Consider the following 55,541-nt stretch of genomic DNA (forward strand, 5'->3'; position numbering starts at 1 on the left):
GTGCCGCCTGTCACGGCCTGGACATGATGGGCGTATCCGAGTTGGGCGCCCCGCAACTGATTGGCGGTCGCGGCACGCTGGCCAGCGACGCTCCGGTCAAAACGGTCGAGAGCTACTGGCCCTACGCCAGCACCTTTTTTGACTACACGCACCGAGCCATGCCGATGACAGAGCCCGGATCGCTGAGCGCCGATGAGGTCTACGCCATCAGCGCCTATGTGCTGGGAAAAGCCGGCATCACCAGCACCGAGCCGGACAGCGTGATGAACGCCGAGGCAATGGCCAAGGTCGAAATGCCGAACGCAGACGGGTTCGTCGAGGATCCGCGCCCGGACACTGCGGAATAGGCAACATTGATCCTGCACGAACGTGCAGGACGCATGAAGCAGAACTCGCGGTGCCATCCTTGCCCTGATGGCGGCGCGGCCTTTTTTAATGGCATAATGCCTCCCGAGCCATTCGCGGTGGTGCTGGCGGGCATCTGCAACGTCAGGCTTAAAGCATGACCTTGAGCCGGCAATATGCCGCGTTCAACTTTCCCACGCAGACACACACCTTGGCAGCCAATTACCTCCAGTAGCGCAGAATGCGCCGCAGCAAATACACACGCCGGAATGTCGGTCCCGGGTCACTTCCATCGGTGATCAGCCGCAGGAATTCCACCCAGGCGATTTCGTTTTCGGTCAGCTCCGCGGGACCAAAGGTGGGCCGGCCCTTATGGGCCAACCCCCTGTTTGCTGCGGGGTGCTTGTTGACTGTCATGTCGCCATTCACTTGCCGAAGATCCCACGGATGGTATTTCGACTTCTTGCGGTCATGCGAGGATCACTGTGATCAGACGCATCGCGGATCTCCTGAAGCCAGCCGAGTTCGTTAGTAGTGATCGGGGTCCCGAAAGTCTCGATGATGGCGGCCGCAGCCGTATCGCCTACTGCCTGCTCAAGGGCCAGCCGCATCAGGTATGCCGGATCACAGTCCAGTGCGCGCGACATGGACGGCACCCGATCCAAGGCTAGTTTGCTGGTGCCATTCTTTACCATTGTCACCATATTTGCGTTGGGAAAGCCCGCCTCATTAGCGATCTGAAGCTGTGATTTCCTTGACCTCAGTTCGAGAACCCGGCGCTCTACGTATTTCGCCAACTTCGTGTTTGCATGCGGTTTTATCGGCATCTCTATCTCCAGAAATAATGCAGCACACGCTGCTCATCTTCTTTATAGCGATGCTCTGATTGGGGATGTTTGGCGGGAAGAAATGCAGTGGGTCGCAGTCGGGCCAGTCAGTAATCACGTCAAGAAAGCGACATCGCAGCTTGCCCACCCGGCGTTCCCCGGGCTTTGCCTCAGTTGCACAACGGGTCGGTGGCCGGCACTTGACTGGCTGCCGAATTCAAGGATTTTGACCCAATGTGTAATCTTTACTCCAATACGACCGCCGTCGAAGCCATGCGGAATTTGTTCAAGGTCCCGCTAGATGCTGACCACTTGGGCAACGCAGAGCCATTGACCGCTATCTGGCCAAAGTATCTCGGCCATGTCGTCCGGCTCGACAAGGAGGGTGCCCGTGAGTTGGTCAGCCTGTCTTGGGGTTTTCGCACAACCAAAACCAGCAAGAAAACGGGCAAGATCCTACAGCCAGCCGCATGGAACAACGCCCGCGATGACAAGGTGCAATCTGTCGGCTTGTGGAAAGAGAGCTTTCACGAGCGCCGGTGCTTGATACCCGGCACGTCATTCTGCGAGGCAAAAGGTAGATCGCCAGCGACCTATCACTGGTTTGGCCTCCGTGGGGACGATGCTCGCCCGCCCTTCGCTTTCGCAGGCATGTGGACACGGTCACGCTTCGAAGCACCGGACGGTCAGGATGAGTGCGAGACCTATACGATGATCACGACCACGGCGAATGACCTGGTGAAGCCGGTCCATCCTGATCGCATGCCGGCAATCCTTCAGCCAGATGACTATGAGCAATGGCTGGCGGGCAGCGCGAAGGAGGCAGGTGATCTGTTGCGACCTTTTCCGGCAGACGCCATGCGCTTGATCAAAAGCGGCGCAGAGGAACGGCACGACGAGGGCTAAAAAGCCGGACGCTTGAGCAAACCATTCGAACGAGGCACCGCCGCCCACAGAGATGGGCTGCCGGAGCATCCCGGCGATTTTTTTGACTATTTTGTGCTGATCGAACGCCGCCTTGCTATAGAGAGGGCATGAGCAACCCTGACTTGAAATCCTTGCAATCTGCGCACCGCAAACTGGCGGTTCTTGTGCTGCATGATCCGGCCTTTCTGCCGGTGTTCGATCGTATCGAGAAAGAGATTGCTCTATTGGATGATCAAGCCGACGCGATCAGCCGCGCCCGTGCCGTTGCTGCTCTTCACAGACAGGTTTCCTGAAGGATCGCATGCAAGTGATCCAGCGCTGCTCCCTTGCCATAGCGCTCCCGGTTCAAAGAATGCCCCATGAGATCTCGCCGCACGCGCTCATCAACGCCCGCCGCGAGTTGCCTATCTTCAAATGAGTGCCGCAGCCCGTAAAGGGTATGATCTGGCGTCTCTAAGAGGCCATGCGCGCGCAGATACTTGTTCACAGTGGCAGACAGACCAGCAGCGGTGCCGCGATACCTGGGAAAGCCCTCTGGATGGCTGCGCATCGCCTCAAGCGACACACCGACGAGGGGGATCACCCGGCGCGCGTTCTTGCTCTTTAGCTGGCGTTCGCCTGGCTCTATTTTAATATGCGGCACGTTGCTGTTCAGAACGATCTGATCGGCAGTGAGGCCCGCCAGCTCGGATGGCCGCGCCCCGGTGTTGACCATCACCTGCAAGATCGCCTTGGCTTCATCGTTCAGCCCGTCCAGTGCACCCGGCGCGAGTAGCTTGTCTCGTATCCAGCTATCGGAGAAGGGCGGGCGCTGTTTCGCTTCACCCTCTTTGAAGGACAGATCGGAGAGCGGAAGCACCAACCCGAGCCGCTTCATCTTGTTCACGGTCTTCAGGACGTCGCCCAGGTGAATCAGGTCTTTGTTGGCGCTGTTCGGCGTCAATTCTTCGGCTTCCATCTTGTCGAGCCACCATTGCCTGAAATCGAGCATGTCGTCGCCGGAGACCTTGCTGATAGCCTTGTCACCGACCACGGCCACGAAATTTCGAACGGCCTTGATCCGAGGATTGCGCCAGCGCCGTAGCTGGTCCTCGCTCTTGCCGCGTGTCTTGTCCTGCGCCAGCGACCAATACAGGTCGAGCGCACGGCTGACGGTAATCCCTGGTTGCTTCGCGGTCCCGAGCAGCGCCTCTGCATCGCTCACGTCCGGTTCCGAATCGGTGCCGCCTATGGCCGCGACACGTTTCAGCAATTCATCCTTGGGAAGCTGGGCAACATGATCGGCGCGGAGATAACGAAAACCCCGCGCTGCCGCCAGATCACGCGCGGCCGTGAAGCGATGTTCGGCATCCGAGGTGTCGCCAGCAAGTTTTGCTTCCCATGCCGCGACGAGTTGATCCCATGCGGGACCCGCCTTGTGTTCGGCCTCTGTGGGACTGTCGGTGTGAAGTGCCAGCCAGACAAACTTGCGCGACTCTATCGCCTCATAGCGCTTTGGCACGCGCTTATAGAGCGACAACTTGTTGCCCCGCTTCTTGATCGCCATTCTACAAAACCCTCTTGCTGACAAGGTCAGGTATAGCAGCTTGTATAGCGAAATGTATAGCAGTGATGATTGCATCAACTCTGATGCCGGCGCAGAAAGCGGAATTATTTATTAGTTTTCAATGCATTGACGGATTTATTTGTGGTGCAAAATGGCGGAGGAGGTGGGATTCGAACCCACGGAGGACTTACACCCTCGTCGGTTTTCAAGACCGGTGCATTCGACCACTCTGCCACTCCTCCGACGGGTGTGGTTTAGGGGGGCTGAGGCGATTCTGAAAGGGACATCTTTTAGTCAAAACCATCTTGGCGGCATCATGGAGGCGTCTTGGTGGTTTCCAGGGTGCGTTGCGCCTCCAGAGGGAATTCCGCCGAAGACGTACTGCGTGCTTTTATTGGCAGGCCCGACTGGCTAGACTGCGCGCACGCGGCAACGACTGCGGTGGCAGGCAATTTCAGCCCGCCGGTCTGCGCAGGTGCCCATGAGCGCTTGGCAGGGACACTGGGCGGGTAGGACAGGCAAGGGACAAGGCATGGGTTTTCTGTTGGCAGGCGGTGCGCCGGGATGGTGCAAGGCGGTGTTCGGCGGTGCGGCACTGATGGCATTGGCCGGGTGCCAGGACATGGGCGGCGTCTTTGGCGGTGGCTCGGAAACGGCATCGGTTTCAGGGGATTCCTCCTCCGTCCGGCTGGTCGAGCGGGACGTCGAGGCGCCCGGCGTCTTTCAGGTCACCGATGGGGGCCTCTGGGACGGTCGCCCCTCGCTGGGCGGCGTCTGGGTGGCCCATCCCGATGTCGATGAGCCTGAGCGGGTCATCATTCGCAACACGGCCAATTCCAAGTTCGTCATCGGCGCGCTTTTCCGGCGCGAGCGCGCCAATCCTGGACCCGCGTTCCAGGTGTCCTCGGATGCTGCCGCAGCGCTTGGCATGCTGGCTGGCGCGCCTGCCCAATTGAACGTGACCGCCTTGCGCCGCGAGGAGGCGCCAGAGCAGGATGCCGAATCCGGCGGCGCGACGGACGATGGCGAGGAGGCCGCAGCGACCCTCGCAGCCGGCACCGTCGAGACCAGCACGCTTGATCCCATCGAGGGCGCTGCCGCCGCGCTCGACACCGCCGATGCGGACGCTGCAGGCGAGGTGCGCCCGCCCGCTGCCGCTACGCCGCAGGCCGATAGCGAGGCGCTCTCGCCCGAACCCAGCGCCGCCGCACCTGCTGCTTCGGATCGCTCCGCCTCGGCGCTGAGCCGGCCCTACATTCAGATCGGCATATTCTCGGTCGAGCAGAACGCCGAAAATACCGCGACAGCCATGCGCCAGGCGGGTATGGTGCCCACGGTTCGCAAGGAAGGCAGCCAGGGCAAGACGTTCTGGCGTGTCATTGTTGGCCCGGCCCAGACCGAGGACGAGCGCGCGGCCCTGCTGGACAAGATCAAGGGCGTCGGGTTTGATGATGCCTACGCGGTCAGCAATTAAGAGATCAGCAAACGGCGGCGGCCCGCGCCGCCGCCACCCCGCACCAGACGACGGAGCACCACGCCCCATGCACCACGCCCGAAGATTTTTCCCGCTCAAGACCGCCATTGCGGCGATCGGGATGGTTTGCCTTGCACAGCCCGCTGCCGCCTTCAACACCGAAGCCGAGGCGGCGTATGTGGTTGATGTCGGCACCGGCACCGTTCTTTTGAACAAGAATGCCGACGAGCCGCTGCCGCCCGCATCGATGTCGAAGCTGATGACGCTCTATGTCACCTTCGAGGCCATCCGTGACGGGCGCCTGTCGCTGGACGAGGAACTGCCGGTTTCGAGCCATGCGATGACCTATGGCGGATCGACCATGTTTCTCGACACAACCGATCGCGTATCGGTCGAGGATCTTTTGCGTGGAGTCATCGTGCTCTCGGGCAATGATGCCAGCGCTGTTCTCGGCGAGGCGCTCAGCCCCGACGGCACCGAGGCGGGCTTTGCCCGCTTCATGACCCAGCGCGCGCAGCAATTGGGCATGACCAATTCCATTTTTGCCAATTCAAATGGCTGGCCCGCGCCAAACCACGTGATGAGCATGCGCGATCTGGCGCTGATCTCGCGGCTGATCATCACTGATTTCCCTGAATTTTACAAAATGTTCGCCGAGACCGAATACTCCTTCGACGGGCGCGCGCCGCAGAATACGCAGAACCGCAATCCGCTGCTGAAGCTTGGTATCGGCGCGGATGGCCTCAAGACCGGGCACACGCAAGCGTCGGGATATGGCCTTGTGGGGTCGGCCAAGCAGGGCGATCGACGCGTGATCTTTGCAGTGTCGGGGCTGGAGACGGCGCAGGCGCGTGCCGAGGAATCCGAGGCGATCGTCAACTGGGCGTTTCGCCAGTTCGCCGAGAATAAGCTGGTCGAGGCGGGTGTCGATGTGGCACGGGCCGACGTGTGGATGGGCGAAGTGCCTACCGTCGGCCTTGTGACCGAGGCCGATCTGACCATGCTTTTGCCCGTCCTGGGGGATGATCAGGTCAAGGCCGAGGTGATTTATGACGGCCCGCTTCAGGCCCCTGTCAAGGCCGGAACGCGCGTCGGCGAACTGGTTGTGAAGCCCGAGGGGATGCCGGAGACGCGCGTGCCATTGCTGGCGGGCACCGATGTGGCGCGCGGCGGTTTCACCACGCGGCTCAAGACGGTGTCCACCCTTCTGATCAAGCGGTTGCAACAGGGGCCAGAGGGAGCGTTGTGAGCGCTGGCCTCTTCGTCAGCTTTGAGGGGATCGACGGCTCGGGCAAATCTACCCAGGCGCGCATGCTGCATGATCATCTGCGCGGCGAGGGCCGTGATGCGATCCTGACGCGTGAACCGGGCGGCAGCCCTGGCGCCGAGGAAATTCGCGCGCTGGTGCTGAACGGGGCAACGGACCGCTGGTCGCCCGAGACCGAGCTTTTGCTCTTTACCGCCGCGCGCCGCGATCATCTGGAGCGCACGGTGCGCCCGGCGCTGGCGGCGGGCCAGATCGTGATCTGCGACCGGTTTGCCGACTCGACGCGCATGTATCAGGGCCTGCGCGGGGCGGGTCTGCGTGCGCAGGTCGATGCGCTGCATGATCTGATGATCGGCCAAGAGCCGGATCTGACCATCCTCATCGACATCGACGCGGGCGCGGGGCTGGCCCGCGCGCTCGCGCGGGGCGGCGAGGGCCGCTTCGAGGCGTTCGGCGCCGACATGCAGGCGCGGATGCGCGCGGGGTTTCTGGCGCTGGCCGAGGAGTTTGCAGACCGCTTTGCCGTGATTGATGGCGCGCAGGCGCCGGAGGCTGTTGCCGCCGATGTGCGCGCCGCTGTCGCGGAGCGCCTGCCATGAGCGAGGACGCCCCCGAGGCCGACCGCATCGCCGGCGCGCCGCACCCGCGCGAGACGCCGAGGCTGATCGGGCAGGGTGCCGCCGAGGCCGCCTTTCTGGCCGCCTATAACGACGAGCGTCTGCATCATGCCTGGCTGGTGACGGGCGCGCGCGGCGTCGGCAAGGCCACCTTTGCGTGGCGGGCCGCGCGCTTTTTGCTGGCGCATGACGCGGGCGAGGGCGGCGGCATGTTCGCGCCCGAGGCGCCCGGCAGCCTCGACATCTCGCCCGATCACCCTGTCGCGCGGCGCATGTTGGCCCGGTCAGAGCCGCAGCTTTTTCACATCGCCCGCCAGATCAACCCCGATACCAAGCGTCTGCGCGATGTGATCCGGGCCGAGGACGTGCGCAGCCTGCACAATTTCCTCATGCTCTCCAGCGCGGATGGAGGCCGCCGCGCCGTCATCATCGACGCCGCTGACGACATGAACGTAACGGCCGCCAACTCCTTGCTGAAAATGCTTGAGGAGCCGCCCGCGCGCACGACCTTCTTTCTCATCAGCCACCAGCCCTCGGGGCTTTTGCCCACCATCCGCTCGCGCTGCCGCGAGCTGCGCCTGCCTGCCTTGAGCGCGGCGGATATGGCCGGTGCTCTGGCACAGGCCGGCATCGGGGAGGGCGGCGATACCGCTGCGCTGGCCGCCCTTTCGGGCGGATCGGTCGGCGAGGCGGTGCGCCTGATCAACCTTGATGGCCTCAAGATTTACGCCGAGCTTGTGAAGCTCTTTTCGGACCTGCCCAATGTCGACCGCCCCCGCGCCCTCGCGCTGGCGAATGCGGCGGCGCAGCGCGGCGGAGAGGAACGCCTGGCACTGCTGATCTGGCTGATCGAGCTGATGCTGGGCCGCATGGCGCAAACCGGCGCGACCGGTGCCGCACCCGCGCAGGAGGGTGCCAGGGGCGAGGCGAAAATGCTGATGCGCGCCGCGCCTGATTTAAACGCTGCGAGGGCCTGGGCCGATTGTGCCCAGGATGTGGGCGGCCGGATGCGCCACGGCCGGGCGGTCAACCTTGACCCTGCCGCGCTCGTCCTAGATACCGTGTTCAGAATACAAAAGACGGCGGCGGGCCAGCCCGCCTGAGGGGCCCTGCATGACCGACATCACGATTACCGACAGCCATTGCCACCTCGATTTCCCCGACTTTGCTGATGAATTGCCGCAGGTGGTGGACCGCGCGGTTGTCGCTGGCGTCACGCGCATGGTGACGATCTGCACGCGCCTGCGCAACGAGCCGCAGGTGCGCGCCATTGCCGAGGCGTATGGCCCTGTCTTTTATGCCGCAGGCACGCATCCGATGAGCGCGGCCGAGGAGCCTTTGGCCAGCGTCGACGAACTGATCGCCCTTGCGCGGCATCCAAAATTCGTCGGCATCGGCGAGACGGGCCTCGACTATCACTACACCGCCGAAAGCGCCGAGCTGCAGCAGACAAGCCTGCGCATACATATCGCCGCCGCGCGCCAGACAGGTCTGCCGCTGATCATCCATTCGCGCGACGCGGATGAGGACATGGCGCGGATCCTTGCCGAAGAGCACGCCAATGGCGCCTACTCCTGCGTCATGCATTGCTTTAGCTCGGGCGCGGAACTGGCTGAAAAGGCTTTGGATCTTGGATTTTACCTCAGTATGTCCGGGATCACCGCCTTTCCCAAATCGGGCGCGCTGCGCGATATCTTTGCGGTGGCGCCGCGCGACCGGATCCTTGTCGAGACGGACGCGCCATACCTCGCCCCGCCGCCCCATCGCGGGCGGCGCAATGAGCCGGCCTATACCGCGCATACCGCCCGGAAGGCCGCGGAGACATTCGGCATGGACTGGGCAGAATTCGCCGCGCAGACCGAGGCCAATTTTGACCGCCTCTTTGCCAAGGCCGCAGCCTACGGCGGGTCTGACTGATGGCGGTTCGGCGCTTTACCATCCTCGGTTGCGGCTCCTCGGGGGGCGTGCCACGCCTCGCTGATACGCCCGGCGGAAACTGGGGCGATTGCGACCCGGCCGAGCCGCGAAACCGGCGCACGCGCTGCTCGGTCCTGATCGAACAGGAGGGTGCGGATGGCGGCCTGACACGTGTGCTGATCGACGCCTCCCCGGACATGCGCGAGCAGCTCTTGCGCCACGGGATCGGCTCGCTTGACGCGGTGGTCTTTACCCACAGCCACGCAGATCATTGCCACGGGATTGATGATTTGCGCATCGTGGTTTTCAACCGGGCGGATCGCCTGCCGGTCTGGGCCGACCCCGAGACGCAGATCGCCCTCATGGATCGCTTCGGCTATGCCTTTCACACGCCCGCAGGGTCGAGCTATCCGCCCATCCTCGACATGAACACGATAGATGGCGATGTCACCATCACGGGTGCGGGCGGCGCCGTTACATTGACGCCTTTCCGGGTGAACCATGGCGCGATGGACGCGCTGGGATTTCGCGTCGGCGATGTCGCCTATCTGCCGGATGTGGCCGACATGGGCCCGGAGTGCTGGGAGATCGTGCAGGGCCTCGACACCTGGATCCTCGATGCGCTGCGCCGCAAGCCACATCCGACGCATATTCATTTCGAGCGGTCGCTGGAGTGGATCGCCCGCGCCGCGCCGCGCCGGGGGATCATCACCAATATGCATACCGATATGGACTACCGTACCTTGAAATCAGAGGTGCCGGAGGGCGTGGATGTGGCCTATGACGGCATGACGCTGACCTTTGACATCCCCAGCGCGGAGTAAGGGACTTGAGCGCACTTCTTGACGTCGTCCTGCCTGTTTTCGTCGTGATCGGGGCGGGGTATCTTGTGGTCTGGATGGGCTGGTTCGCGCAATCGGGTGTTGAGGGCTTGATCCGCTTTACCCAGAATTTCGCCATTCCCTGCCTGCTCTTCACCGCCATCTCGCAGCTGGATCTGGGCGAGCATTTCAACTTTCCGCTCCTTTTCAGCTTTTATTCCGGCGCGCTGGCGGGCTTTGCGCTTGGCACATTCGGGGCGCGGCTGATCTTTGGCCGCACATGGGAAGATGCGATCGCCATCGGCTTTTGCTGCCTGTTCTCCAACTCGGTCCTGTTGGGCCTGCCCATCACCGAGCGGGCTTATGGCGCGAATGCGCTGGAGGCGAATTTTGCCATCATCGCACTGCATTCGCCTTTTTGCTACGCCGTCGGGATCACCGCGATGGAGATCACGCGCGCGCGCGGCGACGCGGGGCTGGCGGTGGCGCGCAAGGTGCTGAAAGCGATGTTCTCCAACGCGCTGATCCTCGGGATCGGCCTTGGCGTGATCGTCAATCTTTCGGGGCAGGCGGTGCCCGCGCCGTTGCAAAGCGGGCTGGACCTGATCGCGCGCGCGGCGCTGCCTGCGGCGCTCTTCGGTCTCGGTGGTGTGCTGGTGCAATACAAACCCGAGGGTGATTTGCGCGTGATCGCGATGGTGTGCCTCATCGCGCTGTGTGTGCATCCGGCGATCACGTTTGCGTTGGGCACGGCCCTCAGCCTGCCTGAAAACGCCATCCGCAGTGCGGTGGTGACGGGGGCCATGGCACCGGGGATCAACGCCTATATCTTTGCCAATATGTACGGCGCGGCGCGGCGCGTGGCGGCGTCGGCGGTGCTGATCGGCACGGCGTTGTCGATCCTCACAGCGTGGGTCTGGCTGGGGCTGTTGCCCTAGACATTTTCGGCATAGAAGGGGCGGGCTGAGGGGATTTGGCCTGAGGGACATTTCCCATGGCAGGGACGGCGCGCGCTGCCTCCGCGCGGGAAAGCAAGGACCAGACGATGCGCAGCACGGGGGACAGGATACGGCACGCGGTGATTTTCGAGGGGGTCGGCCTCGCCATCGTGATCGGGTTTGGCGGCTGGATCTTTGGCCTGCCCACAGAGGATATCAGCGTGGTCGCCGTGGTCAGCACGACGCTCGCGACCCTTTGGACCTACGTCTATAACCTTGGCTTTGACCGGATGATGCAGGCGCGGGTCGGCCATACGCGCAAGACGGTGCTGCTGCGCGTCGGGCATTCCATTCTGTTCGAGATCGGGCTGCTGGTGATCCTCGTGCCGTTCATCGCGATCTATCTGGGCGTCGGGTTGATCGAGGCGCTGATCATGGATGTGGCGATTGCGCTTTTCTATCTCTTTTACGCCTTCGCCTATAACTGGATCTACGACATCGTGTTCCCGGTGCCCGAGACGCCAGCGGCGCGGGAAACCTGAACCGCCCCGCCTACGGCCTGAGACGTCAGCTATAGGCAAGGCGCGAGCGCGCATCATATAAGACGGCACAGCGCGCTGCCACACGCTGTCATACAGATGTCTGGCGCCGCGCGTCAGTCGCGCGGCGCCCCTCCCTTGAACATGTTGGGGCCGTGATAGTTCACCGGCTCCTCCGTCATCTCCAAATGCAGGCCTTCGCCGCGCCAGGGGTGCGCGCGGGCCAGATCCTCGTCCACCTCGATACCGAGGCCGGGGGCCTCGGGCACGTTGATATAGCCGTTCTCGATACGGATGCTGTTTCGGATCAGGGCGCGGTGGAATTCGCTGTCGATGGTTTCGGCCATCAAGAGGTTCGGTATGCTGGCGGCCAGTTGCACATTCGCCGCCCATTCGATGGGACCGGCATAGAGGTGCGGCGCGACCTGGGCGTTATAGACCTCGGCGATGGCCGCGATCTTCTTGCACTCCCAGATGCCGCCCGCGCGCCCCAATGCGGGCTGGAGGATCGACACACCGCCGTCGCGCAGCACCGGGGCGAATTCGGCCTTGGTCGTCAGGCGCTCGCCCGTGGCGATGGGCAGCCCTGTTGCGGCACCCACGCGTGCCAGCGCGCCGACATTGTCGGGCGGGCAAGGCTCCTCGTACCAGAGCGGATCATAGGGCGCGATGGCGCGGCCCATCCGGATCGCGCCCGCAGTGGTGAATTGGCCGTGCGTCCCAAAAAGCAGGTCGGCACGATTGCCCACCGCATCGCGGATGGCCGCGCAAAAGGCAACCGACTGCTCGATGTCCATCATCGACGGCATATGCCCGCCGCGCAGGGTATAGGGGCCTGCGGGATCGAACTTGACCGCGGTATAGCCCTCTTCGACCAGCTCGGCCGCGCTCTCGGCGGCCATATCGGCGGAGGACCAGAAGGTGTCCTCGTCATGATGGGGCAGGGGATACAGATAGCTGTAGGCGCGGATGCGCGCGTTGCAGCGCCCGCCCAGCAGGGCGTGGACGGGGCGGTTGTGTGCCTTGCCCAGAATATCCCAGCAGGCGATTTCCAGCCCCGAAAACGCGCCCATCACGGTCAGGTCGGGCCGCTGTGTGAAACCCGACGAATAGGCGCGGCGGAACATCAGCTCAATATTCTCGGGATTTTCGCCCGCCATGTGACGCTCGAATACGTCTTCGATCACGGCGCGCATCGCCTCGGGGCCGGCAGAGGCGGCATAGCATTCGCCCCAGCCGGTGATGCCGGTGTCGGTCGTGACCTTGACGAGGATCCAGTAGCGCCCGCCCCAGCCGGGAGCCGGGGGCGAGGTGATGATGATGTCGAGATGGTTCAGGCGCATGGGTTCAAGGCTCCTGTTGCAGTATGATCCAATGGGTTCAGGTCAGTGCGCCATGGGCGGCCAGAGCGCGCTGGAAGACGTCGGCATCCACATTCCCGCCCGAGATTGTGACGATCACGTCATCCCCTTCGATCTGATCGGCGCGAAAAAGGGCCGCCGCCAGCGCGACTGCGCCGCCAGGCTCGGCCACCAGCTTGAGCCGCCCCCACGCGAGGGCCATGGCGTGCAGCGCCTCGTCATCGCTGACGGCAAGGCCGGGACCGCAGAGGCGCTGCATGATGGGAAAGGTGATGTCGCCCGGCTGGGGCGTGATGATGGCGTCGCACAGCCCGCCCGAGGTGCGCGCATTGCGCTGCACCGTGCCGCTGGCCAGCGAGCGGGCGGTATCGTCGAACTCTTCGGGCTCGCAGGGGCGCGCGCGCAGCCCCGGCGCTTCGGCCTCAAGTGCCAACGCGATCCCCGAGGTCAGCCCGCCGCCGCCGCAGCAGACCAGCACATCGGCGCGCTTGATGCCCAATTGTGCCGCGTCCTCGGCGATCTCGAGGCCGGTGGTGCCCTGGCCTGCGATCACCTCGGGCTCGTCATAGGGGCGGATCAGGGTCAGATTGCGCTCAGCTTGAAGACGCTCGCCCAGATCCTCGCGGCTCTGGCCCCCGGCGCGGTCATAAAGGACCACTTCAGCCCCCAACGCGCGGGTGTTGGCGATCTTGAGCGCGGGCGCATCGCTGGGCATGATGATGACCGAGGGCACGTCATGCTGCGCGGCGGCCAAGGCCACGCCCTGCGCGTGATTGCCCGACGAAAACGCCAGCACACCGCGCGCACGCACGCTGTCCGGAAGCGCCGAGACCGCCGCATAGCCGCCGCGAAACTTGAAGCTGCCGGTATGTTGCAGGCACTCGGGCTTGACCCAGACGCGCCGTCCGGCGATCCGGTCGAGAAAGGGCGAGGACAAGAGCGGCGTGCGCCGCGCGTGCCCCTTCAGCCGCGCGGCTGCGGCGCGGATCCTGTCGATATCGCTCATGCGTAATCCTTGAGATGGCTCAATATGCCTTGCAGCGCCTCGCGCTCGTCAAGAAAGGGAACGTGGCCGCGATCGGGCACTGTGACGCCGCGCATGGCGCGCGCGCGCGCCTGCATGCGCGACAGGATGTCTGTGTTCAAAAGGTCTGAATTGGCGCCATGCAGCACGGTGACCGGCAGCGCGGCCAGCGCATCCCACAAGACCCAGAGATCCGGCGCCGGGCCAGCGCCCGCCTGATGGGTCAGCGCGTCGCGCAGGCGTGCATCATAGCGCAGGTCAAGCCCGTCCTCGGCCTCTTTCCAGATCAGCTCGGCATGGAGGCGCCAGCGGTCGCGCGTGACGCCGGGAAAGCGTGGCTCCATCGCCGCCTTGAGGCCATCGGCTGCCGCGTCGAAATCGTCATAGGCCGGGCGATGGCCGACGTATTCAAAAATGCGGTTCAGCCCGCCGGGCGCGATCTCGGGGCCGATGTCGTTGAGGATGGCCCCCCTCAGGCGCTGCGGGTGCGTCGCCGCCAGCAGCATCGCGATCAGCCCGCCGCGCGATGTGCCAAGGATCGTCGCACGCTCGATTCCCAGATGGTCGAGCAGCGCAATGGCATCGGCGGCCTCCTGCGCGACCGAATAGGTGCTGATGTCCTCGGCCCAGTCCGACTGGCCGCGTCCGCGATAATCCATTCGGATCACGCGATGCTCGGGCAGGAAGGGCAGCACAAAGCGAAAATCGCCGGAATTGCGCGTGAGCCCGGCAAGGCAAAGGACCACTGGCACATCGTTGTCGCTATCGGCCGCAATTTCCGTCCAGCTTTCGGAGCTGTCGGTGTAATAGAGGCTCAGCCCGTCCGTGGTGTCGAAATGCGGCATTCAGGCCCCCGCCAGCGCTGGGATGCCAGTGAGATCGCTCAGCACATGGGCTGGCTTGCCCGGCAACCGCTCGACCGGCTCGCCCGCGCGGTTGGCCCATGCCACCTGAAACCCGTAGGCCGCTGCTGCCGCTGCGTCCCATCCGTTGGACGACACGAAGAGCACCTCGTCCGGGGCGCAGGCAAAGCGCCGGCCGACCATGTCATAGACGGCGCGCGCGGGCTTGAAGATGCCGACCATCTCGACCGACAGGATGTCATCCAGATCGCTGCGGATCCCCGCCGAAATGGTCGCAGCTTCCAGCATATCGGGGGTGCCATTGGACAGGATTGCGGTGTTCAGCCCTGCGTCCTTCAGCTGGCGCAGCATCGGGGCCACTTCGGGAAAGGCGTCAAGCTCGCGGTAGAGGCCCATCAGGCGGTCGCGCAGCGCCGCGTCCTCAATCCCTTCGGCCTCCAGCGCCCAGTCGAGCGCATCGCCCGTCAGCGTCCAGAAATCGGCGTGATCGTCCATCACCGTGCGCAGCCATGTGTAGTTGAGCTGCTTCTGCCGCCAGTTCTGCGCGATGGCGGGCCAGCATTCGGCAAGCCTGTCGTTCCCCGGCTCGGCAGCAGCGGTCCGCGCGGCGGATGCCACGTCCAGCAATGTGCCATAGGCGTCGAAGATGCAGGTGGTGATCGGCATTGGCGCTCCGCTTGGCTGCTGGGTGTTGGCTTTTGGGTGGCTGCTGAGGCGTCAGACTGGCACGGATGGGCTGGGCGGAAAAGGGCGATGTTGCCCCCCGGCGCGCATTATGTGCCAAGGGTGGCCCACGAGGGTGCCTGAGTGCTGCGCCAAGCGAAAACCTTTTGGCGATTCCAATACCTTGGAACGCTGGCCCTGATCGCGGGTTTGCAATCCGCGCGCGGCATCGCTAAGTCAAATGGCAATTCGCACAAGCACCCGCGCGCCGCGCGGCCTTGAAATTCACCCACACCCAACTGACCAGAACTGGAGTCTATCCATGACCGAAGTGAAATCGGGCGATACCGTTCATATTCATTACACCGGCACACTGACCGACGGCACTGTCTTCGACAGCAGCGAGGGCCGCGATCCGCTGTCTTTCGAAGTCGGCTCGGGCCAGATCATCCCCGGCCTCGACACCGCCATGCCCGGCATGGCCGTCGGCGAAAAGAAAACCGTCGAAGTGCCTGCCGAACAAGCCTATGGCGAGGTTGACCCCAACGCGCGCCAGCAAGTGCCGCGCGAAGGTATCCCGGCGGACATCCCGCTGGATCCGGGCACGCAGCTTCAGGTGCAGACCGAGAATGGCCAGGTCCTGCCCGTGACAGTGCTGGAAGTGACCGAAGAGTCCGTCACGCTTGACGCCAACCACGCGTTGGCCGGCAAGGACCTGAAGTTCGACATCGAATTGGTCGCAATCGCCTAAGGCGCGCACCACGGTAGAAATTGAGAAGGCCCCGGATGAAAGTCTGGGGCTTTTTTTTTACTTGCGCAAATGCCGCGCGCTTCGGGTCAGATCTTTGACTGTTCGGCTGGCTCTGGCATGGCGGCGCGGTATTCTGCGCCCTGATCCACCAGAAATTGCGCGTTCTCCTCGCGCAGCCGTGCTGCCGCGTCGTCGTATAGGAAGGGGAGAAAAGCGTATCGTTTGCCCCTTGTAACCTTGCTGACCCGGTGGAGAAGCGAACATGAGAATACGACCGCGCCGCCCGGCGGGGCCTTGAAACTGCGCGGGCCATACTCCGGAAAGCTGACCTCGCCCCCGTCGAAATCGTCGTTGAGATTGACCGAGACCGCAAAGCGGCGATGGGCCGTGCCCTTGGTCGTGTTGTCACGATGTGCCGAAAAATGCCCGCCATCTTCGGCGCTGTAGCAAGACACGATGTAGCGCTCCATCCGGGTCGCCTTGAACTGATGAACCTTCTCGATTTCGGGCACCACACGGCGCAGGAAGCGCGCCTGAAGGGAAGAGATCAACGCGCGATCCTCGATCATGTAGTCCTTCCGCCGCTTGAAGCCCGGATCCGTCACCCCCACTGTCTTGCCAGAGATTTCGCGCATGAAACCGCTCTCTTCGCCGCCTTGCGCCTCATAGAGACCGATCAGGTGGCGGCAAACTGCGGGTTCGAACACACGGGGCAGGAACAATATCGGCGCCATGATCTCGACGCCGGCATGACGCTCGGGTGGCGGCAGAGCATCCAGCAGGGTCATGACTTCTTCGAGATCGCTCCGGTCTGCTTGAAACGGGATGGACGCCAGCACGCGCATCGTCGGATCAACGACAATCCACTTGCGCGCGACGGCAATCGGCCCGGCTTCGGGTGTCCTGCTTCTTGTGGCGATGCCATAAAGGCGCGACACAGCGAGGTCGAAATCCCAAAATTGGCGATAGCCCGGTATGCGGTTCGTCACGCGGCCAGTGGCTTCGTCTTCGCGATCAATGCTGACCCCAAAGAAGCAGGCCCGGTCATCGTCAAAGATGTCGGGGCGCTGATAGACCGCCCTCAGCGCAGCCTGCGCATGGGCATCAGCAGCGCTGCCGAAGAAACACAGGACCAGATATCGTCCTGCCGCACTGCCAAAGGTGTAACGCGGATTTGATGCGCTGCGCTGCACGAACAGCGGTGCAGGATCGCCGGGCGTCAACAGGGGTAAGTCATCTAGCTGCAAGGACGCTTTCATGGACCGGGATACCTCGTTCGTTTCGTAAAACGATACAGAGGCCAAGACAGGCTGCATAGTCAGATTGAGAGGCACTTGGATGCATAATTGCTGCCTTGCACGCAAGGCCGCCGTAGCCGCAGTGACTGGATGGTCAGCTTTTGGTGAATTCCGCGCTCGGGCTGTGTCCTATGTCACATCCAGCAGCACCGCACCCGCGCGGCCAGGCGTCATCACGGCTTCATGCGCTTTGGCGCATTCCGCGAGCGGATAGACCGTGTCGATGGCGGGCACCAATGCGCCCGCTGTCAGCGCGCGATGCAGATGTGCGATGATCGTGTCACGCTCGGGCTGCTCGAGCAGGTAGATCAGCGTGATGTCCACCTTGAGCGCCTTGAAGAGGAAGGGGCCGAAGGGCAGGGTCGGCGTCATGTCCTTGCCCGAGCCATAGGCGGCGATGGTGGCCATCGGCTTCATCACCTCGGCAAGCAGTGGCGCGTTCATGCCGAACTCCACTTCGACCGCGCGGTCGATGCCGCTGGGGGCGGCGTCAGTAATCTTCGCGGCAAGATCCGTGTCGCTGTAGTCCAGAATCACATCGGCGCCGGCCGCACGAACGTGCTCCATGCCAGCGGCGCTACAGGTGGCGATGACACGCGCGCCGCCCCATTTGGCAAGCTGCACCGCGTTGTGGCCGACCGCGCCCGCGCCGCCGCTGACCAGCAGGGTCTGCCCGCTGATGTCGCCCCCGCCAAAGACGGTTTGCGCCGCCGTCAGGCCGGGAATTCCCAGCACCGCGCCGATCCTCATGTCGATCCCATCCGGCATCGCCACTGCCTGTGCGGCGGGCAGGCAGATATGTTCAGCCGCGGTGCCATAGGGGCGTTGCCACGCGCCGTTCCAGATCCAGACCGGCTGGCCGATGCGCGCCTCCTCGATGCCGTCGCCGACGGCGTCGATAACGCCCGCGCCGTCGCTGTGGGGGATCACGCGCTCGAAGGGGGGCTTGGTCACGCCGGGGCGGGTGCCCCCGCGCGCCTTGGCGTCCGAAGGGTTCACGCCGGAATACTGCAGGCGCACGCGCACCTCGCCGGGTGCGGGATCGGGTGTGTCCAGCTCGCCCAACTCGATGACCTCGGCGGCGGGGCCGAAACGGCTATACCATGCAGCGCGCATCAGTTGCGGCGACGCAGTCGGATGACAACATCGACCGACGCGATCTCGGCGCCCTCGGGGGCGCCCGGCAGGCGCGTGATTTCAAGCTGATCGGCGGGCGCGTCGCTGAGACGATTCTCATCCTCCCAGTAGAAATGGGGGTGGTCGTGCGTGTTGGTGTCGAAATAGGATTTGGTGCCGTCAACCAGCACCTCCTGCATCAGGCCCGCGTCGCAAAAGGCGCGCAGCGTGTTGTAGACTGTGGCCAAAGACACGCTCTCGCCGCGCTTTTGCACATCTGCAAAAAGGCTCTCGGCGGTCACGTGGCGGTGCTGTCCGTCGCCTATCAGAAGGCTTGCCAGAATCGCGCGTTGACGCGTCGGACGCAGCCCTGCGCCCGCAAGCCATTCGGCGCCGCGCGCACTGGACGCGCTGCGGTCTTGCGACTTGGCCTCCGCGCTGGCGGGGCGTTGGGATGCTGGGCGTGTCATATGCTACCTGCGACTTGCTCTCATTGATGTGTTATACGATTGTTTAAACCCGGATTTCAAACAAAAACCGGGTGCAGCGCCCCGTGGGGCGGGCGCCCACGCCAGCAGGCTTGCACCTGCGCGGGCACGGGTGCTAGAGGATATGGCGCAAATATCGGCCGGGACCAGACCCGCGCTGCACAAAACTGTTTGAGGGAACCGACCACATGGCCGACTATCCGACGCAATTCGCAAAGGAAGACCTGCTGAAATGCGCCCGTGGTGAGCTCTTCGGCCCCGGCAATGCCCAACTGCCCGAGCCGCCGATGCTGATGATGGACCGCATCACCGATGTCAGCGCCGATGGCGGCGCACATGGCAAAGGGCATATCACCGCCGAGTTCGATATCACGCCGGACCTGTGGTTCTTTGGCTGCCATTTTCCGGGCAATCCGATCATGCCCGGCTGTCTTGGCCTTGACGGGTTGTGGCAGCTGACTGGCTTCAACCTTGGCTGGCGTGGCTGGCAGGGGCGCGGCTATGCGCTGGGTGTGGGCGAGGTCAAGCTGACCGGCATGGTGCGCCCGGATCGCAAGATGCTGACCTACAAGATCGACTTTACCAAGGCCGTTCAAACTCGCCGCCTGACGATGGGCGTGGCGGACGGCATCGTCGAGGCGGATGGCGATGTGATATATCAGGTCAAGGACATGAAGGTCGCGCTCAGCGAGAGCTGAGCGCGCGAGCCCGGCCCACATCGCTGCTGCGCGCTGCCCGCGAACGGGTTGCGCCGGGTGGCGCTGCCGGCCTAAACATAGTGAGAAACAGGTAGGGAGTGCGCCATGCGCCGCGTCGTCGTTACAGGGCTGGGGGTCGTCTCGTCCATTGGCAACACTGCGGATGAGGCGCTGGCATCGCTCAAGGCGGGGAAGTCCGGCATCACCGCGAACGAGGAGATGGCCGAGCACGGCTTTCGCAGCCGCATTGCCGGGGCGATCGACCTGAAGGTTGCCGACCATGTGGACAAGCGCACGCTGCGTTTCATGGGGCCGGGGGCGGCCTATGCGCATATCGCGATGGAGCAGGCAATCAAGGATGCCGGGCTGGAGGAAAAGGACGTCATCAACCCGATGACCGGCCTCATCGCCGGGTCGGGTGGCCCGTCCACCTCTGCCATGCTGAGCGCGCATCAGACGGTGCTGAAATCGGGCGCGACCAAGCGGATCGGCCCTTTTGCGGTGCCCAAATGCATGTCGTCCACCGTCAGCGCGAACCTTGCGACGGCGCATCAGATCAAGGGCGTCAACTTTTCGATCACCTCGGCCTGTTCCACCTCGCTGCACTGCATCGGCATGGCGGCGCAGCAGATCGCCCTTGGCCAGCAGGACATCATGTTTGGCGGCGGCGGCGAAGAACTGGACTGGACGCTCAGCTGTCTTTTCGACGCGATGGGCGCGATGTCCTCAAAATATAATGACACGCCCGAGACGGCCTCGCGCGCATTTGACGCAGGCCGCGACGGCTTTGTCATCTCGGGCGGCGGCGCGATGCTGGTGCTGGAAAGCCTCGAGCATGCGCAGGCGCGTGGTGCCAAGATCTATGCGGAGATCACCGGGTTTGCGGCCACATCCGACGGCGCCGACATGGTTGCGCCCTCGGGCGAGGGCGGGGAGCGGGCGATGCGCGGCGCGCTGCGCACGCTGGGCGAGGACCGCAAGGTCAGCTACATCAACGCGCATGGCACCTCGACGCCCGTCGGTGATGTGGGCGAAGTCGAGGCGGTGCGCCGCGTCTTCGGTCAAGGGTCCACGCCGCCCATCAGCTCGACCAAGTCGATGACCGGCCACAGCCAGGGCGCGACCGGCGCGCAGGAGGCGATCTATTGCCTCCTGGCACTTGAACATGACTTCATAATCCCTTCGATCAACGTCGAAAATCTGGATCCGGCGCTTGATCCGGCAGAGGTGGCGACGACCCGCGTGGACAATGCGGGGCTCGATACGGTGATGACCAATTCCTTTGGCTTCGGCGGCACCAACGGCTCGATGCTTCTCAGCAAATTTCACGGATAAGACCGCATGACACAAAACGTTCCCGAATTGCCGACCGCGCCCCTGCCGATGCAAGGAAAGCGCGGACTGATCATGGGCGTCGCCAATGACCGCTCGATCGCCTGGGGTATCGCCAAGGCGATGCACGCGGCGGGCGCCGAGCTGGCCTTCAGCCATCAGGGCGAAGCGTTCGGCAAGCGGCTGGAGCCGCTGGCGGCGAGCGTCGGATCGGATCTGATGGTGGACATGGACGTGACCGACGACGCGTCGATGGACGCGGGGTTCGACGCGCTGGCAGCTCAGTGGCCGACGATCGACTTCGTCGTCCATGCCATTGCTTTTTCAGATAAATCCGAGTTGACGGGCCGGATCCTGGACACCAGCCGAACCAATTTCAAGCATACGCTCGATATCTCCTGCTACAGCTTCATCGACGTGGCGCGGCGCGCGCATCCCTTGATGGTGGAGAATGGCGGCACGCTTCTGACCTTGACCTATCAGGGCAGCAATCGGGTGGTGCCCAGCTACAATGTGATGGGCGTTGCCAAGGCCGCACTGGAGAGCGCGACGCGCTACCTGGCCAACGACCTGGGCCCGGACGGCATTCGCGTCAACGCCATCTCGCCCGGTCCGATGAAGACGCTGGCGGGCGCAGCAATCGGCGGTGCGCGGCGCACCTACAAGCATACGGATATGAATGCGCCCCTGCGCGCCAATGCCACGCTCGAGGCGGTGGGCGGCACGGCGGTCTATCTGGCCTCTGATGCGGGCGCCTGCACCACGGGCGAGATCATCCGCGTCGACGGCGGCTTTCACGTACTGGGCATGCCGCAGGCCGACAACCTCTGATCGCGCGCTTCGGGTGTGAGGCGCATGCGCCCGGTACAGCCGGTCATTTGAGTATTTTTGCCAAGATGAAGCGATGCGCGCGCCTGCCCGGAACGCGCCTGCCCGGAACAGGTGCGCGCCGCGCGGCGTTGATCCGCAAAAGGAGATTGTTCCATGGCCCACGAGTTGATGTTACGCGAAATTCACAAGGCGACACATGACACGCATCACCTGATTTTCGTTCGCCCCGAGGGGTTCGATTTCGAGCCGGGGCAGGCCATCGAGATGAAGCTGCAAAAAGACGGCTGGCGCGACGAGGGCCGCCCCTTTACCCCGGTCAGCCTGCCGGGTGAAGAGACGCTGGAATTCGTCATCAAGAGCTATCCGTCCCATGACGGCGTGACCGAGCAGATTGCCCAGCTGGCGCCGGGGGATAAGGCGGTCATCGGGGGCCCTTTCGGCGACATGCGCGACCGGGGTCCGGGTGTCTTTATCGCGGGCGGTGCGGGCATCACCCCGATGATCGCGCTTTTGCGCAAGCGGCTGCGCGACGAGGGGGATCTGAACGGATCAAGCCTGGTGTTTTCCAACAAGACCGAGGCGGACATCATCTGGCGCGACAAGCTGTCGGCGATGCCGGGGCTGACCGTCGCCTATACGGTGACCGACGAGAAAGGCGAGACAGTGCCGAGGCGCGAGTTGAACCGCGACTACCTGCGCCAGTTCATCGAACCGGGAAGCCTGTGCTATCTTTGCGGGCCGCCGCCGATGATGGACGCGGTGCAGGGCGAACTGGATGCGCTGGGGATTGATCCAAGCGATCTGGTGGCTGACGACTGGAGCTGATGTGGCACGGCTGGATCCAGAGTTGGTGGCCTAGAACCACTGGCCCGGCTCCATCAGCCCCAGATCCAGCAGTTGGCGCGAGTGCCATTCGAACTGTTCTGAATTGTGCCACTTGAATGTCGGAATGTCGAAGGTCGAACCCGGATTGAGCTTGAGCGCCTTGGCCGTGCGAAATGATGCAATCGCCGCCGTCAGGTTGTTATGCCATGGGCAGGCGTAGGTATTGTATTCCTCATCCGAAAAGGTGTGCCCCTCGCGCAGCGTCAGCCCCTTTGCCGTGCGAAAGAGCGAGATACGGTCGATGGTGCGGCGGGGCGCGGGAATATGCTCCTCATAGCGCCAGCGCAGCCCGCCGAAAAAGTCGAGCTGCCGCTCGCGGGGGTGGTCGTGATTGGCCGGATCGGTGCGGGCCAGCGCGTAATAGCCCGACTTGTCTAGCCACGTATCATCCAAGGATACCGCATGCGGGTGCGCCGCGAGATCGCCCGCATAGATATCGACCACATAGGTCAGCATGGCGCTGCGCCGCTCTTCGGTGTGGAAGGCGAGCATTTCGCCAATGCTGCGCGTCTCGCAAAACGGGTAAAAGAGATACTCGGCGTTGAAGCAGTAATACATCCACGTGCCTTCGGGCGCTGCGGCGATGATGGCGTTGATCGCGTGGATATGGTGCCCGTCGGCACTGCTGTCGTGATCGACGCGCACGACATCGCGCGCCACATCGGCGGGCAGGTGAAACGCGGCGGGGGCAAGCGCAACGATCGCCTTGAACCCCAGCCCGGCGTGATGGCGCAGGCAGGTATCAAGCTCGACCTCATCCTCTGCAAAGACGAGCGCGATGGGCCCTTTTGCCAGATGTGCGGCGCCTTTGCCGCAGAAACCCTTGACCGAAGTGTATTGCATGCTGCTCATTTCGTCTTTTGGCGCAGGTTCCGCGAATTTGCCGCGCATTGCAAGACACGGCCTCTGTGATATAGCCCGCACAACAGCTGCAAAATGATCCGGAGGCCCGTCATGGCCGAGCCAAAGAAGCTCTACATCAAGACCTATGGATGTCAGATGAACGTCTATGACAGCGAGCGCATGGCCGAGGCCATGGGCGGCGCGGGCTATACCGAGGTGGCAAGCGCGGAAGAGGCGGACATGATCCTGCTGAACACCTGCCACATCCGCGAAAAGGCCGCCGAGAAGGTCTATTCCGAGCTGGGCCGTTTCCGCGATCTGAAAGACGCCAAGCCGGATCTCAAGATCGGCGTCGCGGGCTGCGTCGCACAGGCCGAAGGGGCCGAGATCATGCGCCGCCAGCCGCTCGTCGATCTGGTCGTCGGGCCGCAGAGCTATCACCGCCTGCCCCAGATGGAGGCCAAGCTGCGGCAGGGGGAAAAGGCGCTCGACACGGATTTCCCCGAAGAGGACAAGTTTGAAAAGCTAAAGGCGCGGCCCAAGGCCAAGCGCGGGCCGGCGGCATTCCTGACCGTGCAGGAGGGGTGTGACAAGTTCTGCGCCTTTTGCGTCGTGCCCTACACGCGCGGCGCCGAGGCCAGCCGCCCCGCGCAGCGTATCATCGACGAGGCCAAGGGGCTGGTCGAGCGCGGCGTTCGCGAGATCACCTTGCTGGGGCAGAACGTCAACGCCTACCATGGCGCGGGGCCGACCGGGGGCGACTGGACGCTGGCACAGTTGATCTGGGCGCTCAATGATGTGGACGGGCTGGAGCGCATCCGCTTTACCACCTCGCACCCCAACGACATGGGCGAGGATCTGATCGAGGCCCATGGCACCTGCGCCAAGCTGATGCCCTACCTGCATCTTCCGGTGCAATCGGGCAGTGATCGCATCCTCAAGCGGATGAACCGCAGCCACACCAGCGACAGCTATGTGCGCCTGATCGAGCGTATCCGTGCCGCGCGGCCGGATCTGCTGCTGTCGGGCGACTTCATTGTCGGCTTTCCCGAAGAGACCGAGGCCGATTTTCAGGCCACCTTGGACCTGATCGAAGAGGTGCGCTATGGGCAGGCCTATTCGTTCAAATACTCCACGCGCCCCGGCACCCCCGCGGCCGAGCGTGCGCAGGTCGACAGCGCCGAAGCCAGCGAGCGCCTGCAGCGCCTGCAAGCTCTCTTGACGCGCCAGCAGCGCGAAATTCAGGAGAGCATGGTGGGACGCGAGGTCGATGTCCTGTTCGAGCGGGCAGGGCGCCAGGCTGGCCAGATGGTGGGCAAGTCGCAATACCTGCATGCGGTCCATGCCGAGGCGCCAGACGCCGCGCCGGGCGACATGGCGCGCGTGCGGATCACGGGGTCTGCGACCAACTCGCTGGCGGGCGAGGTGATCTGATCTGACCCGCCTCAGGCCCGAAACCGAAGGGTCCGGAAGGTGACGAATCAGTGCCAGCGCCTATGTGCGGAGCCTGTCCCGCATGTGGTGGTTTAGGGTTGCGAGGCCACGATATTTGCCCTGTCGGCGCGAATGGCTTGTGTATTTGCACTTCACAAGACAGGCAAAGCTGCTAAGGTTCCTGCATAATCAAGTGTTTGGACGGTGCAAATTTTCGGCATCAACCAAATGGGGGAACAGTAGAAGGATTTTGGGTGTGACGGGAAGACTTGCAATGTCGGTCCGCAGGGTAATGGGTGCATGCGCAGCCATCGCGCTGGGCGGGGCTGTCGCAATAACGGGCGCGTTGACCGGCAGTGCGGTCTTGGCTCAGCAAACTACAGTTGTCGGGGAAAGTTATATTCCAACCATCTGGATCGATCCCGATGGGTGCGAGCATTGGGTGATGGATGACGGCTGGGAAGGCTACATGTCCCCCCACACGAACCGCCAGGGGATCCCGGTCTGCCGCCGGGGCAACGTCTGCGGCACAGTGAATACCGATCAGCTTTTTGCGACCGATAGCGCGAAGATCAGCGCGAATGGCCGTAATTCACTCGCCAAGTTCTTTCGCGAGACCGGTGCGGTTTCCCATATCATTGTCGGCCATACCGATAGCCGTGCCTCGGACGAGTACAACATGAACCTGTCGCTGCGCCGCGCCAACTCGGTGGCCCGCGTCGCTCAGCAGGCTGGCGTGCGCATCGCCGATGTGCGCGGCTATGGCGAGCGTATGCCTAAGGCCTCCAACAACACGGCCGCCGGGATGCAGCAAAACCGCCGCGTCGAAATCATTTGCATCCGCTGAAGGGACTGACTCATGAAAAGTGCAAAAATCGCCCTTCTGCTGTGCGCCGCCGTATCACTCGCGGCCTGTGATGCGCCCAAGAAGGACAAGACCGTGGATCGGGGCATTGACCGCAAGCATCTGAGCCAATTGAAAGCCGGCCTTTGGATTGACCCCAATGGCTGCGATCACTGGATCATTGACGATGGGGCCGAAGGGTATCTTTCCGCCCGACTGGACCCATATGGCAAGCCGGTCTGCTCGGGCACCGCGCCGCCGAACACTGCGGTTGGCCCCTTCAAGAGTGGTTCGAACGTATCGGATCCGATCTGATACAGGTTTGCTTCCATATTGCCGCCACGGCGATGCGATATGACCGCGCGCTCCCATGGGGCGCGCGGTTTTTCATTGCGAGGGCGCGAAATCACGCCGCACCCGAGAGATGATACCTTGCACGCACCCGTCCAACTTGGCACGGTTATACCGACACATCATCGCAGCATCCAAAGCGGAGACCTGATTGGCCAGCATCAACGCGCCCGGAGCCCCCGAGACAGGCGATCTGCATCATCAGATCGTAGAATTCCCTGATAACTTCCTCTTGATCGACCTCTGCGGCGAGCATGATCGCCATCTGGCCGAGATCGAGCGCACGCTCGAGGTGCAGATCCTGCGCCGGGGCAATCAGCTGGCCGTGCATGGCGACGCCGCGCAGGTGGCCGAGGCGGTGCAGGTACTGCACGCGCTTTACCTGCGGCTCGAGACCGGCAAGGAAGTCGTGCAGGGTGATATCGACCGCGAGCTGCGCATGGGAAGCAGTCCGCAGACGAGCGTGGCCGAGGGCGGTGACCAGCTTGAGATGTTCAAGGGGGGCCGCGTCGAGATCAAGACCCGCAAGAAGCTGGTCGAGCCGCGCACCGAGGCCCAGAAGGCTTATGTCCGGTCGCTTTTTGACAAGGAGATGGCCTTTGGCATCGGGCCTGCCGGCACGGGCAAGACCTATCTTGCGGTCGCTGTGGGCGTGTCGATGTTCATCGAGGGCCATGTCGACAAGATCATCCTTGCGCGCCCTGCCGTTGAGGCGGGCGAAAAGCTGGGCTATCTGCCGGGTGACATGAAGGAGAAGGTCGATCCCTACATGCAGCCGCTCTATGATGCGCTGAACGATTTCCTGCCCTCCAAGCAGTTGGCCAAGCTGATCGAGGACAAAAAGATCGAGATCGCGCCGCTCGCCTTCATGCGGGGCCGCACGCTGGCGCGGGCCTTTGTCGTGCTGGACGAGGCGCAGAACGCCACGACCATGCAGATGAAAATGTTCCTGACCCGCCTTGGCGAGGGGTCGCGCATGGTCATCACAGGCGATCGCACCCAGATCGACCTGCCGCGCGGCGTTGCCTCGGGTCTGCATGACGCCGAACGCCTGCTCGGCGGCATTCCCAAGATCGGGTTCAACTACTTTACCGCCAAGGACGTCGTGCGTCACTCGCTGGTCGCGGCGATCATCGAAGCGTATGAAGCAGATGGCTGAGCCCGCCCGAGATTGGAAAACACGCGAGTTCCGGGTCGGAATGCGTCGGCATTCCGCAGGCGGTGCATCATGCTGATGGACGTCATGATCGAGGACCGCCGATGGCGCGCTCTGGATCTGGGGGCGCTGGCGGAAAGAGCGGGGCGCGCCGCACTCAAGCACCTGAACCTTGATCCCGAGGCGTTCGAAATCAGCCTCTTGGCCTGCAATGATGCGCGCATTGCCGCGCTCAACGAGGATTTTCGGGGCAAGCCGCAGCCAACCAACGTGCTGAGTTGGCCCAGCGAAGAGCGCACGCCTGCACGCCCCGGCGCGGTGCCTGCGCCGCCCGAACCCGGCGACGATTCCGAGCTGGGCGACATTGCCATTGCCTATGAAACATGCGCCTCTGAGGCCGAGTCTGGCGGAAAATCGCTGGCCGATCATGCAACGCATCTGATCGTGCATGCAGTGCTGCACCTTCTGGGCTATGACCACATCCGTGACGAAGATGCCACGTTGATGGAAGCTTGCGAGGTTGCCATACTTGGCAAACTGGGCATAGCTGACCCATATTGAGGGTGAGGGACGGCGCTTGGGCGCCAAGGTCACTTCGGAGGCCATTCTGGCCCCGCAAACTATTTGGAAAACGGACGCATGGGCGACAGCACCGACGATTCTTCTAGCGCAGCGCAGGGCGCGCTGCCGGACAGGTCACTCGAAGAGGAAGAGAACAACGGGTTTTTCCGGCGCATCTTCGGCGCGTTCTCGCCTTCGGAGACCGAGACTGCCACCGATGAGGAGACCGCCGCCATTGTCGCGCGCGACGCACGTGACGCGCGGGGGCTGCTCAACCTGCGTGACAAGGTGGTCGAGGATGTCGCCATCCCCAAGGCTGATATCGTCTCGATTCCCTCGACCATCACCCAAGGCGAGCTGGTCCATGTCTTTCGCGACAGTGGCATGACGCGTCTGCCCGTATTTGAGGGCACGCTCGATTCGCCTGTTGGTTTTGTCCATCTCAAGGATTTCGCATTGCGCCACGGCTTCAACGGCGATGCCGAGGATGCCTTCGTGCTGAAGGACATGCTGCGCCCGCTGCTATACGTGCCGCCCTCCATGCGCATTGGTGTTCTGTTGCAAAAGATGCAGACTGACCGCCGGCACATGGCGCTGGTCATTGACGAATACGGCGGTGTGGACGGCCTTGTGACGATCGAGGATCTGATCGAGCAGGTGCTGGGCGAGATCGAGGACGAGCATGATATCGGCGAGGATGATTACTGGTCCGAGGAAAAACCCGGCTGCTATATCGCGCTGGCCAAGACGCCGCTGGAAGAGTTCGAGGAACATATCGGCCAGTCGCTGACCGATGTGGACGACGTTGACGAGGAAGAAATCGACACGCTTGGCGGCCTCGTCTTCATGCTGCTGGGCCGGGTTCCTGTGCGCGGTGAAGTGGTCGAACACCCCAGCGGAACCGTTTTTGAGGTTATCGACGCCGATCCGCGCCGGATCAAGCGCCTTCGCGTGCGTGTGCCTTACGCGGGCGCCCATGCCTGACATGCCCTCGAGGGGCTGGCGAGGCAACGCTCTGCTGGCTGCCGTGACCTTTGCACTGGGAGTGGTCGCGGCCCTCGGGCAGGCGCCGTGGTCGCTTTGGCCAGTGTCGCTGATTGCATTTGCGGGTCTCTACGGGGTGTTCGCCTGTGCCCGCACGTGGCGGCACGCGGGCTGGCTGGGCCTTGCCGGGGGGGCTGGATATTTCGCCCTTGCGCTCAGCTGGATCGTCGAGCCGTTCCTCGTGGATGTTGCGCGCCACGGCTGGATGGCCCCATTTGCCCTCGTCTTTTCCGCGGCTGGTTTCGCGCTCTTCTGGGCGGGGGGACAGGCGCTGGCGCGCGCGCTTGTGCCGCAGGGCGGGCGCGGGGCGGCGCTGGTCTGTGTGGCGGCGCTGACGGCTTGCGAGGCGCTGCGGGGCTGGGCCTTTACCGGCTTTCCATGGGCGCAGCCCGGCCACGGCTGGATCGCGACGCCGATGTTGCAGTGGTCCTCGATCGGCGGCGCGCTGCCGCTGACGGCTGTGATGCTGGGCGCAGGCGCAGGCGCGTGGCATCTGGTGATGGGCCGCCGTGCGGAAGGCGCAGGCGCGCTGTTGATCGTGGCGGCGCTCTATGGGCTGGGGCCGATGCTTGGCGGCGCGCCAGCGGCCGGTCCCGGCGCACCTGTGATCCGGCTGGTTCAGCCGAACGTCCCGCAAGAGCAGAAGTGGGATCCGGCTTACATGGATTTCCACTTTGATCGGCAGATGGGATATACGGCTGCCGGAGAGGTGCCGGACCTTTTCGTCTGGCCTGAAACCGCCTTGCCGATGTTGCTGAACCGCGCGGATGCCGTCTTGGATGACATCGCGGTGGTCGCGCGCGGCGCACCCGTCGTGCTGGGCGTGCAGCGGGCAGAGGATTCGCGCTATTTCAACTCGCTTTTGCTGCTGGACGGGCAGGGCCGGCAGGCCGCGCTTTATGACAAGCATCACCTCGTGCCCTTTGGCGAGTATATGCCGCTGGGCAATCTGTTGGCACGTTTCGGCATTCGCGGCCTCGCGCAGCAGGGCGGTTATGGCTATTCGGGCGGGCCGGGGCCAGAGCTGATGGACATGGGCGCGCTTGGCCGCGCCGTGCCGCTGATCTGCTACGAGGGGGTCTTTGCCCGCGACGTGGCGGGCGTGCCTGGAAGGGCTGATTTCCTGTTGCTCGTCACGAACGATGCATGGTTCGGTGAGGTTTCGGGCCCCTACCAGCACCTTGCGCAGGCCCAGCTGCGCAGCGCCGAGCAGGGCCTGCCGATGATCCGCGCCGCCAACACGGGTGTGTCGGCCATCATTGATGGCACCGGGCGCATCACCGCGCAGATCCCGCTGGGACAGGCGGGCTATCTGGACGCGGCCCTGCCGCCGCCCTTGCCGCCGACGATCTACGCGCGCACGGGTGATTGGCCCGCGTTGCTGCTGCTGGCGCTGATGCTGGCCGTGCCCGCAGCGCTGCACCGCGGAAGGTTGAGAAGGGCGGCCGCTTTATAGCGATTGACCTTATGCCACGCGGCGGGCTACCAACGCCGGAACCTGTCGCAACGGCTTCCTGGCGCGGCAGGATTACCTAATGGAGCGATTTCATGTCACGACAGAACTATACACTGACCTCCGAGTCCGTCTCGGAAGGGCACCCCGACAAGGTGTGCGACCGGATTTCAGACGCGATCCTCGACGCGTTTCTGACCGAAGAGCCGGAGGCGCGCGTCGCCGCCGAGACATTTGCCACCACCAACCGTGTCGTGATCGGAGGCGAAGTGCGCCTGCGCGATGAGGACAAGCTGATCAAGCTGCGCGACAGCATGAACGGCATCGTGCGGGACTGCGTGCGCGATATCGGCTACGAGCAGGACAAGTTTCACTGGAAGACGCTGGAGGTCACGAACCTTCTGCATGCGCAGTCCGCTGACATCGCCCAAGGCGTGGATGCCGCGGGCAACAAGGATGAGGGCGCGGGCGATCAGGGCATCATGTTCGGTTATGCCACGACCGAAACCGAAGAGCTGATGCCAGCGCCGATCCAGTTCAGCCATGCGATCCTGCGGCGCCTTGCCGAGGTGCGCAAGGATGGCACCGAGCCGTTGCTGTTGCCCGACGCGAAGAGCCAGCTGTCGGTCGTCTACGAGAACGGCAAGCCGTCGCATATCAGCTCGGTCGTGCTCAGCACCCAGCACGAACGCGAGGACCAGAGCGGCAAGGAGCTGACCCCCGGCGACGTGCGCGACATTGTCGAGCCCTACATCCGCGAAGTTCTGCCCGATGGCTGGCTGCGCGATGAAACGGTCTGGCATGTGAACCCGACAGGCGTTTTCGTGATTGGCGGCCCCGATGGCGATGCGGGCCTGACCGGGCGCAAGATCATCGTCGACACCTACGGTGGCGCCGCGCCCCATGGTGGCGGCGCGTTTTCGGGCAAGGATCCGACCAAGGTCGATCGCTCGGCCGCCTATGCCGCGCGCTATCTGGCCAAGAACGTTGTCGCCGCAGGCATGGCCAAGAAATGCACGATCCAGCTCAGCTATGCGATTGGCGTCTCGACCCCATTGTCGATCTATGCTGACACGCATCAGACCGGCGAAGTCGATCCTGCCGCCATCGAACGGGCGATCCGGGAATGCATGGACCTCAGCCCGCGGGGGATACGCGAGCATCTGTCGCTTAATCAGGCGATCTATCAGCGCACGGCGGCTTACGGCCACTTTGGCCGCGCGCCCGAGGCCGATGGCGGCTTCAGCTGGGAGCGCACGGATCTGGTGGACCGCCTGAAAGCCTGCGTCTGAACATAAGCCAAGCGGAATGCGCTGACGCGCATGCCGGTTTCTAAGGCGGCGGCCCTTGGCGGGGCCGCCGCTGCGCATTTTGCGAGCTTGATCTGCAACATGACCGCTGCGCCGCCCTTGGTCGGGCAGGGTGCTCGAAACTCTCCACCGGGGGAGGTTTCGGCGGGCTGGAATGACAGAGCTCAGCTGCTTCAGGTTTTCTGAGTGGCTGAAACAGCGAGATGATTTTCGCTCATCCGGGGCGGGGGGCCGGTCGCCGCGTTGGGGCAGGGAAGGACGCGGCGCAGGCAGCTGATCTACGAAAGCTCCTCGAAGCTGTGGCATTGGCCCGCAGGCCTCAATCCATGTGTTTACTCGTCTGATCTTTTGCCACAGGTTGGCCGCACAACGCAGGAGCGCATGACATGGCGAATTTTGATTGGCACGCGGAGCGCAGTGATCTGACGGGGATCGCCCTGTTGGACCGCGCCCCCGAGAGCGAAGGCATCGACCTCAAATCCGTCCGTCTCTATCGGCTAGGGCGCGTTCGCCGCGAGATGGAGCGCTATGGCGTCGATGCGTTGATCCTGTCGGACCCGATCAACATCCGCTATGCGACGGGCGCACGCAACATGCAGGTATTCTGCCAGCGAAACGCACCGTCGCGCTATCTGCTCCTGACGGCCGACAAATCCATCCTCTTCGAGTTCACGGGCTGCCTTCACCTTGGAGAGGGGTACGAGACCATCGACGAGGTCCGTCCCTCCAAGACCGCGAGCTTTGTCGCGGCGGGGCCGGACATTGCGCTGCGCGAAAAGGCGTGGGCCGCTGAAATGACGGATCTCATCACCGAACTGGTCGGCGCTGGCGCAACCCTTGGCATTGAGCGGCTCAACGCAGGCACGGCGATTGCCCTCAAGGACTGCGGGCTGACCATCGTCGATGCACAGCAGCCTGTGGAAATGGCGCGGGCGATCAAATCAGCTGAGGAAATGAAGTGCATCAATGCCTCGCTTCGGGCCACTGAGGCTGGCGTAGAGAAGTTGCGCGCCGCAATCCGTCCGGGCATGACGGAGAACGAGCTTTGGTCTGTTCTTCATCAGTCGGTGATCGCGCAGAATGCAGATTACTGTGAGACGCGGCTGCTGAATGCAGGGCAACGCTCGAACCCGTGGTTTCAGGAGACGTCCAGCAATGTGATCGGCGTGAACGAGTTGATCGCGCTCGATACCGACGTGGTGGGCTGCCACGGGTATTATTCCGACTTTTCGCGCACCTTTCATTCGGGGCCGGGCAAACCGACCGAGGTGCAGCGAGATCTCTACAAGGTCGCGTATGAGCAGGTAGAGCACAACATGAGCATTCTGAAGGCAGGCATGAGCTTTCGCGACTATGCCGATCGTGCCTGGGACATCCCGGATCAATATTATCAGAACCGCTATTACCTGTCGGCCCATGGCTGCGGGATGACGGGAGAGTATCCATATCTGTATCATCGCGGCGATTTCCCCGATGCGGGCTATGATGGTGAGATCCTGCCGGGCATGACCCTCTGCGTCGAAAGCTACATCGGTGCGGCGGGCGGCTCGGAGGGTGTGAAGCTGGAGCAGCAGGTGCTTGTGACCGAGGCTGGCATCGAGCTGCTGTCGCGTTTCCCGTTCGAGGAAGAGCTGCTGCGATAGGCGGCATCCGTCCGGCGAGCTGCGCCAGCGGGTCGCCGGTGTTGGTGGGCCGCTACGTTACGAGGCGACCAGCGGCGTGCTGGCGGCGATGGCCCATGCAAGGATCAGCCCAAGGGCAAGCCCCGATGTCGAGGGGCCTGCGCGCGCGGAGACCCAGCGCCCTGCGAGACCGTAGACGCACCAGAAAAGCACCATGACCGGCAGGACGGTAAAGGCGATCCCAAGGCGCGGCATCAGCAGCATAGCACCCAGCAAGACCGCCAGCGGCAGGACGCGCGCCACCAGACGCGGCAGCCAGCCCAGCCCCCGCGTCAGCATCGCGTCGGCCATGCAAAAGGGCACAGTCCCGAGCATGAGCAGCCCCATGACCTCAAGGCGCGGCCCCGTGGGCAGGAAGGCCGCCCCGTATCGGTCGAGCGCGAGCGCAAAGAGGCCAAGCCCCCAGAGCAGCAGGAGCATCAGCCCGGATGCGCTGATCCTGGGATCCGGTCGCAATCCGGCCCGCCAGAGCACGATCAACTGAACCGCGCCCCAGAGGCCGAAGAACGCGGCGAGCGCGCCAAAAGCGCTGAGGCCAAGGGCGCCTGTCGGCAAGAATACCGCCGCTGCCAAGGCCGGCAGGATGGGCGCCGCGAGGGGGACAAGCGCGCTGGACCAGCGGCGGCTCTCTGCCGGGGTCGCGCGTCCCAAAAGGCCCGCGAGCGGCCATGCCAGCGCGACAAGCGCAGCGAGCATCAGGGCGAGCCAAGGCCCGAGCCGGGGGATCGCAGATGCGGCTGGCTGATGGCCCATTGCGTCTGCGATCCAGTCTCGCGTCTCGGCAAGGGCGGCAGGGCTGTAGAGGACGCCGACATGGCCGACGCGCGGCGCGGCAACGGCGCGCCGGGTAACGTCACCCGAGGTGGCCGTGTCGCCTTCCTCGGCCTCTGGGTCGATCTGGTTCAGCCGGTCGAGGGCCACCTCGCGCAGCCGTCCCTCGCGGGCGCCCGAGATCATCAGCAGATTTTCGGGAAATTGCGCATCGACCGCGTCCGAATACATCGATATTGCGACCACCGCCGCGACATCGTCCAATTCGGCCGAGGCACGGATCACGATATCGGTGGCCATTGAATGCCCCAAAAGCGCGACCGGCCCCGACACACCCGGCAGGCCTTGGGCCGCGCGGGTCACCGCCACGGTCTGATCGACGAGCTGCGCCGTCGTGCCATCGAGCGATGAGACGTCGCGGTCCATCGGCTCGGGATGACGTCCGTGGCCGTGAAAGTCGAAGGTTGCCACCACAAACCCGGATCGTGCGAGCGTGATGGCCAGCGGTTGCATCATCTGGCGCGATCCTGCGTATCCATGCGCGATCACGACAAGTGGCGCCGCGCCAGCATCTGCCGGGCGCCACAGGGTGACCGGCGAGGATGCCATCCACCGCTCTTCAACCGCGTGCCCACTGCGCTGATGTTCCAGCCACGCCGCCGAAACTGCGGCCAAGAGGCTGGCCACGACCGCAACAAGAACCATTCTGGTGCAAAGACGTCTCATTGCCTCCTTTATAGTGTGCAGCCAGTGCGCGGGAAGGGAGACTTGGGGCGCGGGCGCTTTGCGGAGACACAGCGGGCCTCTTGGTGTCGGGCGATCTTGCGCCCAGCGGCTGCGCGGGCTAGAGGCTGCAGCCATGATCATGGACAAACATCCCTCGGGCGCGCCCTGGCGCAACTTCTATGGCCGCTTCAAGGGCAAGGCGCTGCGCAAGACGCAAGAAGAGGTCTTGGATGCGGACCTTGAGGGGCTCTCACCGGGCGCCATTGGCTGGGATGTGAATCCTGACCGAAAGGAGCTGGATGTCGCCACGCTCTTCGGCGGGCGGGATCTGTGGCTCGAGATCGGCTTTGGCGGGGGCGAGCATCTGGTGCACATCGCGCAGGCCGAGCCGGATGTGGGTCTGATCGGCTGCGAGCCGTATCTGAACGGCGTGGCCATGCTGCTGACCAAGCTGCGCAAGACGCCCGCGCCCAACGTGAGGGTGCATCCCGGCGACGCCCGCGATCTCTTCGACGTGCTGCCCGAGGCGTCCGTGGCGCGGGCCTATCTGCTCTATCCCGATCCTTGGCCCAAGGCACGGCACCATCGCCGCCGTTTCGTGACCGAAGAGCATCTGGCCCCGCTGGCGCGCGCGATGCGGCCGGGGGCCGAGTTGCGCGTGGCGACCGATATCGAGGATTACGTGCGCCAAACGTTGGAAGAAGTGCCGCGCTGCGGCTTTGACTGGCTGGCGCAAACGCCGCAGGACTGGCGCAAGCCCTGGGATGGCTGGATCCCGACGCGCTACGAGCAAAAGGCACTGCGCGAGGGGCGCGTGCCGCATTACCTGCGATTCCGCCGGCTCTGAGCCGCCAGTAATCTGGGCGCCTCGCAACAAGGCGCTTTCAGTAATCCAGCATTTTCAGGCTCAGCCGGTCGAGCATGCCAAGGCATTGCGTCAACTGGTCGAGGCTGACGAACTCATCGGCCTTGTGCGCCTGCTCGATCGAGCCGGGACCGCAGAGGATGGCCGACATGCCCATCGTCTGGAAAATGCCCGCCTCTGTGCCGAAGGGGACGACATCAGCATCGTTCGTTCCGGTCAGCTCCATCATGATATCGCGGGCCTCCGATACTTCGGCCGGGATAAGGCCCTCGACCTCGCCGATGGTTTCGGTCTGTATGTCGGCCTCGGGATAGACGGCGCGCATCGCAGGCAGCAGGACATCGGCGCAGTAGTGGGCAAGATCATCCTTGACGAGGGAAAAATCCGACGGCTGGACAGGGCGCATCTCCCAATCGACCTGCGCGGTCGATGGGATGACGTTATGCGCCACGCCCCCCACCAGCGCACCGGTGTTGATCGTCGTCCACGGCGGATCAAAGCGGCTATGTGCGGGCGCGCGCCCCTTCAGCGTGTCCTTGAGGGCCAGAAGGCGCGCCACGAAGAGTGCGGCATATTCCACCGCATTGACGCCCCAGTCCGGCCCCGAGCCGTGCCCCGCAAGCCCCGAGAACCGCGTAGTGTATTCGCAGCAGCCCTTGTGGCCCTCGATCACGCGCATCATCGTCGGCTCGCCGATCAGGGCGACCGCAGGTTTGAGGCCGCGGGCCGTCAGTGTCGCTGCCAGATCGCGCGCCCCGACGCAGCCGGTTTCTTCGTCATAGGTGAACGAGAAATGCAGGGGCCTGCGCCCGACGCGTTGGGCAAAGGTCGGCGCCATGGCCACGGCTGCGGCGATGAAGCCCTTCATGTCGCAGGCACCTCGCCCATAGAGCTTGTCCTCCTCTTCGTGCATCATGAAGGGGTCCGTGGCCCATTCCTGATCGGCCACGGGCACCACGTCGCTGTGGCCCGACAGGACGATGCCGCCGTCGCCCTCGGGGCCGATGGTGGCAAAGAGGTTCGCCTTGGCGCCTGCTGCGTCCTGCATCACCTCGACCCGTGCGCCCGACGCCTCCAGACGGGCGGCGAGGTAGTCGATCATATCAAGGTTGCTGTCCTGCGAGACGGTTGGAAAGCCAATCAACGTGCGCAAAAGCAAGAGGGTGTCATCGAGCGAGTGGTGCAAATCGAAGGCGTCCTTTGGCAAGAGTGGGGCATGGGCGCGCTGCGCTGAACCCATCTGTGGCACGCCGGCGTCTGCGTGCCAAGTGTTGCCGTATTGCTGCAATTTATAAGTGGCAACACCCTTTTGCAGTTAGACAAAATCACGTCTGTCGCGCTCGATTCCCCCAACTTCGGTGAAATTCACGGAAGGGTGAAAAAATTCTAGAGAATGTGGCAAAAGCTGGCTAAAAGAGAGGCAATTAAAGGTCATAGCTCCGGATCATAACTGGGGCATGATTGATAAGCAGGCCAAAGCGCCGCATTTGAGGAAGAGTGGTATTTATATGAATGCGATTGATTTCGTTGCCCGCACAGCTGCGGGCAGCTCCGAGCGTGGTATTGTGTTGGATGCTGGGCAAACTTCGGTGATCGACACCGCAGGTGCCAGCGAAATTTCCCTGAATTTGCGGCAGAGCGATATTCGCGGCTATGAACGCATTGGCAATGATCTCGAGATCACGCTTGCCGACGGGCGTGTCATCGTGCTGGGCGGCTACTTCGGGGCGGGCGCCCGGCTGTTCATCAGCGCGGATGGCTATCTCAACGAGGTCACGCTGAGCGAGGACGCCGGCGGAGAGATTTATGCTCAATACGGCCCCACGTCAGAGTGGAGCAAGTGGAGCCGATCGGACGATCTGATCTTTCTGGACGGAGCCGAGGTTGCCAGCGTGGGCGTCGGCACCGGCGAAGAAGAAGCATCGACGATGCTGGGCGCCGGGCTTCTGGGGCTGGGTGGGGCCTCCCTCTGGGGCGCGGGTGCTGCCGGAGCGGCGGTGGTCGCGGGCGGTGCGCTCATTGGCGGCGGTGAAGGTGGCGGCGGCTTTGCTGGCCCGGTGCGCACACCCCCGACCGTGGATCAGGACACGAACATCACGTTGGGCGGTGATGGTGTCGATGGCACGAACAGTCCCATCATCATCCGTGGCACCGCCGAGCGGGGATCGAACGTTGAGGTCACCATCGGTGACCAGACCCAAGAGACCACATCCGGTGAGGATGGCAGGTGGGAGGTCATCTTCGAGGGTGACAGCTTCCCGCAGGACGGCGAGCATGAAGTCGTCGTCATCGTGACCGAACCAGACGGGACCGAGACCGATCTGACGGGACCGACCATTGTCATCGACACCACGCCCCCCGCCGCTGATGTGACCCAAGGCACGGTCGGCTCGGGCGATATCTTCAACGCCGAGGATTTCGAGAACGGCGTCGACATTTCGGGCTCGGGCGAGGTTGGTGCGACTGTCGTGGTCACCGTCGATGGTGCCGTGCGCGAGACTGTCGTGGACGCGGACGGCAACTGGAGCGTGGGCTATGGGCCCGGAACGCTCGAGGGCGGCGAGCGTGTGGCAGACGTGCAGATCACTGCCACCGATGCGGCGGGCAATACCACACCCATCACCGATGGCGTGCAGATTGACACCATTCCCAACCAGATCGGCATCGACTTCAACACGATCGAGGGCGACGGCATCGTCAATGGCGACGAGGCGCGGGCAGGTATCGATCTGACCGGAACGGCAACGCCCGGCGCCGAAGTCGCCCTGGAATTCAACGGCGAAACGCAGACCGTCACGGCCAGCGACGCGGGCAGGTGGATCGCCATTTTCGACGGCAGCGGTCTGGCCAGCGGTCAATACACCATGGATGCTACCGCGACCAGCACGGACGCGGCAGGCAACGTGAACAGCGTGACCGGCCCAATCCGGATCGATACGCTGGTCGAGAACTTTGCCCAGGCAGGCACAATTGGCGGTGCCGACGGCGTAATCAACGCGGCCGAGGCGCGCGATGGCATCACGGTGGGCGGCACCGGTGAGCCGGGGATGCGCGTCGAAGTCACCTTGGCCGAACACACGGTGCAGGCCGATGTCGCAGCCAATGGCGACTGGATCGCAAGCTTTGCCGCAAACCAGATCCCCACAGGCACGCGGATCGAGACGATGACAGCGACCGCGTTCGATCTGGCGGGCAACCGGCAGATCATCACGACGCCTGTCGATATCGATACCGAGGCAGGTCATTTGACGCTGAATTCGGATGCGATTGGCGGCGATGGCGTCATCAACTTCGATGAGGCGCGGGCGGGCGTGCTGGTCACCGGGCAGGCGCCCGAGGGTATGCTGGTCACCGTGGTTCTGGATGGCGTGCGTCATCAGGTCACCGCAGGGCCTGGCAACGTCTGGCAAACCACCTACCAGCAGTCCGAGATCGCGCAAGGTGACCATACTCCCGATGTCTGGGCCTCGATCACCGATGCTGCAGGCAACAGTGCGCGCGTCGATGCGACGGTTCATGTCGACACGCAGGTCGACAACCTGAACCTGACGCCCCCCAACCTCGTCGTGGGAACCGACGGCGTATCGGTCATCAACAGCGCGGTCGCGGGATCGGGCTTTGACGTCACCGGCACGATTGAGCCGGGCTCAACGGTTTCGGTCACCATTGACGGCGTGATGCGCCCGGCAGTGGTTGATGACGCGGCAGGCACGTGGATCGCCCGGTTTGAGGGTGGCAGCATCCGGGGCGGGCAGTATGACGCCGACATCACGGTCGGCGTGCGCGATGATGCAGGCAACGTCTCGCGGATCGACAGCATCGTGAAGGTGGACACTTTCGTCGACGAATTGACCCGCGCCGAGGATCTTTTCGGCACCGACACAGTCGTCAACGCGGTTGAGGCGAAAGACGGCGTTACCGTGACCGGCACGGTCGAGCCAGGCTCGACCGTTCAGGTGGATGTTCTGGGCCGCAGCTATGATGCGACTGTCGCGGCCAATGGCGACTGGAGTGTCGATATTCCGGCGGCAGACATCCCGTCCGCCGATCAGACCTACGCCATGACCGTCATCGCCACGGATGCGGCGCGCAATGTCACTTCGGTCGAAGACACGCTGACCATAGACACGATTGTGCCGGATCATCCTGATATCGTCGGATATTTCCGCGAGGGCGGCGGATATCGCTCGGTCACGCTGGAGACACCCGAGGAGGCGGTGGTGATCCATCACGTGGGGCGCGATGGCAGTATCTCGGAGGCGGCGGTCCATGAAAGCGCCGATGCTTTCCTTGGCGAGACGGATTATCACTTTCTCGATGCGGCAGGCCGCCCTCAGAGCATTCCCGACGGCTCGCAGTTGATCGTCACCAGCACCGATGCGGCGGGCAACGCATCGAGCACCTATGTGGTGCTTGACGAGACCGACACGGATATCGTCAACATCTCGAACCCCGGCCTGCACGGTTTGCAGATCGAGGCGATTGACCTCAACTTTGGCGATCAAAGCAAGCTGACGCTGACCGAGGATATCGTCACGCGCCTGTCCGAGACCTCCGACACGCTGGTCGTGCATGGCGGCTCGGATGACCGTGTCACCATGCTGGGCGCGGCGCGCGGCGGCGCGGCGATGGTCGATGGCGAGGCGCATACGATCTACACATTGGGCGACAGTGCCCAGGTGCTGGTTGATGACGAGATCACCAACATCGTGATCTGAGGCGCAAGCAGACACATGGCGCGCCGCGATGGCCGCGCCGTGCAAAAGACAGGTGCCACCAAACGAGCACCGACACAGAAGGCGGGCAGTGTGATGGGGATGAGGGGCAAGCAGGTGAACGGCAGGGCGCTTGGCGCCCGACGCCCTCTGACATTGGCCTGCGCCTGCGCGCTTGGTCTGGCGGGCTGCCTTGGCGGCGGGGGTGGCAATGAGGTCTCGCGCCTGGCCACCGATGCGGCGGGTACGCCCCGCTTGACCCCGGCAGAGCGCGAGGCGGCGGCATCGCCTGTCATCACCGCCTTGCAGGCGAGGCGCAGTATATTGCCACAAGGCAGCTCTTATTCCGCTGTCTCGGACGCCGTTCTGGCCGCCAACAGCCGCACGGCGGAGGCCGAATTGCGCGCAGCGCGCCTGCGCGCCACAGCCGCCTCCAAGAACTGGCTGCCGCAGATCGGCCCCAGCATCAGCCTGACCAGCCTTAGCGACGTGGTTACCAATATCGTGCTGGAGCAGGTTCTCTTCGATCATGGCCGCCTCAAGGCCGAGCGCGCCTTTGCCAAGGCCGATGTCGAGGTGGCGGCGGTCGATCTGGCCGATGACACCAATGCGCGGGTCTTTACCGGACTGTCGCTCTATCTTGATGCAGCCGAGGCGCGCGAGCGCAGGGCGCTGGATGCGCGCACCCTGGGCGACATGACGCAGTTTGAATGGATCATGCGGCAGCGCGTTCAGGGCGGCGTCTCGGACCGCTCGGACCTGAGCGTGCTGGGCCAGAAGCTGGGCGAGATCCGTCTCAGCCTGACCTCGGCCGAGGAGGCCGAGCAGACGGCCTTGGCCGAGTTGAGCGCAATGGCGGCCAGCCCGGTGGACGGCATCATGGGCCTTGCCGATTTGCCAGAGATTGCCCCCGGCGCGCGCCCGCTGTCGGTACTGCGTGCCATGGCCGAAGAAGACCGCAGCGTCGCCGAAGCGCGGACCGAGCGCGCGGGCCTTCTGCCCGGTGTCACCGCCAGCGGCACGGTCGGTAGTGACAACGGTGGCGGCATCAATCTGGGCGGGGGCCTTCTGGGCCTTGGCACCGGCGACAGCCTGCGCGCGATCGAGATGCAAAAGGACGCCGCCGCACGCAAGACCCGGCAAGCCGAAGAGGATGCTGCGCGCGCCCTGCGGCGGCTGGAGCAGCGCATCCTTGCGCTGGACCGCCAGAGGGGGGAGGCCGCCAGCCTGGCGGCGCAGGCCCGCGCCAACCTCGATCTCTTTCAGGAGCAATATGACAGCGGCCAGCGTCAGGTCATGGATGTGGTCGGCGTCTACGAGACCTTCGCGGCGCGCGAGAGCGCCCGTGTCAGCCTGAAATACGAGCTGGCCCGCGCGCGCCTGCAATCGGCACGCCTCTTGGGCCTCTTGGCGGACGGGAGCCGGATTTGACCAAAGGGCCCGTTTCCCTGACCATCACCAGCGGGAGCGCGCATGGCAAAGGGCCCACGCGCCGCCCTCTCGTCGCCAACGCCCCGCGCGAGGATACCGCCAGCAGCGACGCGCAGGCCCGCGCCACCGTGCGCGCCAAACTGGCTGCGACCTATGCGTCGATCCTCGGCGTTCGCATCGAGGCGCGCGATGTCCTGGAGGCCATGCAGCGCGAAAGCGAGAGTGGCGGTTTGGGTAGCGGTCCGGTGCAGCCAGAGGCGCTGGCCGGTGGTCTGGCCGCGTGCAACATGCTGACCGAAGTGGTCTGCGTGCCTCGTATCACCGACGATCACTGGCCCGCACTGGCGCAGATGACCAGCGGCCAGTTCCTGTTGGTGCTGTCGCAGCGCGCGAACATTCTGACCATCTATGACACGACCTGCGCCGACAACCGGGCCGAGGTGTCGCTGGCCGAGTTCGAGCCCTATTTCACAGGCATCATCGTGCGCGCCGAGGCACCCGTCGAGACGCTGTCGCGCGCGCATGTCGCGCCCGAGAAGGCGCCGCATTGGTTCTGGGGCCAGTTCCGCGCCTTTCGCCGCCAATTCGCCGAGATCGCGCTGGGATCCTTTGTCGCGAACATCCTTGCTGTCGCTGTCGCGCTCTTCAGCCTTCAAGTTTATGACCGCGTGATCCCGCATCAGTCCGAGGCAACGTTATGGGTGCTCGCCTTTGGGGCGATGCTGGCGCTCATGATGGAAACCTTCCTGAAAATCGCCCGCGCGCGCCTCATGGATGGGGCTGGGCGACAGATCGAGGTCGGTGTGCAGGGTCTGCTGATGGACCGGATCCTGGGCATGCGCTCGGACCGGGCCAGCCGCGCGCCGTCGCACCTTTTCAGCTCGATGCGCGAATTCAGCGCGGTCCGCGAATTCTTTACCGCCTCCACCGTGGGCACGATTGCCGACATCCCCTTTATCTTGATATTTCTTCTTCTGGTGACCAGTATCGCGGGAAATGTCGTCTGGGTGCTCGTCATCGGGGCCATTGTCATGGTCGTGCCGGGCTTCTTCTTGCAAAAGAGGATGATCCGCCTGACGCAAGAAACCCAAGGCGCGGGGGCCAAATCCTCGCGATTGCTGCACGAGGCCGTCTTTGAGCTGGACACCCTGAAAACCCAGCGCGCCGAGGACCGGTTTCGCCGCATCTGGACCGAGCTGACGACACTCAGCGCGTTGAAGTCCAGCGATCAGCGCAAGCTGGCCTCGCTGCTGACCTTCTGGAGCCAGGGCATCCAGCAAGCCACCTATATCGGCGCGATCATCATGTGCACTTACCTCGTGTTCGCCGGGCAATTCACGGTCGGCTCGATCATCGCGGTCAGTATCCTGACCTCTCGCACCTTGGCCCCACTGACGCAGATCGCGGGCACAATGGCGCGCTGGGGCAACGTCAAATCGGCGCTGGACGGGCTGGATGCCATTGCAGATGCACCGCAGGACCGCAGCGAAGATCGCAGCTATCTGCGGCGCGAGACGCTGGTCGGCGCGTTCGAGTTGCGCGAGGTGCAATTCGCCTATGATGACGCGGGCGCTCCCACGCTCGACATTCCGGCGATCCAGTTGAACGCCGGGCAGGCGGTGGCCGTGCTGGGCACCAACGGGTCGGGCAAGTCGACCCTGCTCAAGCTGCTTTCGGGCCTCTATCCGCCCTCCCGGGGGCGCATCCTGCTGGACGGCACCGATATGAGCCAGATCGAGCCGCGCGATCTGCGCCGCGGCATTGGCTACCTGGGGCAGGACGTGCGCCTGTTTACCGGCACGCTGCGCGAGAACCTGAACCTGAACCTGCTGGAGCGCGACGACACCCGCCTGATGCAGGCACTGGATTTCGCGGGTCTTGGCCATTTCGTGCGCAGCCACCCCAAGGGCCTCGATGTCGAGATTCTCGATGGCGGGGGCGGTCTGAGTCAAGGGCAACGCCAGTCGGTCGGCTGGGCGCGCCTGTGGCTGCAAGACCCCCGCGTCTGCCTTCTGGACGAGCCGACGGCGGCGCTGGACCAGACGCTGGAGCGCACGCTGGTCAGCCGCCTTGAGACATGGCTGGCCGGGCGCACGGCGGTCATTGCCACGCACCGGATGCCGATCCTGAAACTGACGACGCGCACGTTGATCCTGCAAAACGGACGCATGGCCGTCGATGGGCCGCGCGATCAGGTGCTGGCGCATCTGGCCGCAGCTCAGGAAGGCGCGTAGCATGGCAGTGTCCAGCACGACCCTCAACGCCCAGCTGACCCGGCGGCTCAGCGGTCCCTCCCTGACGATCTGGCTCTGCGCCGCATCTGTGTGCATCTTCATCCTTTGGGCTGCCTTTGCATGGCTGGATGAGATCGTGCGCGCCCAAGGGGCGTTCATCTCGTCCAGTCGCCCGCAGATCATCCAGAACCTCGAAGGCGGTATCCTGTCCGAGCTTCTGGTGCAGGAAGGCGACGTGGTGCGGCGCGGCGATGTTCTGGCACGGCTGCATGGCACGCAGTTCAAGTCATCCGTCGCCGACCTGCGCGATCAGATCACCGCACTTGAAATTCGGCGTCTGCGCCTCGAGGCCGAGCTGGACGGACAGTTCGATTTTGCCGTGCCCGATGACATGGCGGCGCGCACGCCCGACATGGTGGCCTCCGAGCGCGCGCTCTTGGCGGCGCGGCAGGCCGATTTCGTCAAGCGCAGTGAAGGCGCGAAGGCCGTTCTAGTGCAGGCGGCCGAAGAGCGCGGCTTGATGGAGACCATGCTGGCGCGCAAGATTGTCGCGCTGATCGAGGTGACGCGCACGCGCAAGGAACATGCGGATGCGCAAAAGCGATATGACGAGATCATCACCCAGACCGAACTGGAGCGCGCGGAGGAATTCTCCGAAACGCTGAAAGAGCTTGCGACGCTCAAGCAGAATTTGAAGTCGAGCCAGGACCAGTTGAACCGGACGACCCTTGTCAGCCCGATGCGGGGCGTCGTCAACAATCTCAGCGTGACCACCATCGGCGGCGTCGTGCGTCCGGGCGAAGAGATCATGTCGATCACCCCGCTCGATGAGGAGCTATATGTCGAGGCGCGCGTGCCGCCCGAGGATATTGCGGGCCTGCGCAAGGGTCAGGAGGCGACGATCAAGCTGACGGCCTATGATTACACGGTCTACGGCACGCTCAAGGGCGCGGTCGATTTCATATCGGCCGATACGTTCAAGGACGAGCGTGCGCGCGAGGCGGACGGCGATCCGCACTACAAGGTGACGGTGCGCGTCGATATGACCGACCTCACACCGAGGCAGGCCAGCATCGCGATCCGCCCCGGCATGCAGGCCGAGATCGAGCTGCACACCGGCGAAAAGACGGTGCTGCAATACCTGCTCAAGCCGCTCTACAAATCGCGCGAGGCGTTCCGCGAGCCGTAGAGGCGAATTATCGCGAAAAACGCGCGGCACTGCTTCAGACGTCGAGCCAGATCGTGACCGGGCCGTCATTTACCAGCGCTACCTGCATCGACGCCCCGAAACGGCCCGTTTCGCAGGCAATGCCCTCGTTGCGCAGGGCCTCGGTGAAAAGATGGTAGAGGCGTTCGCCCTCGCCGGGCGGCGCGGCGGTGGAAAAGCCGGGGCGATTGCCGCTGCGTGTATCGGCGGCCAGTGTGAACTGGCTGACAACCAGTGCGCTGCCGCCCGTATCGCGCAGCGACAGGTTCATCTTGCCCGCGTCATCCTGAAAGATCCGCAGCTTGGCGATCTTGGCAGCCATCTGGCGCGCCTTGGCATCCTCGTCGCCTTCCATGGCGCAGATGAGGATCATGAGGCCAGGCCCGGTCTGACCGACGAGAGCGCCATCGACTTCGACCGAAGCCTGCGTGACGCGTTGAATGAGGGCGCGCATGGGCCTGCTCCTGTTTTTTGTGCGATGCTGCGATGGGGGCACGGCAGCGTCAAGCGTGGCCGCATGTCTTGCGCGGTGGTGCGGATGGCTATTGCGTTGCGGCGACGAAGCCGATGGCGCCAGCGACCAGAAGGCCGATGAGGATGGCAAAGCCGATCTTCCATGCGGACCACGGCCGCTCGCCCTGGACGCGGCCGGTGCGGCCATTTACCACAAAGCGATAGCTGGCGTCGCGATACTTGTAGGCGGCCATCCAGACGGGCAGCAGGATATGCTTGAACGAGGCATCCGAAACCTCGGTTTCGATCCCGTGGATGCGCTGTCGATCACCGCCGATGTCAAATTTGACGTCGCGCGCAATGACCTCGTCCATGTGTGCGCGCGCCTCGGTGTATCCCTGCTCGAGCGGGACGGTATAGGCCTCGGCGGCGAAGCCGGCGAGATATTCGGGGTTATAGGGCTCCAATGCGGCCAGATCCCAAGGGGGCAGCGCATCGGTGTAGCGTTTGGGCAGGGCGTGCGAGGCCAGCACGAGCACATCGTCGAACGCGCGCGCAACACGTCCCGAAACGCTGCGCCAGCGCACTTTGGGCACGCGGATGGTCTGGCGCTTGCCGTCGCGCATGACGGTGCGCGTCACGTAATAGACTGTGCCCCGTTCGCCGCGATAGGCCGAGCGTGTGGCCGCATCGAAGGTCCAGTAGGGGACATAGATGCCGTTCAGCCTGCGCCCCTTGCGCGCGTAGTCCTTGAGCCCCGAGGGCGCGAACCAGAGCTGGCCCAGCCATTCGGCCATGGCCGCCCGCGCGGTTTGCTCATCCAGCGCGAAGGGCAAGACGCCGCGCGGCTTGAAACGCCGCCGATCGCCCGTGCAAGTGACCATTGGCGTTGCGCAAAAGGGGCACTCGCCCGCATGCGCCTCGCCCGCCAGCGCGACCTCGGCGCCGCAGCTCGGGCAGGAGAGGAGGGGTTTTTCCTCGGTCTCGCCCGTTTCGCGCGGGGCCGCCAGCGCGGCGGCCAGATCAAGCTCGCTCAGCGTGTTGTCCCATGGGCCGGGGCCTGCGATGTCCTGACGGTTGCCGCAGTGATCGCAGATCAGGGCGCCGCCGCCGGGCGCAAAACGCAGGTCTGCGCCGCAGGCGTCGCAGGGAAAGCGGTGCTGGGGATCCTGGGGCGCTTCAGTGTCGGACGAGTGCATTGCGTGGCCGATGCGGGCTTGAGTATTTTTGCCAAGATGAAGCCTTGGGGCAGGGTGGGCCGATCAGCGGCGCTTGGCCCGAGGACCCGTCAGGCAGGCGGCGGCGGGGGCGGCAGAACGGTGAAGAGTTGCGCCAGCTCGGCGATATCCTCGGCGGGCAGCCATCCGTCCTGTCCCGCGGTCCAGACCATCGTGCCGCGTGCCAGCTCGCCCTTGGAGGCCATGCGGCCCATCGCGGCGCGCGAGAACGGGCCGCGCGTCTCGCCATGCTCGGCGATATGCCAGACCCTCTCGGGGGCGGGCGGCGGCGGCGGGGATGCGGGCGCCGTTGACGGCCGAGCGCCCCACGGTCCCTCCTGTGGCTGTTGGTCCTGTTGGCGCGCCATTTGCTGGGCCATGGCCATCCCCATTCCCATGCCGAGGCCAGCGCCCATGCCGCCGCCCCCGGAGGGGTTGCTGGCGGCGCTCGTCATTGCCTCGGCGGTGGAATATTGGGCGTATTTGTTGAGATCGCCGGCGATGCCCATGGAGGTCCGCTTGTCCAGAGCCTTCTCGACAGCGGGCGGCAGCGAGATGTTCTCGATGTATAGCTCGGGAATGGCGAGGCCGTAGGCGGCCACCGTCGGGCTGATCGCGCCTGCCACCAGCTTGCCCAGATCGGCCGTGTTGGCGGCCATGTCGAGCACCGGGATGCCCGAGGCGGCGATGGCGCGGCTGAACTCCTGCACGATGATATTGCGGATCTGGAAGGTAATTTCGTCCTTGGTGAATTCGCCATCCGTGCCGACGATCTCGCTCAGGAAGAGGGCCGGGTCGCTGACGCGCACGGTATAGGTGCCAAAGGCGCGGATCCGTGTTGGGCCGAACTCCGGATCGCGCAGCATGATCGGGTTTTTCGTGCCCCACTTCAGGTCGTTGAACCGTGCGGTGTTGACGAAATAGACTTCGGATTTGAACGGACTCCTGAAGCCGTGATCCCAATGCTGAAGCGTTGTCATCACCGGCATGTTGTTGGTTTCGAGCATGTAAAGACCGGGAGTGAACACATCGGCCAGTTGACCTTCGTGGATGAAGACTGCGGCCTGCCCCTCGCGCACGGTCAGCTTGGCGCCATATTTGATCTCATGTCCTTCGCGCTGGAACCGCCAGACCATCGTGTCGCGGGTGTCGTCTGTCCAATGGATGACGTCGATGAATTCGCCGGTCAGAAAGTCGAAAATGCCCATGACGTTCTATCCTTCGTCGGTTTTGTCGCTGAGGTCAGTCAAGCATGTATGGAGGGGCGTGCCAATTGGAAAGGGCGCTGTGCGCGTCGCTGGCTCCGTAGCATCATGGCCCCGATCAACTGGGCCGCGATCAACTTGGCCCGCCGCGCTGCTCTGCGATGAGCTGGGTCAGGATCGGACGGGCGGTCTCGAAACTCATGCCCGGCTTCAGGCGCGGCGAGTAGAGCAGGCGCAGCAGTTCCTCGTCCTGTCTTGTCAGCAGAGCGAATTCATCATCGTCGTTGAAGATCGAAGGTCGCGCGCGCGGGCTGTCATTGGCAAGGCCAAGGCCCTGCGCCAGCTCCTCGTGAACGCAGGATTTGCGCAAAAGGCTTGGATGCTCGGCGCGGATCAGGGCGATGGCGCGGCGGTAGGTGTGATCGTCGTTATTGTCCGAAAAGGCGATGACGAGGCAATGGATCGAGCGCGGCAATCTGCGAAAGAGGTCGAGCGAGGCGGGGTTGATGTTGGGCACGAGGGTTCGGACCCGATCAGCTGCCTGATCGCGATCGTCCTCGCCCATGAAGAGGACGTTGAAATTGGCGTTCGCGCCCGCACCGGCACTGATCGGATGGCCGGTGACACGGGCGAGGCGGGCGGCATAGCGCCTGACCAGCGCCCGGTCGGCGTCCCGCTCTGCGTCTGGCACGGAGGTGCCGAATTCGACGCTCATTCGTACGGGCCCGGTCCATTTGCGCAAGGCCCTCTCGCGGCCGTTGCTTGGGATCAGCCCCCGGTTTCGGGCGTATTCGTCCCGAAAGGCGATGGCCTCGAAATTGCGCAGCAGATCGGTATCGGTATAGGGCGTGTCCTGGCCGCCGCCATCCGTGCGCAATAGGCCCTGCGCCACCAGGCTGGCCTCGACGCGGGTGTAATAGGCGGCCAAGTTCTGGCTTCGCTCGGACGGGCCGGGGTCGGGGGCAGGGGCCGGGGCAGGCGGCTTCAGGGTCGCAGGGCGTGCCTGCGGCGTGGCGGTGGGCGGCGCGGGCGTGTCGGTGCAGGCCGCAAGGGAGGCAATCCCTGCCGCTGCCAACAGTCCCCGTGCGAAGCCGGCCGTCCGCATCGCCTCAGCCCTTGGTGGCCGTGGCGACGGTATCGCCCAGTCCGGTCTTGCGTGACTTGGCCGAGGCGAGCGTATCGCGCAGCTCGGTCTCCATCTTTTGCAGGTCCTCTTCGGCGGCGGCGCGGCGTGCCTTGCCCTCGTCTGCGATTTGCAGGCTCTCCTGAATGGTGCCGATGAGATCGGCGTTGGCCTTTTTCACGGCCTCGATGTCAAAGACGCCGCGTTCCATCTCTTCGCGGATGACCTTGTTGCTCTGGCGCAGGTTGGCGGCATTGGCGGTCAGTAGCTCGTTGGTCAGATCATTCGCGCCGCGCACGGCCTCGGCGGCCTCTCGGCTGCGCTGGATGGTGACGGCTTGGGCCAGCTGGGTCTCCCACAGGGGCACGGTGTTGACGAGGGTCGAATTGATCTTTGTGACGAGGCTCTTGTCGTTTTCCTGCACAAGGCGGATGGACGGCAGCGATTGCATCGTGACCTGCCGCGTCAGTTTCAGGTCGTGCACGCGCCGCTCCAGATCGTCACGGGCCGAACGCAGGTCGCGCAGCTCCTGCGCCTTCATCACCTGATCGTCCTCGGGCGCCGCATCGACCTCGGCCTCCTTGGCGGGGATGTCGTTCTCGTCCAGCATGCGGATCTTTTCCTCGCCAGCGGCGATGTATAGCGCGAGCTCGTCATAGAAGGTCAGCGTGCGGTCATAGAGCATGTCGAGCGATCTGATGTCCTTCAGCAGGACATGTTCGTGGCGCAGCAGATCGTCGGTGACCTTGTCGATCTGCGCCTGAACCGTCTCGAAGCGGGCGGTGAACTTGGCAAAGGGGGCGGTGCGGCCCAGAAGCTTTTCCCACCACGACCGCTCGCGGCGCACGTCCAGCTCGCTGACGGAAAACCCGCGAATCGTGGTGACGATGCCGCGCAGGCTGTCTCCGGCAGGTCCGACGTCCTTGTTGCGCACGCCCTGAAGCATGGATTGCGAGATTTCCTGCAATTCGGCCTGCGCTGCGGAGCCAAAGGAGACGATGGACTGCGTGTCGTCCATGTCGATCTCTCCCATGCGCTTCTTGATTTCAGCACTGGCGGGCTGGTCTGCGTCCTTGAGCGTTACGATAGCATTGGCGTCCTTGGGGACGGGCAGGATGTGCTGGCTGACTTCGGTGACTTCGGCAAGGCTGGCTTCGGCCTTTTGGCGAACATTCTCGGGCATCATTGATCCTCTCGGGTCGGGGATGGGGGCAAATGGACGCCTTCGCGCTCAAGCCGGTCACGCAGCACGCCGATTTCAATATCAAGCGCACCTTGATCGTTTTCTAGCAGCTTCTGCGTCTTGGCGGAAAAATTCTGATCCAGATCGTCCAGAAGGGCCAGATAATCGGCGCGGGCCGCCGCATCCTGGCTGCGCGAATAAAGATCGGCAAAGCGGATCGTCGCGTCGCGCGCGCCCATCAGATAGACGCCGGTATAGCGCCGCGCCGCGCTCAGGTCGCGCGGATCGTCCTCAAGGGTGCGCAGCATGGTGCGCACGGTCGCCTGAAACTGCGCCACCCGCTCTTCCAGCCGCCGGTCGCGGGCGCGCGAGATGGCGTCCGACATCTGGGTTAGCAGCGTCTCGGCCTCGCGCACGGTGCGTGCGACGCGGTCCTGTTGGAACGTGTCGATGCCCTCCATCCCCTTGTCGCGAAAGGGATCAATTCCGAAGGCGGCGATATGCAGCCCGGCGGTGACGATGCCATAAAGCGCGGCGGCGGTTACGCCGTCGCTGGGATATGCGGCCAGCGCGATGCCAAGCCCTGCCAGCGTCGAGGAGAAGAGCTTGCGCGGGATACCGGGGCAGCGGGCGACCTTGCGCTCGGCATAGGCGGCCTCGGCGCGCAAGCCGCCCCGCAAGAGCCATGCCGAGAGGGCAAGCACCGCCGCCGATACCGCGCCCACGGCCAGTTCCGCCGCGCCGCTGTTGAGCGAGGCAAAAAGGACCACGGCAGCAGGCACGAACATCAGATTCGCGCGTGCCCCCACGGGATCGACTCGAGGGCGTGCGGACGGGTCGCCACTGCGGCCGCCGGTCTTGCCGTCATGGCCTGGGCTGAACTTGCCGCCAAAGCGCTGCGCCATCCGTTCAGAGCCCCCCCAGAAGGCCGCTGGTCACACCCAGCATCAAGAGCAGCAGTGCCGTGAAACTCACTTTTTCCATACCGTTTCCCTTGGTGTTCCCGATGGTATCTTGTGCCAGATCCCGCGCAGCCGAATGCCCCTCGCGCGCGGCCCGCGTCAGCGCGCTCAGAGCGGCCCCGGCCAGTGCAAGCACCGCAAGAGCCAAGAAGATAAAGAACAAGAGCCGTACCACCAATCGCCGCCATTCTGTGTTGCGCCTGTAAAACGTAGGGGATGCACAGCGCCGTTACCAGAGGCAACCGGGCAGGAACCTCTGCTGGCGGCCTATTGCGGCGTGCTGGAGCGACAGCACCCGTCATCGCCCGGCGAGGCGCCATGACAGGCATCCTCACTCTTGAGGGCAAGAGGGCCGGGTGGGCAATGCGCCGGGCGTCAGTCCTGGTTGCGCCGCCTTGTGCCGCCGGGGCCGGGCTTGCGCGGGGCGCTGCTGCGGCTGCCTTGGGGTTTGGGCCCCGAGGGCTTGGTGCCGGGTTTGCCGCCAAATTTCGAGGCAGGCTTGCCCTTGGGTGATGCGCCGGTCCGTGCGCTTGGTTTTTCGCCGGAGTCCGCATCCGCCCTTGCACCGGATTTCGTGCTGAACATCGTGCCGAACTTGGCACTGGATTTTGCGCCGGGCTTCGCACCGGGTTTATGTCCGGGCCGAGCGCCGGGTTTTGCGGCGGGCTTCGCATCGGGGCGCGTGCCGGGTTTGCCGGTGACCCTGCCGCCGCGCGACACTTCGGGCTTTGCAGGCCCCGGCTTGCCCGCGAGCGAGGCCAGTTTGCGACGTGGGCGCGCCTTGGGCGCATCGGGGGCGGTCTCTGCTTCGGCTGCCATCCCCAGCTGATCGCGCATGACGCGCGGGCGCACTTCCTCGACGGCGCCAGATTTCAGCTCTCCCAGTTGGAAGGGGCCATAGCTGACGCGGATCAGGCGGTTGACCGTCAGGCCCACGGCCTCCATCGCGCGGCGCACTTCGCGGTTGCGGCCCTCGCGGATGGCAACCGTCGCCCAGGCGTTCGCGCCTTGCTGGCGGTCGAGGCTGACGGCCATCGGCTGAAACCGCTCACCGTCCAGCACCAGACCCGCGCGCAGCGGCGCAAAGGTCTCTTCGGTCGGGCGGCCATTGACGCGCACGCGATATTTGCGCAGCCAGCCGGTGCTCGGCAACTCAAGCTTGCGCTTGATCCCGCCGTCATTGGTCAGCAGCAGCAGCCCCTCGGACGTGATGTCGAGGCGGCCCACGGTCATCACGCGGGGCAGATCCTCGGGCAATTCGTCAAAGATCGTGCGCCGGCCCTGCTCGTCGCTGTTGGTAGTCACGAGGCCGACGGGCTTGTGATAAAGCCAGAGGCGCGCAGGCTCGGGCGGGGCCAGCGGCTTGCCGTTGACGGTGATTCGGTCGCGCGGCGTCACGTTAAGGGCGGGGCTGTTGATCACCTTGCCGTCCACGGTGACGCAGCCGGTCTCGATGAGGCGCTCGGCCTCACGGCGGCTGGCGACGCCCGCGCGTGCGATGACCTTGGCGATACGCTCGCCCGGAGGGGTGCCGGAGTCCGGGGTGCCGGATTTTGGATTATCTGTGCTCATGGCGGGGCAATAGCGCATAGAGGCGGCTCGCGAAAGCGTCTATCGCTTGGCCGCGCGGAATGGCAGAAGGGACGGATGAGCTTTGCCAGCCATATGGATGCCGCCCTTGACGAGGCGCGCGCCGCCGCCGCGCGCGGCGAAGTGCCGGTCGGCGCCGTGCTCCTTGATGCGTCCGGCGCGGTGGTGGCGCGGGCGGGCAACCGCACCCGTGAGTTGAGCGATCCCACCGCCCATGCCGAGATCCTCGCCATCCGCGCTGCTTGCGCCGCCGCCGGGTCCGAGCGGCTGGCGGGCCATACGCTCTATGTCACGCTGGAGCCTTGCGCCATGTGCGCGGCCGCCATCGCCGCCGCGCGTCTCAAGGCGGTGCATTTCGGCGCCAGCGATCCGAAATCGGGCGGTGTCCTGCACGGCGCGCGGGTTTTCGCGCATCCTCAGGCTCATCACGTGCCGGAGGTTTACGACGGTATCGCGGCAGAGGATTGCGAGTCGCTGCTCAAGGCGTTTTTTGCCTGGCGGCGCGGGTGAACGTGCATAGGATGGCTGCGCCCGGTTGGCCTGCGATTACGCGCATTTCGCGCGGCCCGCACGCAAGGACCGTAGGGTGAACTGCCCATCCCGAACCTCGCTCAACCCGCGCAGAAGCGACAGTTGGCGGCGTATCACCCGCCCGGATCTGACGATCCTGCGCGCGGGCTGGGCGACGAAATCGGCATCGAGGACTTCGGGAAAGAGCGCGGTGATCTCGGCCAGGTTCTGCGAGGGCAGGGTGCGCAGCGCCTCCGGCCCCAGCAGCAGGCTCTCGCTGGGGGCGCCATTGCCGTAGATGACCTGATGCGCGTCGAAGAGCAGGTGATAATAGGCGACGCCCGCGCGGTCACGATCCACGCTGATGCCCGGCAGGCATGTCAGCCGGATGGCCGGTATCAGCACGTCATCGCTGCCAAAGGCGCCATGTGCCGCGGCGCTGCGCACCAGCATGCGGTGCTGGCGCGAGACCGAAAGGGCGGCAGTGGGGCAGCCGGGCCCGAGGGCACCGGGGGCAATCAGGATCGGGCAGAGGGTTTCATCCTCGCGCAGATCAGCCGCCGAGAGCCGCATGCCGCCGATCCAGCGCAGGGGCTGGGCGCCACTGTCGGCGGTCATGATGCGGTCCCCCGGTGTCAGATCCTCGACCGGGCAGGGGCCCTCTTCGGTCTCGATCAATGTGCCCTCGGCAAAGCAGACCGCGCCGTTGATCGTGATCGTGACCACTTGGGTATCACTGCGGCCATCGGCATCCAGCATCCTGACGGTAAACACATCGGTAAGCGTATCGCCCGGATCAAGCGCCTTCACCACCGGATCGTCGTCGTTCAGATCATAGCTCCACAGGCCGGTCGCGGGATTGATCGTCGCCGTGCCGTATGCTGCGCTGCCGCTGATCGACCAGATGTCGTCATTGTTGCCGGTAAGAACGCCCACATCGTCCAGATCGCCGGTGACGATGACGCCGCTGCCTTCCAGAACGGATCCGGTCGTGTCTCCGCCTATGGTCGGGGTGCCCATCAGGCATGCTCCCGATCGAGATGACGCGCAAACTGCCCGGCGCCATAGGATGTCAGCTGAATGGGGGCGCCGTCCTGCTCGCGTGTCCATTCGATGACCCGGTACCGGGTGCCGGCGCGGTTGTGCCATAAGGTGCGCACGCGCAGCACCTCGGGTTTGCGGGCCAGCACGCCCAGCACCTGCTCCAGATGGCCAAAGGGCGCGACGAGATCAATGATCCATTTCGACGTGCCACTGTTCCATTGATGTGGCTCCAGTGTGCGGTGCTCCAGCGCCAGACGCCGCTCGGCCTCGGGGTCGAGGCCGGCCCATGTGACGAACGCGCGCGGATGGCCATCGCTGCGGAATATGCGGTATTGCCCCAGCCTGAGCGCCGGTTCGAGATCGGTGAAGAGTTGCGCGTGGCTGCGGGCTTGGTGAAAGGGGCTGAGCGCGGCCAGAAAGCTCATCGCGCCCAAGTCCGCCAGCATGTCCTGCGGCCAGTCGAACCAGCCCTGCGGAAAGGGCTCGCTGCGCTCGCCTTTGCGCGCAGCTTGGCTCAGCGCTGCGAGATGACGCATCGAGGCCCGCATGAAGTCCTGATTTTGCTTGCTCACCCGAAGGGCCTGTCTGGCTGTGAGGCAGCGGCGCGGTCGGTCCACCAGCTACGGCTTACCATATCCCGCTTCAACATTGAAAACGGGTGATACCAAACTGACCATGCATGCCCGGTTTTGAAAACTGCTCGTGTCGCCGCGTTTTTGCGGTCTTGGTTTTCTTTTACTTCAATCACGGCCTGATTTTCAAGGTTTTCTTGAAAGATGAGCCAGTTGAACATTGGATAAGAGTGCGCTTGCGTCCAGTGGCTGCGCCTGCTCCTTCTGGCACCGTGTGTCGCCGCTGCGGCATCCTGCCCGCTGGATTTCGGGGTGCGCTGGGCTAATTGCTGGACATGACAGAAAAGCCAAAGACATCCGTGCTCTACAACGCCAGCTGCCCCGTCTGCAATTTCGAGATGCAGCACTACAGGCAGTATGCGGTGCAAGAAGATTTGCCGATCCGCTTTGACGATCTGAATTCCGAGGCGCGCGCCGTTTGGGGGATCGACGCCGATACGGCGGCGCGCAGGCTCTATGTGCTGCAC

Annotated in this window: 56 protein-coding genes, 1 tRNA gene and 1 riboswitch (1 of these 58 running past the window's edge); of the genes, 32 read left to right on the top strand and 25 right to left on the bottom strand. The window is 64.1% G+C overall.

Annotation, left to right across the window (positions count from 1 at the left end; translation table 11 throughout):
* The coding region (locus V8352_RS08415; protein ID WP_336423837.1) for a c-type cytochrome at positions 1–347 on the top strand (347 nt) is incomplete at its 5' end.
* Between the two features lie 220 nt (positions 348–567).
* Here the strand turns inward: V8352_RS08415 and V8352_RS08420 are convergent.
* Positions 568–762, bottom strand: coding sequence for a hypothetical protein (locus V8352_RS08420; RefSeq protein WP_336423838.1), 195 nt, complete (start codon positions 760–762; stop codon positions 568–570).
* 8 nt (positions 763–770) lie between these two features.
* The gene (locus V8352_RS08425; protein ID WP_336423839.1) at positions 771–1,172 is read right to left on the bottom strand and encodes an XRE family transcriptional regulator; all 402 of its coding nucleotides are present in this window, start codon (positions 1,170–1,172) and stop codon (positions 771–773) included.
* Positions 1,173–1,406: 234 nt separating this feature from the next.
* Here V8352_RS08425 and V8352_RS08430 point away from each other — a divergent pair, with 234 nt between their 5' ends.
* Both V8352_RS08430 and V8352_RS08435 read left to right on the top strand, forming a co-directional pair.
* Positions 1,407–2,078, top strand: a complete 672-nt coding sequence (locus V8352_RS08430; RefSeq protein ID WP_336423840.1) for an SOS response-associated peptidase — start codon at positions 1,407–1,409, stop codon at positions 2,076–2,078.
* Positions 2,079–2,206: 128 nt separating this feature from the next.
* Complete coding sequence (locus tag V8352_RS08435) at positions 2,207–2,392, top strand: hypothetical protein (protein ID WP_336423841.1); 186 nt, start codon at positions 2,207–2,209, stop codon at positions 2,390–2,392.
* Here the strand turns inward: V8352_RS08435 and V8352_RS08440 are convergent.
* Together V8352_RS08440 and V8352_RS08445 are read right to left on the bottom strand one after the other, a co-directional pair.
* Positions 2,374–3,645, bottom strand: coding sequence for a tyrosine-type recombinase/integrase (locus V8352_RS08440; protein WP_336423842.1), 1,272 nt, complete (start codon positions 3,643–3,645; stop codon positions 2,374–2,376). The genes V8352_RS08435 and V8352_RS08440 overlap by 19 nt on opposite strands.
* Before the next feature lie 152 nt (positions 3,646–3,797).
* Positions 3,798–3,887, bottom strand: a tRNA-Ser gene (locus V8352_RS08445).
* Positions 3,888–4,177: 290 nt separating this feature from the next.
* Between V8352_RS08445 and V8352_RS08450 the strand changes: the two genes are divergently transcribed.
* The 8 genes from V8352_RS08450 to V8352_RS08485 all read left to right on the top strand — a co-directional run bounded on the left by V8352_RS08450 (position 4,178) and on the right by V8352_RS08485 (position 11,221).
* Positions 4,178–5,119: an SPOR domain-containing protein gene (locus V8352_RS08450; RefSeq protein ID WP_442970990.1), complete on the top strand. Its 942-nt coding sequence runs from the start codon at positions 4,178–4,180 to the stop codon at positions 5,117–5,119.
* Positions 5,120–5,186: 67 nt separating this feature from the next.
* On the top strand, positions 5,187–6,368 hold the full coding sequence (locus V8352_RS08455) for a D-alanyl-D-alanine carboxypeptidase family protein (protein WP_336423843.1): 1,182 nt from the start codon (positions 5,187–5,189) through the stop codon (positions 6,366–6,368).
* Entirely contained in the window at positions 6,365–6,985 is a 621-nt protein-coding gene (gene tmk, locus V8352_RS08460) for a dTMP kinase (RefSeq protein ID WP_336423844.1), read from the top strand. The genes V8352_RS08455 and tmk overlap by 4 nt, the downstream gene beginning before the upstream one ends.
* Positions 6,982–8,106 carry a DNA polymerase III subunit delta' gene (locus V8352_RS08465; RefSeq protein WP_336423845.1) on the top strand — a complete coding sequence of 375 codons (1,125 nt, stop codon included), beginning with the start codon at positions 6,982–6,984 and terminating at the stop codon, positions 8,104–8,106. Before tmk ends, V8352_RS08465 begins: the two co-directional genes overlap by 4 nt.
* Positions 8,107–8,116: 10 nt before the next feature.
* Positions 8,117–8,920 (top strand): TatD family hydrolase, encoded by an 804-nt coding sequence (locus V8352_RS08470; protein WP_336423846.1) that lies wholly within the window; start codon positions 8,117–8,119, stop codon positions 8,918–8,920.
* On the top strand, positions 8,920–9,744 hold the full coding sequence (locus tag V8352_RS08475; protein ID WP_336423847.1) for an MBL fold metallo-hydrolase: 825 nt from the start codon (positions 8,920–8,922) through the stop codon (positions 9,742–9,744). Before V8352_RS08470 ends, V8352_RS08475 begins: the two co-directional genes overlap by 1 nt.
* A gap of 5 nt (positions 9,745–9,749) precedes the next feature.
* The gene (locus V8352_RS08480) at positions 9,750–10,679 is read left to right on the top strand and encodes an AEC family transporter (protein WP_336423848.1); all 930 of its coding nucleotides are present in this window, start codon (positions 9,750–9,752) and stop codon (positions 10,677–10,679) included.
* A 56-nt stretch (positions 10,680–10,735) separates the two neighbouring features.
* Complete coding sequence (locus V8352_RS08485) at positions 10,736–11,221, top strand: PACE efflux transporter (protein WP_336423849.1); 486 nt, start codon at positions 10,736–10,738, stop codon at positions 11,219–11,221.
* A 113-nt stretch (positions 11,222–11,334) separates the two neighbouring features.
* Here V8352_RS08485 and V8352_RS08490 read toward each other — a convergent pair whose 3' ends face one another.
* From V8352_RS08490 to V8352_RS08505, 4 genes are read right to left on the bottom strand one after another with little or no spacing between them, the layout of a single operon-like run.
* On the bottom strand, positions 11,335–12,561 hold the full coding sequence (locus V8352_RS08490; RefSeq protein WP_336423850.1) for a mandelate racemase/muconate lactonizing enzyme family protein: 1,227 nt from the start codon (positions 12,559–12,561) through the stop codon (positions 11,335–11,337).
* A gap of 37 nt (positions 12,562–12,598) precedes the next feature.
* A complete protein-coding gene (locus V8352_RS08495; RefSeq protein WP_336423851.1) occupies positions 12,599–13,585 on the bottom strand; it encodes a threonine ammonia-lyase in 987 nt (328 codons plus the stop codon).
* On the bottom strand, positions 13,582–14,448 hold the full coding sequence (locus V8352_RS08500) for an alpha/beta fold hydrolase (protein WP_336423852.1): 867 nt from the start codon (positions 14,446–14,448) through the stop codon (positions 13,582–13,584). Before V8352_RS08500 ends, V8352_RS08495 begins: the two co-directional genes overlap by 4 nt.
* On the bottom strand, positions 14,449–15,132 hold the full coding sequence (locus tag V8352_RS08505) for a haloacid dehalogenase type II (RefSeq protein WP_336423853.1): 684 nt from the start codon (positions 15,130–15,132) through the stop codon (positions 14,449–14,451).
* 319 nt (positions 15,133–15,451) lie between these two features.
* On the opposite strand from V8352_RS08505, the gene V8352_RS08510 reads away from it, so the two are divergent.
* Positions 15,452–15,880: an FKBP-type peptidyl-prolyl cis-trans isomerase gene (locus tag V8352_RS08510; RefSeq protein WP_336423854.1), complete on the top strand. Its 429-nt coding sequence runs from the start codon at positions 15,452–15,454 to the stop codon at positions 15,878–15,880.
* A gap of 86 nt (positions 15,881–15,966) precedes the next feature.
* On the opposite strand, the gene V8352_RS08515 is transcribed toward V8352_RS08510, so the two are convergent.
* From V8352_RS08515 to irrA, 3 genes are all read right to left on the bottom strand, one after another.
* Positions 15,967–17,139, bottom strand: a complete 1,173-nt coding sequence (locus V8352_RS08515) for a 2OG-Fe(II) oxygenase (RefSeq protein WP_336423855.1) — start codon at positions 17,137–17,139, stop codon at positions 15,967–15,969.
* Between the two features lie 168 nt (positions 17,140–17,307).
* Complete coding sequence (locus V8352_RS08520; protein WP_336423856.1) at positions 17,308–18,294, bottom strand: NADPH:quinone reductase; 987 nt, start codon at positions 18,292–18,294, stop codon at positions 17,308–17,310.
* Positions 18,294–18,764 (bottom strand): iron response transcriptional regulator IrrA, encoded by a 471-nt coding sequence (gene irrA / locus V8352_RS08525; RefSeq protein WP_336423857.1) that lies wholly within the window; start codon positions 18,762–18,764, stop codon positions 18,294–18,296. Before irrA ends, V8352_RS08520 begins: the two co-directional genes overlap by 1 nt.
* Before the next feature lie 206 nt (positions 18,765–18,970).
* Here irrA and fabA point away from each other — a divergent pair, with 206 nt between their 5' ends.
* From fabA to V8352_RS08545, 4 genes are all read left to right on the top strand, one after another.
* Positions 18,971–19,480 (top strand): bifunctional 3-hydroxydecanoyl-ACP dehydratase/trans-2-decenoyl-ACP isomerase, encoded by a 510-nt coding sequence (gene fabA / locus V8352_RS08530; protein ID WP_336423858.1) that lies wholly within the window; start codon positions 18,971–18,973, stop codon positions 19,478–19,480.
* Positions 19,481–19,585: 105 nt separating this feature from the next.
* Positions 19,586–20,815 carry a beta-ketoacyl synthase N-terminal-like domain-containing protein gene (locus V8352_RS08535; RefSeq protein WP_336423859.1) on the top strand — a complete coding sequence of 410 codons (1,230 nt, stop codon included), beginning with the start codon at positions 19,586–19,588 and terminating at the stop codon, positions 20,813–20,815.
* A gap of 6 nt (positions 20,816–20,821) precedes the next feature.
* The gene (locus V8352_RS08540; RefSeq protein WP_336423860.1) at positions 20,822–21,643 is read left to right on the top strand and encodes an enoyl-ACP reductase FabI; all 822 of its coding nucleotides are present in this window, start codon (positions 20,822–20,824) and stop codon (positions 21,641–21,643) included.
* A gap of 153 nt (positions 21,644–21,796) precedes the next feature.
* Positions 21,797–22,468: an FAD-binding oxidoreductase gene (locus V8352_RS08545; RefSeq protein ID WP_336423861.1), complete on the top strand. Its 672-nt coding sequence runs from the start codon at positions 21,797–21,799 to the stop codon at positions 22,466–22,468.
* 30 nt (positions 22,469–22,498) lie between these two features.
* Here V8352_RS08545 and V8352_RS08550 read toward each other — a convergent pair whose 3' ends face one another.
* Entirely contained in the window at positions 22,499–23,371 is an 873-nt protein-coding gene (locus V8352_RS08550; RefSeq protein ID WP_336423955.1) for a glycosyltransferase family 2 protein, read from the bottom strand.
* Positions 23,372–23,482: 111 nt separating this feature from the next.
* Here V8352_RS08550 and miaB point away from each other — a divergent pair, with 111 nt between their 5' ends.
* From miaB to V8352_RS08595, 9 genes are all read left to right on the top strand, one after another.
* Positions 23,483–24,805, top strand: coding sequence for a tRNA (N6-isopentenyl adenosine(37)-C2)-methylthiotransferase MiaB (gene miaB / locus V8352_RS08555; protein WP_336423862.1), 1,323 nt, complete (start codon positions 23,483–23,485; stop codon positions 24,803–24,805).
* Between the two features lie 292 nt (positions 24,806–25,097).
* On the top strand, positions 25,098–25,652 hold the full coding sequence (locus V8352_RS08560) for an OmpA family protein (protein ID WP_336423956.1): 555 nt from the start codon (positions 25,098–25,100) through the stop codon (positions 25,650–25,652).
* A 12-nt stretch (positions 25,653–25,664) separates the two neighbouring features.
* A complete protein-coding gene (locus V8352_RS08565; RefSeq protein WP_336423863.1) occupies positions 25,665–25,964 on the top strand; it encodes a hypothetical protein in 300 nt (99 codons plus the stop codon).
* A gap of 187 nt (positions 25,965–26,151) precedes the next feature.
* On the top strand, positions 26,152–27,159 hold the full coding sequence (locus V8352_RS08570; protein ID WP_336423864.1) for a PhoH family protein: 1,008 nt from the start codon (positions 26,152–26,154) through the stop codon (positions 27,157–27,159).
* A 69-nt stretch (positions 27,160–27,228) separates the two neighbouring features.
* Entirely contained in the window at positions 27,229–27,717 is a 489-nt protein-coding gene (ybeY, locus tag V8352_RS08575; protein ID WP_336423865.1) for an rRNA maturation RNase YbeY, read from the top strand.
* 78 nt (positions 27,718–27,795) lie between these two features.
* A complete protein-coding gene (locus V8352_RS08580; RefSeq protein WP_336423866.1) occupies positions 27,796–28,701 on the top strand; it encodes a hemolysin family protein in 906 nt (301 codons plus the stop codon).
* Positions 28,694–30,217, top strand: coding sequence for an apolipoprotein N-acyltransferase (gene lnt, locus V8352_RS08585; protein WP_336423867.1), 1,524 nt, complete (start codon positions 28,694–28,696; stop codon positions 30,215–30,217). Before V8352_RS08580 ends, lnt begins: the two co-directional genes overlap by 8 nt.
* Before the next feature lie 39 nt (positions 30,218–30,256).
* Positions 30,257–30,304, top strand: a riboswitch (SAM-SAH riboswitch).
* A gap of 5 nt (positions 30,305–30,309) precedes the next feature.
* Positions 30,310–31,506: a methionine adenosyltransferase gene (metK, locus tag V8352_RS08590; RefSeq protein WP_336423868.1), complete on the top strand. Its 1,197-nt coding sequence runs from the start codon at positions 30,310–30,312 to the stop codon at positions 31,504–31,506.
* Positions 31,507–31,910: 404 nt separating this feature from the next.
* Positions 31,911–33,167 (top strand): M24 family metallopeptidase, encoded by a 1,257-nt coding sequence (locus tag V8352_RS08595; protein ID WP_336423869.1) that lies wholly within the window; start codon positions 31,911–31,913, stop codon positions 33,165–33,167.
* Between the two features lie 57 nt (positions 33,168–33,224).
* Here the strand turns inward: V8352_RS08595 and V8352_RS08600 are convergent, their stop codons facing one another.
* Positions 33,225–34,682, bottom strand: coding sequence for an alpha/beta fold hydrolase (locus V8352_RS08600; protein ID WP_336423870.1), 1,458 nt, complete (start codon positions 34,680–34,682; stop codon positions 33,225–33,227).
* A 154-nt stretch (positions 34,683–34,836) separates the two neighbouring features.
* On the opposite strand from V8352_RS08600, the gene trmB reads away from it, so the two are divergent.
* A complete protein-coding gene (trmB, locus tag V8352_RS08605) occupies positions 34,837–35,550 on the top strand; it encodes a tRNA (guanine(46)-N(7))-methyltransferase TrmB (RefSeq protein WP_336423871.1) in 714 nt (237 codons plus the stop codon).
* Positions 35,551–35,587: 37 nt separating this feature from the next.
* On the opposite strand, the gene argE is transcribed toward trmB, so the two are convergent.
* The gene (gene argE / locus V8352_RS08610; RefSeq protein WP_336423872.1) at positions 35,588–36,808 is read right to left on the bottom strand and encodes an acetylornithine deacetylase; all 1,221 of its coding nucleotides are present in this window, start codon (positions 36,806–36,808) and stop codon (positions 35,588–35,590) included.
* A 268-nt stretch (positions 36,809–37,076) separates the two neighbouring features.
* Here argE and V8352_RS08615 point away from each other — a divergent pair, with 268 nt between their 5' ends.
* From V8352_RS08615 to V8352_RS08630, 4 genes are read left to right on the top strand one after another with little or no spacing between them, the layout of a single operon-like run.
* Positions 37,077–40,286 (top strand): Ig-like domain-containing protein, encoded by a 3,210-nt coding sequence (locus V8352_RS08615; RefSeq protein WP_336423873.1) that lies wholly within the window; start codon positions 37,077–37,079, stop codon positions 40,284–40,286.
* Positions 40,287–40,301: 15 nt separating this feature from the next.
* A complete protein-coding gene (locus V8352_RS08620; RefSeq protein ID WP_336423874.1) occupies positions 40,302–41,714 on the top strand; it encodes a TolC family protein in 1,413 nt (470 codons plus the stop codon).
* On the top strand, positions 41,711–43,948 hold the full coding sequence (locus V8352_RS08625; RefSeq protein WP_336423875.1) for an ATP-binding cassette domain-containing protein: 2,238 nt from the start codon (positions 41,711–41,713) through the stop codon (positions 43,946–43,948). Before V8352_RS08620 ends, V8352_RS08625 begins: the two co-directional genes overlap by 4 nt.
* A 1-nt stretch (position 43,949) precedes the next feature.
* Positions 43,950–45,137, top strand: a complete 1,188-nt coding sequence (locus tag V8352_RS08630) for an HlyD family type I secretion periplasmic adaptor subunit (RefSeq protein ID WP_336423876.1) — start codon at positions 43,950–43,952, stop codon at positions 45,135–45,137.
* 34 nt (positions 45,138–45,171) lie between these two features.
* On the opposite strand, the gene dtd is transcribed toward V8352_RS08630, so the two are convergent.
* The 8 genes from dtd to V8352_RS08670 form a co-directional block, all read right to left on the bottom strand.
* Positions 45,172–45,609, bottom strand: a complete 438-nt coding sequence (dtd, locus tag V8352_RS08635) for a D-aminoacyl-tRNA deacylase (RefSeq protein ID WP_336423877.1) — start codon at positions 45,607–45,609, stop codon at positions 45,172–45,174.
* 88 nt (positions 45,610–45,697) lie between these two features.
* On the bottom strand, positions 45,698–46,807 hold the full coding sequence (locus V8352_RS08640; RefSeq protein WP_336423878.1) for a TFIIB-type zinc finger domain-containing protein: 1,110 nt from the start codon (positions 46,805–46,807) through the stop codon (positions 45,698–45,700).
* A gap of 89 nt (positions 46,808–46,896) precedes the next feature.
* Positions 46,897–48,033: an SPFH domain-containing protein gene (locus V8352_RS08645; RefSeq protein WP_336423879.1), complete on the bottom strand. Its 1,137-nt coding sequence runs from the start codon at positions 48,031–48,033 to the stop codon at positions 46,897–46,899.
* A 130-nt stretch (positions 48,034–48,163) separates the two neighbouring features.
* Positions 48,164–49,135, bottom strand: a complete 972-nt coding sequence (locus V8352_RS08650) for a DUF2927 domain-containing protein (RefSeq protein WP_336423880.1) — start codon at positions 49,133–49,135, stop codon at positions 48,164–48,166.
* A 4-nt stretch (positions 49,136–49,139) separates the two neighbouring features.
* On the bottom strand, positions 49,140–50,336 hold the full coding sequence (locus V8352_RS08655; RefSeq protein ID WP_336423881.1) for a toxic anion resistance protein: 1,197 nt from the start codon (positions 50,334–50,336) through the stop codon (positions 49,140–49,142).
* Positions 50,336–51,241: a 5-bromo-4-chloroindolyl phosphate hydrolysis family protein gene (locus V8352_RS08660; RefSeq protein WP_336423882.1), complete on the bottom strand. Its 906-nt coding sequence runs from the start codon at positions 51,239–51,241 to the stop codon at positions 50,336–50,338. The genes V8352_RS08655 and V8352_RS08660 overlap by 1 nt, the downstream gene beginning before the upstream one ends.
* 4 nt (positions 51,242–51,245) lie before the next feature.
* A complete protein-coding gene (locus tag V8352_RS08665; protein WP_336423883.1) occupies positions 51,246–51,473 on the bottom strand; it encodes a hypothetical protein in 228 nt (75 codons plus the stop codon).
* 200 nt (positions 51,474–51,673) lie between these two features.
* Positions 51,674–52,870, bottom strand: coding sequence for a pseudouridine synthase (locus tag V8352_RS08670; protein WP_336423884.1), 1,197 nt, complete (start codon positions 52,868–52,870; stop codon positions 51,674–51,676).
* Between the two features lie 75 nt (positions 52,871–52,945).
* Here V8352_RS08670 and V8352_RS08675 point away from each other — a divergent pair, with 75 nt between their 5' ends.
* Positions 52,946–53,398, top strand: coding sequence for a nucleoside deaminase (locus V8352_RS08675; protein ID WP_336423885.1), 453 nt, complete (start codon positions 52,946–52,948; stop codon positions 53,396–53,398).
* A 36-nt stretch (positions 53,399–53,434) separates the two neighbouring features.
* Here V8352_RS08675 and V8352_RS08680 read toward each other — a convergent pair whose 3' ends face one another.
* The 3 genes from V8352_RS08680 to V8352_RS08690 are packed head-to-tail and all read right to left on the bottom strand — an operon-like array spanning position 53,435 to position 55,235.
* Positions 53,435–54,418, bottom strand: coding sequence for a Hint domain-containing protein (locus tag V8352_RS08680; protein WP_336423886.1), 984 nt, complete (start codon positions 54,416–54,418; stop codon positions 53,435–53,437).
* Entirely contained in the window at positions 54,418–55,014 is a 597-nt protein-coding gene (locus V8352_RS08685) for a toxin-activating lysine-acyltransferase (RefSeq protein ID WP_336423887.1), read from the bottom strand. Before V8352_RS08685 ends, V8352_RS08680 begins: the two co-directional genes overlap by 1 nt.
* Entirely contained in the window at positions 55,011–55,235 is a 225-nt protein-coding gene (locus tag V8352_RS08690) for a hypothetical protein (protein ID WP_336423888.1), read from the bottom strand. The genes V8352_RS08685 and V8352_RS08690 overlap by 4 nt, the downstream gene beginning before the upstream one ends.
* A 114-nt stretch (positions 55,236–55,349) precedes the next feature.
* Between V8352_RS08690 and V8352_RS08695 the strand changes: the two genes are divergently transcribed.
* Positions 55,350–55,541: the 5' portion of a thiol-disulfide oxidoreductase DCC family protein gene (locus tag V8352_RS08695; RefSeq protein WP_336423889.1), read on the top strand. Its footprint extends 201 nt past the window's final position; only the first 192 of its 393 coding nucleotides appear in the window; its start codon is at positions 55,350–55,352; the stop codon falls past the right edge of the window.

Origin of the sequence: Roseovarius sp. D0-M9 (genome assembly GCF_037083805.1) — a bacterium.
Classification (GTDB): Bacteria; Pseudomonadota; Alphaproteobacteria; order Rhodobacterales; family Rhodobacteraceae; genus Roseovarius.

Excerpts from the sequence above, each read along its gene's own strand:
- V8352_RS08420 (WP_336423838.1), bottom strand. The coding sequence starts at position 762 with ATGACAGTCAACAAGCACCCCGCAGCAAACAGGGGGTTGGCCCATAAG.
- V8352_RS08425 (WP_336423839.1), bottom strand. The coding sequence starts at position 1,172 with ATGCCGATAAAACCGCATGCAAACACGAAGTTGGCGAAATACGTAGAG.
- V8352_RS08430 (WP_336423840.1), top strand. The coding sequence starts at position 1,407 with ATGTGTAATCTTTACTCCAATACGACCGCCGTCGAAGCCATGCGGAAT.
- V8352_RS08435 (WP_336423841.1), top strand. The coding sequence starts at position 2,207 with ATGAGCAACCCTGACTTGAAATCCTTGCAATCTGCGCACCGCAAACTG.
- V8352_RS08440 (WP_336423842.1), bottom strand. The coding sequence starts at position 3,645 with ATGGCGATCAAGAAGCGGGGCAACAAGTTGTCGCTCTATAAGCGCGTG.
- V8352_RS08450 (WP_442970990.1), top strand. The coding sequence starts at position 4,178 with ATGGGTTTTCTGTTGGCAGGCGGTGCGCCGGGATGGTGCAAGGCGGTG.
- V8352_RS08455 (WP_336423843.1), top strand. The coding sequence starts at position 5,187 with ATGCACCACGCCCGAAGATTTTTCCCGCTCAAGACCGCCATTGCGGCG.
- V8352_RS08465 (WP_336423845.1), top strand. The coding sequence starts at position 6,982 with ATGAGCGAGGACGCCCCCGAGGCCGACCGCATCGCCGGCGCGCCGCAC.
- V8352_RS08470 (WP_336423846.1), top strand. The coding sequence starts at position 8,117 with ATGACCGACATCACGATTACCGACAGCCATTGCCACCTCGATTTCCCC.
- V8352_RS08475 (WP_336423847.1), top strand. The coding sequence starts at position 8,920 with ATGGCGGTTCGGCGCTTTACCATCCTCGGTTGCGGCTCCTCGGGGGGC.
- V8352_RS08485 (WP_336423849.1), top strand. The coding sequence starts at position 10,736 with ATGGCAGGGACGGCGCGCGCTGCCTCCGCGCGGGAAAGCAAGGACCAG.
- V8352_RS08490 (WP_336423850.1), bottom strand. The coding sequence starts at position 12,561 with ATGCGCCTGAACCATCTCGACATCATCATCACCTCGCCCCCGGCTCCC.
- V8352_RS08495 (WP_336423851.1), bottom strand. The coding sequence starts at position 13,585 with ATGAGCGATATCGACAGGATCCGCGCCGCAGCCGCGCGGCTGAAGGGG.
- V8352_RS08500 (WP_336423852.1), bottom strand. The coding sequence starts at position 14,448 with ATGCCGCATTTCGACACCACGGACGGGCTGAGCCTCTATTACACCGAC.
- V8352_RS08505 (WP_336423853.1), bottom strand. The coding sequence starts at position 15,132 with ATGCCGATCACCACCTGCATCTTCGACGCCTATGGCACATTGCTGGAC.
- V8352_RS08510 (WP_336423854.1), top strand. The coding sequence starts at position 15,452 with ATGACCGAAGTGAAATCGGGCGATACCGTTCATATTCATTACACCGGC.
- V8352_RS08515 (WP_336423855.1), bottom strand. The coding sequence starts at position 17,139 with ATGAAAGCGTCCTTGCAGCTAGATGACTTACCCCTGTTGACGCCCGGC.
- V8352_RS08520 (WP_336423856.1), bottom strand. The coding sequence starts at position 18,294 with ATGCGCGCTGCATGGTATAGCCGTTTCGGCCCCGCCGCCGAGGTCATC.
- irrA (WP_336423857.1), bottom strand. The coding sequence starts at position 18,764 with ATGACACGCCCAGCATCCCAACGCCCCGCCAGCGCGGAGGCCAAGTCG.
- fabA (WP_336423858.1), top strand. The coding sequence starts at position 18,971 with ATGGCCGACTATCCGACGCAATTCGCAAAGGAAGACCTGCTGAAATGC.
- V8352_RS08535 (WP_336423859.1), top strand. The coding sequence starts at position 19,586 with ATGCGCCGCGTCGTCGTTACAGGGCTGGGGGTCGTCTCGTCCATTGGC.
- V8352_RS08540 (WP_336423860.1), top strand. The coding sequence starts at position 20,822 with ATGACACAAAACGTTCCCGAATTGCCGACCGCGCCCCTGCCGATGCAA.
- V8352_RS08545 (WP_336423861.1), top strand. The coding sequence starts at position 21,797 with ATGGCCCACGAGTTGATGTTACGCGAAATTCACAAGGCGACACATGAC.
- V8352_RS08550 (WP_336423955.1), bottom strand. The coding sequence starts at position 23,371 with ATGCAATACACTTCGGTCAAGGGTTTCTGCGGCAAAGGCGCCGCACAT.
- miaB (WP_336423862.1), top strand. The coding sequence starts at position 23,483 with ATGGCCGAGCCAAAGAAGCTCTACATCAAGACCTATGGATGTCAGATG.
- V8352_RS08560 (WP_336423956.1), top strand. The coding sequence starts at position 25,098 with ATGGGTGCATGCGCAGCCATCGCGCTGGGCGGGGCTGTCGCAATAACG.
- V8352_RS08565 (WP_336423863.1), top strand. The coding sequence starts at position 25,665 with ATGAAAAGTGCAAAAATCGCCCTTCTGCTGTGCGCCGCCGTATCACTC.
- ybeY (WP_336423865.1), top strand. The coding sequence starts at position 27,229 with ATGCTGATGGACGTCATGATCGAGGACCGCCGATGGCGCGCTCTGGAT.
- V8352_RS08580 (WP_336423866.1), top strand. The coding sequence starts at position 27,796 with ATGGGCGACAGCACCGACGATTCTTCTAGCGCAGCGCAGGGCGCGCTG.
- lnt (WP_336423867.1), top strand. The coding sequence starts at position 28,694 with ATGCCTGACATGCCCTCGAGGGGCTGGCGAGGCAACGCTCTGCTGGCT.
- metK (WP_336423868.1), top strand. The coding sequence starts at position 30,310 with ATGTCACGACAGAACTATACACTGACCTCCGAGTCCGTCTCGGAAGGG.
- V8352_RS08595 (WP_336423869.1), top strand. The coding sequence starts at position 31,911 with ATGGCGAATTTTGATTGGCACGCGGAGCGCAGTGATCTGACGGGGATC.
- V8352_RS08600 (WP_336423870.1), bottom strand. The coding sequence starts at position 34,682 with ATGGTTCTTGTTGCGGTCGTGGCCAGCCTCTTGGCCGCAGTTTCGGCG.
- trmB (WP_336423871.1), top strand. The coding sequence starts at position 34,837 with ATGATCATGGACAAACATCCCTCGGGCGCGCCCTGGCGCAACTTCTAT.
- argE (WP_336423872.1), bottom strand. The coding sequence starts at position 36,808 with ATGGGTTCAGCGCAGCGCGCCCATGCCCCACTCTTGCCAAAGGACGCC.
- V8352_RS08615 (WP_336423873.1), top strand. The coding sequence starts at position 37,077 with ATGAATGCGATTGATTTCGTTGCCCGCACAGCTGCGGGCAGCTCCGAG.
- V8352_RS08620 (WP_336423874.1), top strand. The coding sequence starts at position 40,302 with ATGGCGCGCCGCGATGGCCGCGCCGTGCAAAAGACAGGTGCCACCAAA.
- V8352_RS08630 (WP_336423876.1), top strand. The coding sequence starts at position 43,950 with ATGGCAGTGTCCAGCACGACCCTCAACGCCCAGCTGACCCGGCGGCTC.
- dtd (WP_336423877.1), bottom strand. The coding sequence starts at position 45,609 with ATGCGCGCCCTCATTCAACGCGTCACGCAGGCTTCGGTCGAAGTCGAT.
- V8352_RS08640 (WP_336423878.1), bottom strand. The coding sequence starts at position 46,807 with ATGCACTCGTCCGACACTGAAGCGCCCCAGGATCCCCAGCACCGCTTT.
- V8352_RS08645 (WP_336423879.1), bottom strand. The coding sequence starts at position 48,033 with ATGGGCATTTTCGACTTTCTGACCGGCGAATTCATCGACGTCATCCAT.
- V8352_RS08650 (WP_336423880.1), bottom strand. The coding sequence starts at position 49,135 with ATGCGGACGGCCGGCTTCGCACGGGGACTGTTGGCAGCGGCAGGGATT.
- V8352_RS08655 (WP_336423881.1), bottom strand. The coding sequence starts at position 50,336 with ATGCCCGAGAATGTTCGCCAAAAGGCCGAAGCCAGCCTTGCCGAAGTC.
- V8352_RS08660 (WP_336423882.1), bottom strand. The coding sequence starts at position 51,241 with ATGGCGCAGCGCTTTGGCGGCAAGTTCAGCCCAGGCCATGACGGCAAG.
- V8352_RS08670 (WP_336423884.1), bottom strand. The coding sequence starts at position 52,870 with ATGAGCACAGATAATCCAAAATCCGGCACCCCGGACTCCGGCACCCCT.
- V8352_RS08675 (WP_336423885.1), top strand. The coding sequence starts at position 52,946 with ATGAGCTTTGCCAGCCATATGGATGCCGCCCTTGACGAGGCGCGCGCC.
- V8352_RS08680 (WP_336423886.1), bottom strand. The coding sequence starts at position 54,418 with ATGGGCACCCCGACCATAGGCGGAGACACGACCGGATCCGTTCTGGAA.
- V8352_RS08690 (WP_336423888.1), bottom strand. The coding sequence starts at position 55,235 with ATGTTCAACTGGCTCATCTTTCAAGAAAACCTTGAAAATCAGGCCGTG.